The organism is Bacillota bacterium (genome assembly GCA_024653485.1).
Taxonomy (GTDB): domain Bacteria; phylum Bacillota; class SHA-98; order UBA4971; family UBA4971; genus UBA6256.
The window spans coordinates 230686-288356 of the sequence record JANLFY010000001.1 but is presented as its reverse complement, the minus strand read 5'-3'; the positions used below and the strand labels follow the sequence as shown (position 1 = coordinate 288356).

At 62.4% G+C, this 57671-nt stretch carries 45 protein-coding genes, 1 tRNA gene, 2 pseudogenes and 1 riboswitch (2 of these 49 only partly in view); of the genes and pseudogenes, 12 read left to right on the top strand and 36 right to left on the bottom strand.

The genetic code is table 11. From position 1 onward, the window contains the following. The 5 genes and pseudogenes from pcrA to NUW12_01170 form a co-directional block, all read right to left on the bottom strand. Positions 1–1369: the 5' portion of a DNA helicase PcrA gene (gene pcrA, locus NUW12_01190; protein MCR4401386.1), read on the bottom strand. 908 nt of this gene lie to the left of the window's left edge; the window shows 1369 of its 2277 coding nt (coding positions 1–1369); the start codon lies at positions 1367–1369; its stop codon lies off the left edge, out of view. Between the two features lie 117 nt (positions 1370–1486). Continuing rightward, positions 1487–2064 (bottom strand): annotated as a pseudogene (locus NUW12_01185) (DUF4276 family protein). Then, positions 2054–3328 (bottom strand): AAA family ATPase, encoded by a 1275-nt coding sequence (locus NUW12_01180; protein MCR4401385.1) that lies wholly within the window; start codon positions 3326–3328, stop codon positions 2054–2056. Before NUW12_01180 ends, NUW12_01185 begins: the two are co-directional and overlap by 11 nt. Before the next feature lie 229 nt (positions 3329–3557). Then, a complete protein-coding gene (locus NUW12_01175; GenBank protein ID MCR4401384.1) occupies positions 3558–4907 on the bottom strand; it encodes a TldD/PmbA family protein in 1350 nt (449 codons plus the stop codon). A 2-nt stretch (positions 4908–4909) separates the two neighbouring features. Beyond that, positions 4910–6361 carry a TldD/PmbA family protein gene (locus NUW12_01170; protein MCR4401383.1) on the bottom strand — a complete coding sequence of 484 codons (1452 nt, stop codon included), beginning with the start codon at positions 6359–6361 and terminating at the stop codon, positions 4910–4912. Positions 6362–6663: 302 nt separating this feature from the next. On the opposite strand from NUW12_01170, the gene NUW12_01165 reads away from it, so the two are divergent. Both NUW12_01165 and NUW12_01160 read left to right on the top strand, forming a co-directional pair. Continuing rightward, entirely contained in the window at positions 6664–7818 is a 1155-nt protein-coding gene (locus NUW12_01165; GenBank protein ID MCR4401382.1) for a DegT/DnrJ/EryC1/StrS family aminotransferase, read from the top strand. A 387-nt stretch (positions 7819–8205) separates the two neighbouring features. Then, positions 8206–9552, top strand: a complete 1347-nt coding sequence (locus tag NUW12_01160; GenBank protein ID MCR4401381.1) for an NCS2 family permease — start codon at positions 8206–8208, stop codon at positions 9550–9552. Between the two features lie 224 nt (positions 9553–9776). Here NUW12_01160 and guaA read toward each other — a convergent pair whose 3' ends face one another. The 11 genes from guaA to NUW12_01105 all read right to left on the bottom strand — a co-directional run bounded on the left by guaA (position 9777) and on the right by NUW12_01105 (position 21467). Then, positions 9777–11306, bottom strand: coding sequence for a glutamine-hydrolyzing GMP synthase (guaA, locus tag NUW12_01155; protein MCR4401380.1), 1530 nt, complete (start codon positions 11304–11306; stop codon positions 9777–9779). Further along, a complete protein-coding gene (gene hpt / locus NUW12_01150) occupies positions 11303–11842 on the bottom strand; it encodes a hypoxanthine phosphoribosyltransferase (GenBank protein MCR4401379.1) in 540 nt (179 codons plus the stop codon). The genes guaA and hpt overlap by 4 nt, the downstream gene beginning before the upstream one ends. A gap of 246 nt (positions 11843–12088) precedes the next feature. After that, positions 12089–13021 carry a molybdopterin-binding protein gene (locus NUW12_01145; GenBank protein MCR4401378.1) on the bottom strand — a complete coding sequence of 311 codons (933 nt, stop codon included), beginning with the start codon at positions 13019–13021 and terminating at the stop codon, positions 12089–12091. Then, positions 13009–13512, bottom strand: a complete 504-nt coding sequence (gene moaC / locus NUW12_01140; protein ID MCR4401377.1) for a cyclic pyranopterin monophosphate synthase MoaC — start codon at positions 13510–13512, stop codon at positions 13009–13011. The genes NUW12_01145 and moaC overlap by 13 nt, the downstream gene beginning before the upstream one ends. Positions 13513–13571: 59 nt before the next feature. Next, positions 13572–14651 carry a GTP 3',8-cyclase MoaA gene (gene moaA / locus NUW12_01135; protein MCR4401376.1) on the bottom strand — a complete coding sequence of 360 codons (1080 nt, stop codon included), beginning with the start codon at positions 14649–14651 and terminating at the stop codon, positions 13572–13574. Further along, a complete protein-coding gene (locus NUW12_01130) occupies positions 14648–16576 on the bottom strand; it encodes a molybdopterin biosynthesis protein (GenBank protein MCR4401375.1) in 1929 nt (642 codons plus the stop codon). The genes moaA and NUW12_01130 overlap by 4 nt, the downstream gene beginning before the upstream one ends. Positions 16577–16614: 38 nt before the next feature. Continuing rightward, entirely contained in the window at positions 16615–17850 is a 1236-nt protein-coding gene (locus NUW12_01125) for a molybdopterin molybdotransferase MoeA (GenBank protein ID MCR4401374.1), read from the bottom strand. Next, positions 17810–18598: an ATP-binding cassette domain-containing protein gene (locus NUW12_01120; GenBank protein ID MCR4401373.1), complete on the bottom strand. Its 789-nt coding sequence runs from the start codon at positions 18596–18598 to the stop codon at positions 17810–17812. The genes NUW12_01125 and NUW12_01120 overlap by 41 nt, the downstream gene beginning before the upstream one ends. Before the next feature lie 195 nt (positions 18599–18793). Further along, on the bottom strand, positions 18794–19492 hold the full coding sequence (locus NUW12_01115; GenBank protein MCR4401372.1) for an ABC transporter permease: 699 nt from the start codon (positions 19490–19492) through the stop codon (positions 18794–18796). A gap of 7 nt (positions 19493–19499) precedes the next feature. Continuing rightward, positions 19500–20384 (bottom strand): substrate-binding domain-containing protein, encoded by an 885-nt coding sequence (locus tag NUW12_01110; protein MCR4401371.1) that lies wholly within the window; start codon positions 20382–20384, stop codon positions 19500–19502. Then, a riboswitch (molybdenum cofactor riboswitch) is annotated at positions 20380–20542 on the bottom strand. It overlaps the preceding gene by 5 nt. A 112-nt stretch (positions 20543–20654) precedes the next feature. Then, positions 20655–21467 carry a hypothetical protein gene (locus NUW12_01105; protein ID MCR4401370.1) on the bottom strand — a complete coding sequence of 271 codons (813 nt, stop codon included), beginning with the start codon at positions 21465–21467 and terminating at the stop codon, positions 20655–20657. 198 nt (positions 21468–21665) lie between these two features. Between NUW12_01105 and NUW12_01100 the strand changes: the two are divergent. Then, a pseudogene (locus tag NUW12_01100) lies at positions 21666–22910 on the top strand (amino acid permease). Positions 22911–22973: 63 nt separating this feature from the next. Here NUW12_01100 and NUW12_01095 read toward each other — a convergent pair. The 7 genes from NUW12_01095 to tsaE all read right to left on the bottom strand — a co-directional run bounded on the left by NUW12_01095 (position 22974) and on the right by tsaE (position 29891). Beyond that, positions 22974–24914, bottom strand: coding sequence for a SpoIID/LytB domain-containing protein (locus NUW12_01095; protein ID MCR4401369.1), 1941 nt, complete (start codon positions 24912–24914; stop codon positions 22974–22976). Positions 24915–24931: 17 nt separating this feature from the next. Further along, positions 24932–25657, bottom strand: a complete 726-nt coding sequence (locus NUW12_01090; protein ID MCR4401368.1) for a 2-phosphosulfolactate phosphatase — start codon at positions 25655–25657, stop codon at positions 24932–24934. A 57-nt stretch (positions 25658–25714) separates the two neighbouring features. After that, complete coding sequence (locus NUW12_01085) at positions 25715–26683, bottom strand: LCP family protein (protein MCR4401367.1); 969 nt, start codon at positions 26681–26683, stop codon at positions 25715–25717. A gap of 313 nt (positions 26684–26996) precedes the next feature. After that, on the bottom strand, positions 26997–28034 hold the full coding sequence (gene tsaD / locus NUW12_01080; protein MCR4401366.1) for a tRNA (adenosine(37)-N6)-threonylcarbamoyltransferase complex transferase subunit TsaD: 1038 nt from the start codon (positions 28032–28034) through the stop codon (positions 26997–26999). After that, entirely contained in the window at positions 28027–28509 is a 483-nt protein-coding gene (gene rimI, locus NUW12_01075) for a ribosomal protein S18-alanine N-acetyltransferase (protein MCR4401365.1), read from the bottom strand. Before rimI ends, tsaD begins: the two co-directional genes overlap by 8 nt. After that, entirely contained in the window at positions 28499–29305 is an 807-nt protein-coding gene (tsaB, locus tag NUW12_01070) for a tRNA (adenosine(37)-N6)-threonylcarbamoyltransferase complex dimerization subunit type 1 TsaB (protein ID MCR4401364.1), read from the bottom strand. The genes rimI and tsaB overlap by 11 nt, the downstream gene beginning before the upstream one ends. Next, positions 29286–29891 (bottom strand): tRNA (adenosine(37)-N6)-threonylcarbamoyltransferase complex ATPase subunit type 1 TsaE, encoded by a 606-nt coding sequence (gene tsaE / locus NUW12_01065; protein MCR4401363.1) that lies wholly within the window; start codon positions 29889–29891, stop codon positions 29286–29288. The genes tsaB and tsaE overlap by 20 nt, the downstream gene beginning before the upstream one ends. A 365-nt stretch (positions 29892–30256) precedes the next feature. Between tsaE and NUW12_01060 the strand changes: the two genes are divergently transcribed. From NUW12_01060 to NUW12_01025, 8 genes are all read left to right on the top strand, one after another. Then, positions 30257–30526, top strand: a complete 270-nt coding sequence (locus tag NUW12_01060) for a ribbon-helix-helix protein, CopG family (protein MCR4401362.1) — start codon at positions 30257–30259, stop codon at positions 30524–30526. After that, positions 30507–30866, top strand: a complete 360-nt coding sequence (locus NUW12_01055) for a type II toxin-antitoxin system PemK/MazF family toxin (protein ID MCR4401361.1) — start codon at positions 30507–30509, stop codon at positions 30864–30866. Before NUW12_01060 ends, NUW12_01055 begins: the two co-directional genes overlap by 20 nt. 177 nt (positions 30867–31043) lie before the next feature. Further along, a complete protein-coding gene (locus NUW12_01050) occupies positions 31044–31766 on the top strand; it encodes a gamma-glutamyl-gamma-aminobutyrate hydrolase family protein (protein ID MCR4401360.1) in 723 nt (240 codons plus the stop codon). A 58-nt stretch (positions 31767–31824) separates the two neighbouring features. Beyond that, positions 31825–32841, top strand: a complete 1017-nt coding sequence (locus tag NUW12_01045; protein MCR4401359.1) for an asparaginase — start codon at positions 31825–31827, stop codon at positions 32839–32841. Between the two features lie 251 nt (positions 32842–33092). After that, the gene (locus NUW12_01040; GenBank protein MCR4401358.1) at positions 33093–33917 is read left to right on the top strand and encodes a M55 family metallopeptidase; all 825 of its coding nucleotides are present in this window, start codon (positions 33093–33095) and stop codon (positions 33915–33917) included. A gap of 19 nt (positions 33918–33936) precedes the next feature. Next, complete coding sequence (locus NUW12_01035; GenBank protein MCR4401357.1) at positions 33937–35190, top strand: amidohydrolase; 1254 nt, start codon at positions 33937–33939, stop codon at positions 35188–35190. A gap of 128 nt (positions 35191–35318) precedes the next feature. Then, positions 35319–36806: a D-aminoacylase gene (locus NUW12_01030; GenBank protein MCR4401356.1), complete on the top strand. Its 1488-nt coding sequence runs from the start codon at positions 35319–35321 to the stop codon at positions 36804–36806. 313 nt (positions 36807–37119) lie between these two features. Then, the gene (locus NUW12_01025) at positions 37120–38379 is read left to right on the top strand and encodes a M20/M25/M40 family metallo-hydrolase (protein ID MCR4401355.1); all 1260 of its coding nucleotides are present in this window, start codon (positions 37120–37122) and stop codon (positions 38377–38379) included. Between the two features lie 229 nt (positions 38380–38608). On the opposite strand, the gene NUW12_01020 is transcribed toward NUW12_01025, so the two are convergent. The 3 genes from NUW12_01020 to NUW12_01010 all read right to left on the bottom strand — a co-directional run bounded on the left by NUW12_01020 (position 38609) and on the right by NUW12_01010 (position 42508). Further along, entirely contained in the window at positions 38609–39721 is a 1113-nt protein-coding gene (locus NUW12_01020) for a diguanylate cyclase (protein ID MCR4401354.1), read from the bottom strand. Between the two features lie 419 nt (positions 39722–40140). Then, a complete protein-coding gene (locus tag NUW12_01015) occupies positions 40141–41115 on the bottom strand; it encodes a magnesium transporter CorA family protein (GenBank protein MCR4401353.1) in 975 nt (324 codons plus the stop codon). Positions 41116–41632: 517 nt separating this feature from the next. After that, entirely contained in the window at positions 41633–42508 is an 876-nt protein-coding gene (locus NUW12_01010; GenBank protein ID MCR4401352.1) for a DUF1848 domain-containing protein, read from the bottom strand. 188 nt (positions 42509–42696) lie between these two features. On the opposite strand from NUW12_01010, the gene NUW12_01005 reads away from it, so the two are divergent. Next, positions 42697–43350: a hypothetical protein gene (locus NUW12_01005; protein ID MCR4401351.1), complete on the top strand. Its 654-nt coding sequence runs from the start codon at positions 42697–42699 to the stop codon at positions 43348–43350. Between the two features lie 23 nt (positions 43351–43373). On the opposite strand, the gene NUW12_01000 is transcribed toward NUW12_01005, so the two are convergent. The 10 genes from NUW12_01000 to NUW12_00955 form a co-directional block, all read right to left on the bottom strand. Next, complete coding sequence (locus tag NUW12_01000) at positions 43374–44411, bottom strand: alpha-hydroxy-acid oxidizing protein (protein ID MCR4401350.1); 1038 nt, start codon at positions 44409–44411, stop codon at positions 43374–43376. A gap of 146 nt (positions 44412–44557) precedes the next feature. Next, on the bottom strand, positions 44558–45034 hold the full coding sequence (locus NUW12_00995; GenBank protein ID MCR4401349.1) for a DUF134 domain-containing protein: 477 nt from the start codon (positions 45032–45034) through the stop codon (positions 44558–44560). A gap of 85 nt (positions 45035–45119) precedes the next feature. Then, on the bottom strand, positions 45120–46622 hold the full coding sequence (locus NUW12_00990; protein ID MCR4401348.1) for a hypothetical protein: 1503 nt from the start codon (positions 46620–46622) through the stop codon (positions 45120–45122). Between the two features lie 228 nt (positions 46623–46850). Beyond that, positions 46851–46926, bottom strand: a tRNA-Arg gene (locus tag NUW12_00985). A 66-nt stretch (positions 46927–46992) separates the two neighbouring features. Continuing rightward, positions 46993–47724, bottom strand: coding sequence for an amino acid ABC transporter permease (locus tag NUW12_00980; protein ID MCR4401347.1), 732 nt, complete (start codon positions 47722–47724; stop codon positions 46993–46995). 330 nt (positions 47725–48054) lie between these two features. Continuing rightward, entirely contained in the window at positions 48055–48852 is a 798-nt protein-coding gene (locus NUW12_00975) for a basic amino acid ABC transporter substrate-binding protein (protein MCR4401346.1), read from the bottom strand. Between the two features lie 863 nt (positions 48853–49715). Next, positions 49716–51686, bottom strand: a complete 1971-nt coding sequence (locus tag NUW12_00970; GenBank protein MCR4401345.1) for a glycoside hydrolase family 13 protein — start codon at positions 51684–51686, stop codon at positions 49716–49718. A gap of 200 nt (positions 51687–51886) precedes the next feature. Beyond that, entirely contained in the window at positions 51887–54946 is a 3060-nt protein-coding gene (locus tag NUW12_00965; GenBank protein MCR4401344.1) for a glycoside hydrolase family 57, read from the bottom strand. Positions 54947–55214: 268 nt separating this feature from the next. Next, positions 55215–56549 (bottom strand): glycoside hydrolase family 1 protein, encoded by a 1335-nt coding sequence (locus tag NUW12_00960; GenBank protein ID MCR4401343.1) that lies wholly within the window; start codon positions 56547–56549, stop codon positions 55215–55217. A gap of 158 nt (positions 56550–56707) precedes the next feature. Then, a protein-coding gene (locus NUW12_00955; protein ID MCR4401342.1) for a 5'-nucleotidase C-terminal domain-containing protein crosses the window boundary here: on the bottom strand, positions 56708–57671 show its 3' portion. 575 nt of this gene lie beyond the right edge of the window; 964 of the gene's 1539 nt are visible here — the last part of the coding sequence; the start codon falls outside the window, past its right edge; its stop codon occupies positions 56708–56710.

The window sequence follows — 57671 nt, the reverse complement described above, 5'->3', positions numbered from 1 at the left end:
CCTTCGACGTGACACCCGAGACCGCCCCTTGCGCGTCGTCCAGCGCGAAGGCGAGCGGCACTCCCGCCTCTCTGGCATATGTTACGTACTTCGCGAGGGTTGCTTCACCCACTCCCCTTCTGGGCACGTTCACCACCCTTGACAAGCTCACGAGGTCGTCGGGGTTCAGGACTAGCTTGAGGTAGGCGAGGATGTCCTTGATCTCCTTCCTTTCGTAGAACCTGAGCCCTCCTACCACCTTGTAAGGCAGGCCCATCCCCAAAAGTGTCTCCTCAAACACCCTGGACTGCGCGTTGGTGCGATACAGGATCGCGAAATCCTTCGAGCGCCGCCCCCTCCGCAGAGCTTGTTCTATCTCGGAAGCCACGAAAGAGGCTTCGTCTCGCTCGTCCCAGGCCTCGTAGTAGACGGCCTCATGTCCGCGGCCGTTGGCGGTCCAGAGGTTCTTCTCTTTGCGGGACCGGTTCCTCGAGATCACCTTGTTTGCTATGTCCAGTATCACCTGAGTCGACCGGTAGTTCTGCTCGAGCTTGATGACGGTTGCGTCTGGGTAATCCTTCTCGAACTCGAGTATGTTACGGATGTCGGCCCCTCGCCATCCGTAAATCGACTGGTCGGGATCGCCGCACACGCATATGTTGCGGTGTTCGGCAGATAGCAAGTTCACCAGTTCGTACTGGGCATGGTTCGTATCTTGGTACTCGTCAACGAGGATGTACTTGAGCTGCCTCTGGTACCACTGGAGAACGGTTGGATGCTCCTTGAACAATCTAACCGTCTCGACAAGCAGATCGTCGAAGTCGAGACCTGAACTCTCCCGCAAGACACGCTGGTACACACGGTAGGCGCGCGCCACCGTCTCCTCCCAGAACCCGTGCGCCCGTTTCTCGTATTCCTCTGGGTCAATAAGCTCGTTCTTGGCGCTGCTCACCGCAGCGAGCACGCTCTCCGGCTGAAATCTGGTCTCGTCGATGCCGAGCTCCTTCAACGCTCGCTTCATGGCCGACTTCTGATCGGCCTCGTCGAAGATGGTGAACCCCGTCGAAATGCCCAGCTTATCGATGTCGCGTCTGAGCACTCTTGCACAAAATGCATGGAAAGTGCTCACCCAGATGCTGCGGCTCCACGGCCCTACGAGGCGCGCGACCCGGTCGCGCATCTCGTTGGCGGCCTTGTTGGTGAACGTCACTGCGAGGATGTTGTCGGGGAAGACCGCCCGCTCACCGATGAGGTAAGCGATGCGGTGCGTGAGCACGCGGGTCTTGCCTGACCCCGCGCCCGCCAATATGAGCAGCGGCCCTTCGGTGTGGCAGGCCGCTTGCCGCTGAACGGGGTTGAGATCCGCCAGAATATCGCAAGGTGCTTCCATGGATTGCCCTCCTGCAAGCATTGTAGCGCAGGCTGGAAGGCAAGACAAGCCGCAAAGGAGGGCGTCATTCTTCACGAGAGGCTGCCCAGGAGATCGAGATTGTGGGGGCAGCGGTCCTCAGGACCCGACAATCGTCCGCAAGCCCGCATGGAATACCTGAAAACTCTTGGAGCAGTTCCGCGCTGGGTCCATGAATCGTGCTATGTCGTAAGCCACCTGAGCCTTGGGCATCCCGCCAGGGTAGTAGCGCGCCCGTTGGAGCTCGCGTTCAAGCGCTTCCCATGCCCCCCGCGAATCGCATCAGGATTCCTGTATTTCGCTCTTCGATCCAAGGTGCACGACACTCTGGGGTATGCCTGGTGAATCGCTTGTGCGTCGCCAAAGAACCACGATTCGAGCTCCTTGACGGCGATGCGAACCAGCGCCCGGACCCCGGCTCGCGAGGCAATTCTCGTAATCGTGCCCTTCAAATCCAGGCAGTCGTCCTCATCTTGATCGACAAGGATGCAGATACACCAGTCCGGGGGCATCCATCTCGCATAGCCAGCGAGCTTCCCGGGCAGCTTCGAGAGCAAATCAGGCTTGCCTTGATGGGGGTGGATCTCGAAGGTGACCTGCTCCGGGAGCATCCTGGGGAGCAGGCATCGCAGCACTCTCTCGACGGAATACTCCTCCACGAGGAACTCAATATGCATGCTTGCGCTCGCCTGCCCCCGCGTGCGCGCTGTGGTCTCGGTTCTGCCGCTTGAGTGGGTCGCCGACCCTGAAGTGGCCCTCCATCCACAAAGCTCCGAGCATCGCACCGTGCTGGACGAACTCCTTGATGCCCTGCATCTCCGACACGCGGTATGCCCGTGCATAACCGCTGTCGTCTCTCTCAAGAACCCAGAGTTCTTCCGGCTTCAACGCATCCACGAAGAAAGGTGAGTGAGTGGAGATCAAGACCTGAGACCTCCCTGAGACGTTTCTACATTCCTCTGCAAGAGTTCGGAGCAAGCGAGGATGAAGGAAGTTCTCAGGCTCCTCTATACCGAGAAGCGGCACAGGATCCGGGTCATACAGGAGGATCAGATAAGCCAGCATCTTGAGCGTCCCGTCGGACGCGTACCGCGCGAGAAATGGCTCCGCGAACGGAGCGTCCTTGATACGGAGCAGGAGCCGACCGTCTGGCATGGATTCCGCCGTCACTCTTTCCAGGCGGGGAACCCGCTCGGCGAGGATGCTGAGTATCTGCGACAGCCGTTCCGGGTGTTGTTCACTCAGATATTGAATGACGTTAGGCAAATTGTCCCCCGTCCGACTCAGCCGCTCATTGGGACCCGCCTCCGGAATGCCGCGTATCTCATTGGCGTTGAGATAGGATAGGTACCACCCCTGTATGAAACTTCTCAACGCCATGACCCGAGGGTTCTCCGCAAGCTGCCCTATCGCGTTGACCGCTAGCAAGTCCTCCGAGGCAAGCTTGAACGGAACTCGGGTGTCACTCGTTTCCGGCTGTTCCCCTGTAATGACCTGACCCTCGCCTCTGGCACAATCGAGGAAACGGAAGGGCCTGCCCCGGCTCCCTCGCGTCCATTGCAGCCACTCCTGAGCGACGAACGGTCCTCTTCGAGACTCATCGATCGAAAGGTGATACGTGATGAGCTGGCTTCTTGGCGCCTCACGGTACTTCAGCTCCAGCTCTATGGGACCAGATGCGTCTCTGCTTCGAAGCTCCTTAAAGCGACCGCGCCTATCCCACGCCTTACGGAGACCTTCACCAAGACATTCAGAAAGGAACCCGAACACGTCAAACACTGTGGACTTGCCGCTACCATTCGGGCCGAGGAGCACGGTCAAGGGCGTCAAGTCTTTGAACTGCACGTCCTTGAAGACACGATAGTTCTTGATCCGGACGCTGACTATCCGGGGAGGTCCCGGAGCGTCATCAAAGCAGTCTGAGCTACGCCCGACGGTCATGACGATACCTCCACAAGGGCCCCGCATACTCTGACACGATTGTACCAAACGCTGCGCTCGACATCAATGCTCCCGCAGAGAACGTCGCGCCGCGGCCGAGCACCGTGCCATCACCTGCTGACCGACTCTCAGGCTGCCTGAAGCTCTCCTCGAGGCCGAAGGCTGGCATGGTCCCAAGACAGCTCACAACCAGCCCGGCGCTCCGAGACAGCGGACAAGGTGCCATGGTCTAATACCCCGTTACACCGGTGAACGTGAACTTGCCCACCTTCACCGCCGGGGCCCTCACGCCTCCCAGCGAGTAAAGCGGCAGGAGCTTCGTCTCCTTGGAGATGAGCTCGGCCGACGACAGCGCACCGAGTATGCTCTCTGTGAACCGAAGGTTCTTCACGGGTCGCACGATCTCGCCGTTTTCCACGAGGAACGTGCCGTCCCGCGTCATGCCCGTCAAGAGGGACTTCACCGGATGGACCGGGTTCGTGTAATGAAGCCGTTTCACGTAGATGCCGCGTCTCGTCTCGGCTATCATCTCATCAAGGCAGGAGTCGCCTCCCGCCATGAACAGGTTGACGGCAAACGGCCCCACCGATGGCAACGGCGACACCGCATGACCTGTGGAGCGTTTCCCCTCGCGTGCAGCCGTGAACGAATCGTACACGACGCCGCGCGCGACTCCATCCTCTATTAGCATGACCTTCTTCTTGGGCACGCCCTCGGCGTCGAAAGGCAACGGCGCCCCGCCGGGATCGAGCCCGTCGTCCCATATGGTGATGTTCGCGCCCGTTATCTTCCTCCCGATATTGCCCGACATGAAACTGCGGCCCTCCTGGAACGCGCGTGCCCCGAACCCCATGTACGCCAGCATCTGGATCATGTCGGCCACGGCGTAGTCCTCGAAGATGGCCTCGTACTCTCCTGGTTCGACGCTCCCCGGCTCGGAGTCGGCAAGACACCCTTTCACCGCCTCCTCCGCTACCTGGCGCGAGTCAATGTCCGCGACGTCCACGGAGAACCGCTCGGCGTATCCCGAGCCCGTCGAGGACATCACGACTGTGAGGAGGTTGGCTCGCGTGAACCTTACCTCCGCCAGGAGGCCTCGGGAATTCACGACCATTACCTCCCGCGCGGTCGTGGAGAACGAGCCTGAGGCAACGAGGCCCTCTTTCACCGCTAGCCTGCAAATCTCACCGACCCCCGCTGCCCTTTGCTCTGGTGTGCACATCGCCGTCTCTTCGGAATACGCCTCAACAGCCCCGTACTGGGCGGGGTCCGGCAGACCCGGGAATCCAGGGTTCTCGGGCTGGAGCAGCGCTATCTGCTCCGCCCGCCTCACCGTGGCCTCGATCGCTTCACGGTCTAAGCTGGTAGTCGAGGCCACGCCCACCCTCTGACCAAAGACCGACCTCACCACGACCTCGGTGGTGTGTTCGCCCGTGTTTTGGTGGATCTCTGAATTCGCGAATCGAGTGAGGTAGGTGTCAGCCGTCTCGACCGCCGCTTCCACCTGATCCGCCTTGGACGTGTTCATCACGATGTCGGCCACACGGGCGTGCTCCCTGCTCCTCAAGATGCCTTTCATGCCTACCATCTTCCAACACCTACCCGCACGTTACGGAATCTCGCGGGCGCCGAGCCATGGCCGACGTGCGCCAGCTGCTGTGGCTCGCCCTTGCCGCAATTCGGGAGGCCCCAAAGGTGCCACTCCTCCCTGCCGGCCACAGCGTCACAACTCCCCCAGAACTCTGGAGTCAATCCGGTGTACGTCGGGTTCTTCACCATGTCCGCGATGGCGCCGTCCTTGATCAGGTACCCTACCTCCGTTCCGAACTGGAAATTCAGGCGTTTGTCGTCTATGCTCCAGCTCTTGTTTGTATCGAGGAAGATGCCCTCCTTCGTGTCTCGAATCATCTCCTCCAGCGTCCAATCGCCAGGCTCCAGATTGATGTTGGTCATCCTTATGATAGGCATCCTATGAGGTCCGTCGGCGCGCATGGTGCCCCCGCTCGTCTCGCCGAATCTCGCCGCCGTCTCCCTGGACGTAAGATAGTTCGCGAATATCCCGCCATCCACGAGAGACGTTCTCTGGGCGGGCACGCCCTCGTCGTCGTAACCGAAGCTGCCCAAGCCCCCCGGGATCGTCGCATCCGCGGTGATGTTCACGACCTCGGACCCGTACCTGAACTTCCTACGCTTCTCGGGAGTAAGGAAACTCGTCCCTGCGTAGCTCGCCTCAGTCCCGAACACTCTATCCAACTCCGATGGGTGCCCGCACGACTCATGGATCTGCAGTGCCATCTGATTGGTCCCCAGGATGACTGTGGTGGTCATGGAAGGGCACTGCACGGCCCCGAGGAGGTCCCCTGCCTCCCGTCCCACTCGCTCCGCGTGTCCGGGCAGATCGAGTGCTTCCACGAACTCGTACCCGGCGCAGGCGAAATCCCCTCCGAACGCCCCCGGGTATGATCTCGTCTGCACCTCGCCTTGGCCCACCGCAAGAGCGGAGATCCCGGCGCCGCTCTCGATCCTCTTCTGATCTATCATCGCACCCTCCGTCGACAGGAAGGTCTTCTCCTCCTCGAAGAAGGTCATCGAAGCGGTGGACACCCTGACCCTCTGGTCCTCGCGGATGAGCCTGTCAGCGTCCAACAGGGTCTGGATTTTCTCGTCCACAGGTACTTCGAACGGATCGATCCGGCATGGCGTGGCGTGGGAATCGACGACGGGCTTCACGGGCGCAAGCGTCACGTCGTGCCCTTTCACCCTCGCACTCGCCCGGGCTATCCTGACCGCGTCGCCCGCGACTCTCAGCGCTTCGTCCAAGTCCAGCTTGCAGCTGGACGCAAAGCCCCAGGCGCCGTCCACGAGAACCCGCACGCCGAACCCTTGGCTCTCGCTCATGGACACACCCTCGACCGCCCCGTTCTTGACCGAGATGGATTCGTGCCGCCTTCTGACAGCTCGCACATCCGCATAGCTCGCCCCTTTCGCCACGGCGAGGTCGAGCGCGTCTCTGAGCTCAGGTATGTTCCGCAAGACCCATCCCTCCCACGGCCGCCATCCGACCGGCTAACAGTCTCTTCGCTTTCCCGGCAGGCCGACACAAGCTCCGCCCGGCGGCTCCCGCGCCAAAGAGGTATTCTACACGATGTCGCCACATCCCTTCACCGATGAGCGCGGCCTTCCGGGCGGCGCAGGACGGTTGCCGAGCGGCTTCCCAGGCAACGGCTCCCTAGGAAGGAAATCAGCGCACCGCGCAGAATAGAGAGTGACATACGATGGCGGTCCACAAGACCGCCGGTCACGCTGGCATGAGCCATGATACGAGGAGAGATGAGATGGAGCTCGAATCGAGATGTACAGCGGGTCTCGAGTTCCGACGGGTTTCCATGGCGAGGCCTTATCACGGCCCCGAGGTCGAAGAAGCCGTGGTGGCGGTGTTGCGGTCGGGAATGCTGATCCAGGGGAGGTTGGTTGAGGAGTTCGAGACGCGCCTTGCCGAGTATCTCGGCGCGAAACACGTGATCGCCGTATCCAGCGGCACAGCCGCGCTGCACCTGGCGTTTCTCGCCCTGGGCGTGGGGCCGGGCGACGAAGTCATCACGACTCCGTTCAGCTTCGCTTCCTCCGCCTACGCCATAATGCACTGCGGCGCCACACCGGTGTTCGCGGACATAGATCCCAAGACGTTCAACATAGATCCGGCCTCGATCGAGGCGCGAATAACTGCACGAACGGTCGGCATCGAGCCTGTGCACCTGTATGGGCAGCCGGCGGAGATGGACGCCATCCGCGGTATCGCGGCTCGCCACGGCTTGTTTGTCGTGGAAGACGCCGCTCAAGCCATTGGAGCCGACTACCGGGGAAGGAAGATAGGAACTATCGGCGACGTGACGTGCTTCAGCACTTATGCCACGAAAAACCTCCACACCATGGAAGGAGGGTTCGTCACTACGTCAAGCGACGACGTGGCGGCGAGAATTCGACGCCTGCGGAACATCGGCCAGGAAAGGAAGTACCATCACTCCATGGTCGGGTTCAACTACCGCATGACCGAAGTCGCCGCCGCCATCGGAAGCGCGCAGGTGGGCCTCATTGACGAGTTCTCGCGGTTACGTCGCGAAAACGCGGAGTACCTCACCGCCGCACTGTCGTCGGTTCCCGGAATCACCCCTCCCCATGTCATGCCGCACGTCACCTGCGTCTTCCACCAGTACACCACTAGCATAGATGAGGAGACGACGGGACGCACGCGTGACGAGGTCGCAGCGGCGATGAGGTCCGTCGGCGTAGAGACGGGCGTGCACTACCCAGAGCCGATATACGCTCAGCCCGCGTTGCGGGAGCGCTTTGGCGGGCAAGCCGAGGTTTGCCCGGTGACAGAGCGGGCGTGCCGGAGCGTGCTCTCGCTTCCCGTCCACCAGTCGCTTGCGAAGGACGATCTGGATCACGTCGTTTCGGCCCTCGCCATGTCCGTGGGTCTCAGGCGATGAGCATGTGAGGCGTGATCCGTGCCGGGGAGGAAGGCGCGGACGCGTGAATGCAGGCCACTCCAGGAGGAGGGCTTTCTGTAGATATGGCGAACTACTCGGGGACAGGGATCAGGTGGACGAGGCTTCGGTCAAAGTTTCATGAGGAGGGAGGGATAGCCTCGGAGCGAGCGGTCGAACGGAAGGCTCCAACGGTTACCTGATGCGGTGAGGCATGGTCGGGTGGGCGAATGGCGGGCAGTGCAGCCCCGCGTCGTCAAGCCGCGCGATGGAGTTCCCCTCTGGTGAGATGATCGCCGAGTGCCTCGCAAAGAATCGAGAGAAGATCCCGTGTCTTGGTACACGGGGAAGAAGATGAATACCATGTGATGCACCTAAGGAGGTTCGGGTATGGCGCAGGCGAAGCTGAAGAGTGATGGTAACGGGTTCCTAGAAAGCGTTTTCCATCTGCGAGAGAACGGGACCAACGTGAGGACCGAGATACTGGCGGGAATCACGACATTCATGACCATGGCGTACATCATCATCGTCAACCCCTCAATCTTGGGCAACACCGGCATGGACGTCGGGGCCGTGATGGTTGCGACCATCCTGGGCGCGGCTCTCGGCACGCTCATCATGGCGTTCCATGCGAACTACCCGTTCGCCATGGCACCAGGCATGGGACTGAACGCTTTCTTCGCGTTCACTGTGGTCCTCGGAATGGGCGTTAGTTGGCAGACGGCGCTGGCCGCCGTGTTCGTCGACGGTGTGATCTTCCTCATACTCACCATCCTCCCGGTCCGGAGAGCGATCATCAACGGCGTCCCCATGACACTGAAGCTGGCGGTTAGCGTCGGAATAGGCCTGTTCATAGCGTTCATAGGACTGCAGGAAGCCGGCATCATCGTGAGGAACGACGCCACGCTCGTGGGCCTGGGGAACGTGGCGTCTCCCAACGTCCTGTTGTCCCTGTTCGGGCTGGTCGTGATGGGGCTGCTGGTCTCGCGGCGTGTCAAAGGATCGCTTCTCCTAGGCATCCTCATTACCACCGTCGTAGGGATGATATTCAAGCTGAATCCGGCGCCAAGTGGTTTGGCGGGAATCGTGAGCGCCCCGCCCAGCCTGGCTCCGACCTTCCTCAAGATGGATTTCAGAGGGCTACTCGACGTCGGGCTCATCACCGTTATCTTCACCTTTACGTTCGTGGACATGTTCGATACTGCCGGAACCCTGATCGGCGTTTCGACGAAAGCTGGCTTCTTGAACAAGAAAGGAGAGCTGCCAAAGGCCGACCAGGCACTCCTTGCTGACGCTGTCGGCACCGTCGCCGGAGCGGTCTTCGGAACCAGCACCGTGACCACCTACATAGAAAGCGCCTCCGGCGTCGCCGAGGGCGGCCGCACCGGCCTGACTGCGGTCACAGTAGCCGTGCTCTTCTTGTTGTCCCTGTTCTTCGCGCCGCTCGTGAAGCTGATCCCCGCAGCGGCGACGGCCCCAGCCCTCATCATCGTGGGCATATTCATGATGGAGCCGGTCATGAAGATCGATTTCACCGACTTCACCGAGGCCATTCCCGCGTTCCTCGCCATCGCCATGATGCCCTTCGCGTACAGCATCGCTGAAGGCCTCGTGTTCGGGGTCCTTGGGTACGTCGTCATCAAGCTGCTGGCGGCGAGGGCGAAGGAGATCAGCGTAACCATGTGGGTGCTTGCCTTGCTCTTCGTCATCAGGTTCGTCCTCCCGTTCATAACCTGATGGTCCGTCGGCGGCTCCCGACCGGAGTCTGAAGCCGGAAGGCGGGAGTCAATGGCACCCTGCAGCGAACGCAGAGAACCGGCAGAGCCGCCATGGAGACCACGAGGCCCTTGCTGAAGCTCTAGAAGCTCAGCAAGGGCCTCGTCACTCCACTGACAACCTTGGATCCACGCTCGGCGCGTCACCCGTCACCAGTCAGATGAGCGCTCCGCCCAAGAGGTACACTACTCCCACTCAATCGTCGCAGGCGGTTTCGTGCTTATGTCGTACGCGACTCGGTTCACTCCCTTGACCTCGTTGACGATGCGCGCCGAGATCCTCTCCAGCACGCCACTGGGCAGTCTTGCCCAATCGCACGTCATGCCGTCCTCGCTCGTCACGGCGCGCACCACTATGGGCCGTTCGTACGTGCGCATGTCCCCCATCACGCCGACGCTCCGGACGTCAAGGAGCACCGCGAACGCCTGCCAAACCTTCTCATACAACCCCGCGGCCTTCATCTCTTCCTCGACGATGGCGTCGGCTTCACGCACCGTCTGGAGATTCTCGCAAGTCACCTCTCCCACTATCCTCACAGCCAGCCCCGGCCCTGGGAAGGGATGACGGTCGATTATCGAGGCGGGAAGCCCCAGGTCTCTTCCGATTGCACGGACCTCGTCTTTGAACAGGTAGCGCAGGGGTTCGATGAGCCGGAGTCGCATGTTCTCAGGAAGCCCCCCCACGTTGTGGTGGGACTTGATCTTGGCAGCAGGACCTAGACGAGAGCCCGCGCTCTCGATGACGTCCGGATACAACGTGCCCTGGACAAGGAAATCTACGTCGCCGCACCTCCGGGACTCCTCCTCGAAGACCCTTATGAACTCCCGGCCTATCCTCTTCCTCTTCTCCTCGGGATCGACGACCCCCCTGAGCACGGCCAGGAACCTCTCTCTCGCGTCCACGGCACGCAGGTTCATGCTGAAGGTCTCACCGAAGGTCGCCTTCACCTGCTCCGCCTCATCCTTCCGGAGCAAGCCGGTGTCGACGAAAACGCACGTGAGCCTGTCCCCTATCGCCCGGTGAACTAGCAGGGCGGCCACGGATGAGTCAACTCCGCCTGACAGCGCGGCGATGGCGCGCCCATCGCCCACCTCCTCCCTGATGCGGCCCACTTGATCATCGACGAACCTCCCGGGAGTCCACGATCTCTCGCACCCGCACACCCCGAACAGGAAATTCGCGAGGATCTCCTTACCGCGCTCCGTGTGGACTACCTCGGGGTGGAACTGGAGGGCGTACAGTTTCCGCGCGCGGTCGCGCATGGCTGCGACGGGGGTACTGCCTGTGTGAGCTATCACCTCGAACCCGCGCGGCAGAGCGTTCACTCTGTCTTGATGACTCATCCACGATGCAAAGCTTGACCCGACGCCGGCGAAGAGGTCGGCTCCATCGTCTACGAAGACAGTCGCCTTACCGTACTCCCTTACTCCGGAGTGGGCCACTTCCCCTCCGAGGACGTGCGCCATGAGCTGCATCCCGTAGCAGATCCCGAGCACCGGGACGCCCATTTCGAAGACGCGAACGTCGCAACGAGGCGCGTCCTCTTCGTACACGCTGGACGGGCCGCCCGACAGGATCACGCCTTCGGGCCTCAACGCCGCCAATCTGGACACAGGTGTGTCGTGGGGCAGGATCTCGCAGTACACGGAGAGCTCGCGCACTTTGCGCGCGATGAGCATGTTGTATTGCGAACCAAAATCAAGGATAGCTATCATTTCTTGTATACTTCCGGTTTCAACACGCCAACCTGGGGCAGGTTGCGGTAGTATTCTGCATAGTCCAGCCCGTACCCCACCACGAAGTGGTCGGGAATGGCAAAGCCGCAATAGTCAGGCGCTATGTCCACTTCCCTGCGGCTGGGCTTGTCGAGGAGAGTGCACACCTTCACGGAGAGAGGCTTCCTCGCCTTGAGATTGTTCACGAGATAGTGCATGGTGAGACCGGTGTCTATGATGTCCTCCACAATGAGCACGTGCTTTCCCTCGATGGGCTGATCCAGGTCTTTGAGGATCCGAACGACCCCTGAGGTTGTCGTGGCCGCGCCGTAGCTCGACACAACCGCGAAATCCATTATCACCGGGATGGACAGGTGCCTGATGAGGTCCGCCATGAACACCAGGGCGCCCTTCAGTATCCCCACTACCACGAGATCGCAACCGCGATAATCTCGGGAGATCTGCTCGCCCAGCTCCTTTACCCTTCTCGCAATGACTTCCTCAGTCAAGAGGACTTGCTCAAGGTCATTTACCACTGCCTCCGCCTCCCGCAGTACGCTTGTGCGCTAGCGACCGAGCGAGTGTCCGGCAGGCTTCCAAAGGTTCCTCGCGCTATTCCCGCCCGCCGGCCGAAACAACGAATACATTATACAACCTCCGCCCCCGGGGAACAAGCGTCGTGCGCCGCACCCGACGGAGGCGCCACCGCGCGAGACGAACGCGGCGTCATTCCAGGCGAAGGGCGGGTCCATCAACAGGCAGGGCGGATCCATGTTCAGCGTTCAGCCGGCACTCGGGCGCGCGCAATCGCCAGCGATCCCTCGCAGCGTTTCCACCGCATGGGGAATGGCAGGAAGGACGACCGCGAGGCTCTCCTCCACGCCTTTCGGGCTCCCAGGCAGGTTCACGATGAGCGTCTTCCGGCGGATCCCTGCTGCGGCCCTGCTCAACATGGCATGGGGCGTCTTTGCGAGACCAGCGGCACGCATGGCTTCCGGAATGCCGGGAACGAGCCTGTCGATGACTGAGCGCGTAGCCTCTGGCGTCACGTCTCGCGGGCTGAATCCGGTGCCTCCAGTTGTCAGCACCACATCCACCCTGAGCTTGTCGGACATGCGGCGCAGTTCCTCCACGATCATGTCGTACTCGTCGGGAACGATTCGCCTCTCTACGACTCTGCCGAGGGAGGATACCATTCGCTCTATTACGTCGCCGCTCTCATCGTATCTTTCGCCTCGCGAGCCCTTGTCGCTCACCGTCAGCACAGCGAAGTCGATGGCCGTCTTCACGCGTATCTCATCCCCCCGCGCGACCCATCCCCCGCGCACGACTCTCGCAAAGACCCCTTCCCTCGGCATCACGCATTCCCCCACCTGCCGGAAGACGGCGCACCCCGTGTGACATTCCTTGCCTATCTGCGTGATCTCGAGCACGACCTCTGAACCCACGTCGAGACGCGTGCCCAAGGGAAGGTGGCAAAGGTCGACACCCCGCGTGGTTATGTTCTCCGCGAACGACCCGGGCGCTACTTCCACCCCTTTCGCCCTCATCCTTTCTATGCTTTCCTCTCCAAGGAGGCTAACCTGGCGATGCCACGGCCCCGCATGGGCGTCCCCCTCCAGGCCGTGTCCCTCAACCAGTCTTGCCCGACCCACGTCACGCTTGCTCACGCCCTTCGTCTCGCTCACACACACGGCAACGACTACTCCTCCCAAGGTTCCTCTCCCTCCCGTACGAACTCTCCGCTCTTGCCCCCGGACTTCCGTACAAGCCTCAAGTCTCCGATCACCATGGACCGGTCCACCGCCTTGCACATGTCGTAGATGGTAAGCGCAGCCACGCACGCCCCTGTGAGCGCCTCCATCTCTGCCCCGGTCTTCCCAAGAGTGCGCACAGTCACCTGTATGTCAACCGCCCCTGACCGGCCATCGGTCCGGAAGGCAACGTCCACCCCGGTTACGGAGATGGGATGGCACATCGGGATGAGACCGGAAGCGTTCTTCGCGGCCATGATCGCGGCCACTCTTGCCACGCCGAAAACGTCGCCCTTCGGTCCCTCGCCCCTCTCTGCCATGGCGAGCGTCCGTGGGGCCATCAGGATCCTGCACCTGGCTCGAGCCTCGCGGGGCGTATCGGGCTTCGAGGTGACGTCAACCATGCGGGCCTTACCAGAGCCGTCCAGGTGAGTCAAGGTCTCATCAGACATGTCCTGTCTCATCTCCAATTCACCAACTTCCGTTCCGTTTCAGCTCCGTTTCAGCGGCCTCAGCCCCCGATGTCTGACAGGGGGGGCCTGCAAGCCCCGATCTCGCCTCCTGCGCGTCCCGCGCCAGCTGCCGGTTTCAGGCTCACGGCCTTGCGGATGAGCGAGGCGATGGCGTCGTCGTCCGCCCCGGCGCGAAGCGGAGCCCGTAGGTCAACGGCGAGGTCCGAGAGAAGGCACGGCATGAGTTTGCCTTCGGCGGTGAGGCGCAACCTGTTGCACCTCACGCAGAATCCATCGCCTTCCCTGGATATGAACCCCACTCGCCCTGCCGCGCCGGGCAGCCGCATGTATGAGGCTGGGCCCGCGCAGTCGTCCGCGGCAGGAGCCGCTTCACTGCTAAGCGCGCCCGCAGCCCTCGACCACTCCGGCGCGGGGAGCGCGGAAGAAGCCTCCGGCAGAGCTCCCAGGGCTCTCACCCTCTCCCTGATCTCCTCGACCGGGACCACATGCGCGCGCTCGAACCGACCACCGTTTCCCCAGAAAGGCATGAGCTCTATGAATCTCACGTCCCAAGCGTGTTCCAACGTGAGCCTGGCGAGGTCCTCGATCTCCCCGTCATTCATCCCGCGAACAACCACCGCGTTCAGCCTTATCGGGAGGAGGCCCGCCGTCTCTGCCGCCGCGATCCCCGCGAATACTCCCTGGATATCACCGCATCGCGTCATCTTCGAGTACACATCGGGCTTCAGCGTGTCAAGGCTGATGTTCACCCGCTTCAGGCCTGAGGCGACGAGGTCGCGAGCGAACCCGGCGAGGAGCGTGCCGTTGGTGGTCATGGACAGATCGCGGATCTCTGTGATCGAGGCTATCATCCTCACCAGATCAGGCAACCCCTTCCGCACGAGCGGCTCCCCGCCGGTGATACGGACCTTCTCGATGCCGAGGCGGGCCGCCACCCGGATCACGCGGGAGATCTCCTCGAGCCGCAGCAAGTCGTGGTGGCGGCGGGGTTCCACGCCCTCCTCGGGCATGCAGTACACGCACCGGAGGTTGCACTTGTCCGTCACGGACACGCGCAGGTACGTGATTCTTCTCCCGTAGCCGTCGTACAGCGCTCGGCCTTCGCTAAGCCCGGTCATCCCTGCCACACGACCTTTCCCGTTTGCGAGACATCGTAGCCGCCAAGGGCCACAACGTCTCTCCGGAAGTCATCGGACCTCATAACCGCGATGAGCCTCTCAATCTTCGGAGACTTGAGAAACTCGATTCGAGTAAGAAGGTCGTACCTCTCATTCGCCATGGGAACGAAGTCGAGCCCTAGCGCCACGGCGGCGCTCCGAATCCCGAGCCCCACGTCGGCCGCCCCGCTCGCCACGCAGGACGCCACGCCCATGTGGGTGTACTCTTCATGTTCATACCCGGCCACGCTCGCCGGGTCCACACCGATTCTGGAAAGCTCCAGGTCCAACAGGATCCTCGTCCCGGCGCCCCTCTGCCTGTTGACGAACACTACCCCTGGCCTTGCGATGTCCGCGAACCCCGAAATGCCTTTGGGGTTCCCCTTGGCGACAATGAACCCCTGCTCGCGGTGGACCAGGTTCACCAGGGCAAAACCCTCCGATCCAAGGAGTCGTTTGACATAGGGGACGTTGTACTCTCCGGTCTCTTCGTCTATGAGATGAACGCCCGCGAGATGCGCATCTCCTCGCCGAATGGCCATGATCCCTCCCATGCTTCCGACGTGGGCAGAGGACAGCCGCATCCCAGGGTACGCGCGCGCCAGGTGGCTCGCGAGAACATCTAGAGCGAGATCGTGGCTCCCTATCACGACTATCGTGTCGGTTATCTCCTCGGGATCTCGCAGGAGCTCCACCTCGACCACGGACGACTCCTCCACGCCTTGGGCTGAGGCGGGGATGCGGATTTGGCCATCAGCTCTCACGAGCGACATTATCGCCCCCGCCCCCCGTGCAAGGGGGGTCGCTATGCGCTTGTCTCCCACTTCACCCAGCTTTACCCTCACAAACTCGTCCACTCCCGGGGTCGAGAGTATGCGCCGCGTTACCAAGGCGCCCACCCTCGCCGGTCTCCGGACGGGTCGCCCGAGCATCTTCGCCACCACGGGCTTCAGGAAGAGCTCGCAAGCGAGAGACGCGGATACGGGATACCCCGGGATACCGAGAAAGGGCCGGCCATAGACTATGCCGAGGATCGTAGGTTTGCCGGGCTTGATGGCGACCCCGTGCACGAGGAGCTCGCCGAGAGCCCTCACAACGTGACATGTGTAGTCCTCGCTCCCTGCCGACGACCCGGCGTTCACCACCACGACGTCGGCCTCGGAGCTAGCGGCGCGGACTGCCCGAACGAGGTCGTCGTAATCGTCCCTCACGACATCGTGGAAAACAGGCTCCCCTCCCCATTCGTGCACGAGGCCGCCTATGATCCTCGAGTTGAATTCCCCGATGTCGCCAGGCGAAAGCCGAGCCCCCGGCGGAACCAGCTCGCTCCCGGTCGGAATCACCGCTACCTTGGGTTTCTTGCGGACGGCCACCTCGGTCACACCAGCCGCCAGCATGGGACCGAGGTCGACCGGTCGAATGACGTGGTTCTCAGGCACGACGAGCTCGGAGAGCACGATGTCCTCGCCCACGGTGCGCACATGCTGCCAGGGCTTCGCCGGGGCTATGATTGTAACGGAATCGTCCCTCACGTCCACGAGGTCTTCCACCATGATCACTGCGTCGCACCCGGCAGGCAGGGGATCGCCAGTGTCCACCCATCGGGCCTCCGTCCCCAGGCGCAGCGCAGTCGGGTTTCTCTCGCTCGCTCCGAACGTGAGCCGGGCTTGCGTGGCAATGCCGTCCATGGCGCACGCGTGGTAGTGAGGAGACGAGGCGCGCGCGAACACGGGCGAGGCTGTGACGCGACCGAGCGCTGGGATGTCCACTGGGACCGCCTCACCCTCTCGCGGGACGGAGAGCCCCTCTCTATCAAGGGCAGCGAGAAACTTCGACGTCGCCTCGTCGAGAGGCGTCTCTTGCAGGTAAACGTTGCGTCTCGTGATAGCCGCCTCCTCCCGTCAACTTGACAGCAGACAGCCGGTTAGAACAGAATGATCGTCACGAGGGCTCCCCTCTCGAGGCCAGTGACCTCCGGGGGGATCCTCACGAAGCCGTCTGACTCTACCAGGCCGGATATGAGAGCTGACTTGGTGAAGACCGGGTCTGCCCACGTCACCCCGCCACGCACGGATATCCTCACCCCCACGTAATCCTCCCGGCCGGCCACCGACGCCACGTTCGCCCCAAGGCGCCCCGTTACCTCCCGCCTCTCGGGTATCGCTCCCATCCACCGCGCTATGGCCGGCTCCACGAACACCCTGAACATCGTGAGACACGACACAGGGTGGCCCGGCAGTCCGAACACCGGTTTTCCGTCGGCCACGGCTATAATCGTGGGCTTGCCCGGTCGAACGGCCACCCCATGCACCAGCACGCCAGGCGCTCCGAGAGAGTCCACCGCGTCATGCGCCAGGTCCTGCGTTCCAATGGAACTGCCACCCGAGACAACGAGCATGTCGGCCTGGGCGAGCTTCTCGCGCATGGTCGAGATGACCTCATGGTAGTCATCCCTTACCACACCTGCGGACACGGGCCTTGCGCCGGCAGCGAGCGCCGCCGCATACAGGGAGTACGAGTTGGCGTCGCGTACCTTGCCCGGTGCAGGTACCTCGTCGACTTCCACGAGCTCGTCTCCTGTTGACACTATCGCCACCCGTGGGCCTGTCGCCACCTTCACTCTGGACACTCCCGCGGCGGCGAGCATCCCGATGTCTTGGGGACGTAGTCTGCAGCCCCGCCTCATGAGCACGCCGCCCCGCGCCACGTCCTCCGTCGCGCCGACGACGTTCTCGCCGGGGACCACGGGTCTCGACACCGCGATGAGCGTGCTCCCTACGTCTTCGGTGGTCTCCACCATCACCACGGCATCAGAGCCACTGGGCAGCATAGCGCCGGTCGCGAGGCGAGCGCATTCCCCCGGGCCCAGCGCGAAGCAGGCAGCCTCCCCCATTCGCACCTCCCCCGAGACTGTGAGCAACGCGGGCATGGAATCGCTTGCGCCGAACGTGTCGGCGGCGCGGACCGCGAAGCCGTCAACGGTTGACCTGGCAAAACCCGGCAGATCGCAAGGGGACGCAACGTCCTCCGCAAGCACGCGGCCGCAGGCTTCGAGAAGCTCGCACGTTTCGACCTCGCGCGGCCCCGGCTGAATGTGTTCTTCGAGCCTTCGCCGAGCCTCATCGGGGGTCACGAGCGACAGGAAAACCGGCACCGCCATCACCATCCCCACACAGAATCCAGCTGGCCGATGCGGCGACACCCGCGACGGCTTGCCTAACGTCCGCACCCAGCACGCTTCTAAGCGGCCCGTCAGCGATTATCCGACCGCCTTTCATGACCAAGGTCCTGTCCGCTACGAAGGGGATCTCGACGACATCGTGGGTTACGAATACCGTCGTCACCCTCGTCATCCTCACGACCTCGCCGAGTTCTCGGAGGAGCTCCATCCTGGTCGGCATGTCCAACGAGCTCGTGGGCTCGTCCAGGAACAACAGCTCGGGATCGAGCGCGAAAGCCCTCGCCAGGCTCACCCTCTGGCTTTCGCCTCCGGAGAGCGTCCTCGCGCGCCGCCCGGCGAGGTGCTCGATCCCGAAAGTGTCGAGCGCCCGCTCCACTCTCGCGCGGACCTCGTCTTTCGGGACACCTCGCAGCCGAAGGCCGACCGCCAAGTTGTCGAACACCGTGCCGTCCAGAAGGTACGGACGCTGAAGCACCAATGCCATTCTGCGTCGCAGCCTCACGAGGTCAGTGCGCCGTTCCAGCCTCTCGCCGAACACGGACACCTTGCCCTCCCGCGGCCTGAGAAGACACGCCATGACCTGCAGGAGAGTGGTCTTCCCCGCCCCGTTCGGGCCAACCACGGCGACCGTCTCGCCGCGCGCGACCGCAAGACGCCCAACATCCACAACTAGGTGCGCGCCGCGGCACACCTTCACATCCTCTAGTTCGAGAATCGCTTCCCTCAACCCGGCATTCCTCTCTTCGGCGCCTCTTCGCCGGAGCCTTCGCATCGTTCGTTCGCCCCGGCCCCGCCCGTGCCGTCCCGTCCACCGTCTCGCGAGAGCCCCGCCGCATCCCGCAAGTATCAGGACACTCTTCCTTCGATCCTTCGATCCGAGCCTTCCAATCAGGACCCCTCGCCAGCGCCGAACGGCTGCCACTCAGGTGTGCCTGCCCTTCTGTTGAATGTGGGTAAGGCCGAACGTGACCCCAAAGGCGAGTGCCAGCAGGATCACGCTGAGCGCTATGGCGGTATCGAAGTGGCCGCGCGCCGCTTCCATAGCTGTCGCGGTAGTAAGGACGCGCGTCTGGCCCATCACGTTCCCGCCGACCATCATGGACGCGCCCACCTCTGATATCGCCCCGCCGAATCCAGCCATCACCGCAGCTAGGACCGAAAGCCTCGCCTCGCGGAGAAGCGCCCACACGAGCTGCAACCGCGACGCTCCGAGCGAGAGTATCTGGAGCCGCACCCCCGGATCGAGCTGTCCGATTCCGGCCATGGTGAAGCCGGTCACTATCGGAAGGGCTATCATCCACTGGGCTATCACCATTGCGGTGGGAGTGTACATGAGATGCAGGAAGCCCAGCGGACCGTACCGCCACAGCAGGATGCTGACCCACAGCCCCACGACTACGGGAGGAAGGCCCATGCCGGTGTTCACGATAGTCGCGGAGATCTTGCGCCCTCGGAAGGTGGAAAGCGCGAGCGCCGTCCCGAGGGGCACTCCCGTCACCACCGCCAGGAGGGTCGCGAGCCCCGACACCCGCAGGGTGAGGAGGGAAATCCTTACGACCTCACGGTCAGCCGTGACGAGAAGCCGCAATGCTTTCGCGATGCCTTCGACCACAAGGTCCATCCTCGCCTCACCGCCCGAGATCCTCTTCTCTCTTGCCGGCATCCGCGAAGAACAGCGGCTCGCCGTAATCCTCGATACCGAAAGAGGCTATGACTTCCTGAGTCTTCGGGGCCACCATGAAGTCCACGAACGCAAGGGCGCCCGGTTCGTTCACCTTCTTGAACTTCTCGGGGTTCACCGCCATTACGTGGTACACGTTCAGCAGTTCCGGGTCTCCCTCCACGAGGATCTCAAGGCCGAGATACTTCCTCAGCGCGAGGTACGTGGCGCGGTCCGTAAGCGTGTAGCCTCTCTTCTCCGATGTTATATTGAGAGTCTGCCCCATGCCCGCGCCTGCTTCCTGGTACCACCGTCCGCCCGGCGTTATCCCGGCTTTCGACCAGATCTGCATCTCTTTCTTGTGTGTGCCCGAGTCGTCCCCCCTCGACACGAAAACCGCCTGCGCCGTTCCGATCCTCGCGAAAGCCTCCGCGGCCGACTTGCTGCCGCGCACGCGTGCGGGGTCGTCCGCCCAACCGACGACGACAAAGTCGTTGTGCATCACGAGCCTGCGGTGTGTGACGGCGCCGCTTGCGACGAGCTCCATCTCGGCTTCAGGTGCATGGCACAGCAGCACGTCTGCCTCGCCTCGCGCCCCCAGCGCAAGGGCTTGTCCGGTGCCGACCGCAATGGTCTTCACTACGTACCCGGTCTGGCTTTCGAACATCGGAACGAGCACGTCGAGGAGGCCGCTGTCCTGGGTGCTCGTAGTGGTGGCCAGGATGACCACTCGGTTTGCTGGCGCGGCCATGGCCGCAACCCCGTAAACCGTGACAAGGAGGCTCGTGAGGAGGGCGAGTGAGAGGCGTCGAAATCTTGTGCGGCACGAAACAGAGGCCTTTGTACGAAGCATGGTCTTTACATCTCCTTTCCAATGATGGGAGGCCTGCCGGTTTCCCAGCATGCCCTCGAGCCGCGAGCACGCGCTGTCATGAACTGGCCGCTCCCGGCTGCCGGTCAGCTGCCATCCGTGGGAGGTACAGGCACGCTGACTCGGAGCGTAAACTACCAACTTGACCTCAGTATACCACAACGCATGGGGCGCACGCGTACCGGAGACATCACTCCTTTCATGCTTCGCCCGTTCTGCTTCTCCTCTTCCCCTGGCTTGATCCGGCTGCCTTCAGGGCAATTCTATTCGCAAGTCAGGCAGGGGTTCGAGCAGCCTCGTGCTTATCGTGTACTCATATGCCCCGGACCCTGGTTCCTGATGAATCCACATGTCCTCGATCTTGGAGATGAGCGCCTCTCCTCTCAAGGTCACCCACGCCCTGATTTCGTACTTCACCGGCTTGCCTCCTACGCCCGCCTCCGCCAAGCTCGTTTCAAATCGCCGCAGCAATGCGGGACTCTCAAAGCGGAGCACCGCGCAGCGCACCCGATCTACGTCCTCTTCACCGATTTTCGTGACATTCTCGACGTCGCGTAGCCCTCCGTCGAGGATGCTCTCCATCCCCGTCACGCAAGAAAGCCACTCAAGCTCTGCGCGCACGGCCTCGTCGCTCACGTCAGCAACGCTTCCCACCCTAATCCATCTTCCGTCCCCTTCCTGGTTCCGGTCGCCATCAGGAGCCTCGAGCTCCATGAGGCGATATGCGATGGACGAGCCCACACGGTACGCCTCCAATCCGCCATCCTCCGAAGACGATGAGTAATGCACACGGTCGGGCGCAACGAACTCCACGATGCGAGTCCATATCCCCGTGCCGAGACGCTTCGCCTCCTCGGCAGAAAGCAACTCTTCTGAGGAAGGAAAAGCGGTCTCTTCCGTCACCCGCACGCTCTTCAGCGCGAGAGTGTTGTCCACGGCGGCCCTGAGGAGTTCCGCCGGGTCCCGTGCGGCCTCACGCGCGTTCGGAAAACAGCCGGCGTTCAACGCTGAACACCATAGCACAACGACAGCGCAGACAGCGAACCGACCTACCGCCCTGTCCAAGGAGCACCCACCCCCCAACACCCCGCGTTCCTTCCCCCATAGTACGTCCTCGGTTCGATAGTGAGCCCGCTCTGTGCGGTCCAGCCCGTGATCGAATATTCGACAGACCATACCGAAATCCTAGTATGAGGGGTGAATTCATTGGCCTCTCACGGCACAGACAGACTTCGCCGTGGCCTTGCCTCGCGTCACCTATCCATGATATCCATCGGCGGCGTGATCGGCGTAGGCATGTTCTTGGGCAGCGCGGCCACGGTGAGGCTGGCCGGCCCAGCTGTGATCCTGTCCTTCGCACTCGGGGGCGTCATCATGATGATGGTGATGCTGGCCCTCGCGGAGATGTCCGTGGTTGAGCCTGTGGAGGGCTCGTTTCGAACCCACGCGGCGGAGTCGCTCCATCCGTATGCCGGCTACGTGGTCGGGTGGACTTACTGGATCGCATGGGTAGTCATCATGGCGGCAGAGATCGTCGCGGCCTCCACGTACATGCGGTTTTGGGTCTCTCCACGGCTAGCGCTCGCCTTCGGCCTCTTGTTTGCCGTCGCCATGACCCTCGTGAACCTGACCAGCGTACGGTCTTTTGGAGAGTTCGAATTCTGGTTCGCCATGATCAAGGTCGTCGCCATAGTGGCCTTCATCCTCATAGGCGGGAGCGCAATACTCGGAATCGGTCCCTTCACCCCAATAGGTCTCAGGAACTACGTAGGACATGGGGGATTCGCGCCAAAGGGCATAACGGGCGTGCTCCTCGCCATGGTAATGGTGATGGTGGCGTACGGCGGGACGGAAGCCATTGGAATAGCTGCGGCGGAGACGCGAGACCCGGCCGTCGACGTGCCGCGGGCTGTAGCCGGCGTGGCGTTCAGGACCGTGTTCCTGTACATCGGGTCGATGATAGTGCTTGTGGGAACCATACCTTGGTTTGAGGTGGGGCTCGGCCAGAGCCCCTTCGTGCGGGTATACCAGCTCCTCAAGATCCCTGCGGCTGCCGACGTCATGAACTTCGTAGTCATAACGGCCGCTCTGTCCAGTATGAACTCTGGTCTGTACACAAGCTCACGCATGCTGTACTCGCTGGCGGAAGCGGGTGCCGCCCCAAAGTTCCTCACGCGGCTCGGCAAGAAGTCTGGAGTCCCCTACCTGGCTGTGCTCGGCAGCACGTTTTTCCTCTACGTGGGCGTGATCCTGTACTATCTAGTGCCCAAGACGGCCTTCCTCTTCATCACCGGGATCGGAGGCTTCGGGTTCCTGTTCTCATGGCTTATCATAAGCCTGTCCCAAATATACATGCGTCGGCGGGTTCTGGCCCGTGATCCGTCCGCGCTCAAGTTCAAGATGCCAGGCTATCCCTACACATCGTGGATGACGGTGGCTCTCATCAGCGTAGTCATCTTCACGCTCCCGTTCGTGCCAGAACAGCGGATCGGCTTCGTTTCAGGACTCGTCTGGCTGGGCGTCGTGTCCCTTTACTGGTTCATTTCATGCGAGAAACGCTTCTCCCCAAGGCTAGTCGCAGGTAAGCGGTTGCGAGGGCTCGAGTTCGCCAGCTTGCTCGGGCCCGCTGGCCCGGGGCGCGATCTCCAGCCCGGAAGCAGCGTCGAACCCGACGACGGCGCCGGCCGAGCGTAGACCGTAGCCGTCCGCGACGTCCACGCCGGTGTAGTAGTGCTTCAGAATCGCCACGTAATCATACGCGGGTTCTCCCGCCTCGTTCCGCATCGTGGCCATTCCCTGAGCGCCCCATTGGCTGAGGCCGACTCCGTGGCCATATCCCCTGCCGTCCACTATCACCAGTGTCTCGGGAGATAGCTGTCTCGCGCTCGCGGCCTCTACCGCGTTCCCCTTCACCGTCACGCCCTTCTCGAGCGTGACCCTGTAACCTGTGGTGAGCCCCCCCGACCTCAACGGCACACATTGCCGAACGTCGGGCAAGGCTGGTCGTGCTCCTGCGTCACGCACGCCCGTCACCTCGTCACGAGGCGAGCCGGACATTGCGGCGAGCGATACGCCCGTCTCCTCCGAGCCCACGAGCCTCAGGGTGAAACGCGGGCTCTTCAGACCGAGCTTGTGCCTCACTTGTTCCCGCGTCAGGGTAAGACTGTCCGAGGGCGTCCTGAAACGATAGCTGAGGATCTTGCCGTCCAGCGCCAATGCAGGCTCTATCCAGGCAGGAAAACCTGGTTGGAGTCCGAGCTTCGCGAGGAAATCCGCGGCCCACAGCGCCGGGAGGTTCTGCCAGACGTAGTGAGGGCACGACTGATCGAAGTCGGCCACTGGCTCGAGATATGGTTCGTCTCCCCCGCCCAGCCAGATCTCTTCGTCACCTTCAGTCATGCCACCGCTGGAAGCGAAGTAGTGTGCCTTGGCGAGACGCCCCCCGTACGTGATGACCTCTCCGCGCGTTTGAGCCACCGCCTTGCTGAACGACTCCACGTAGTGTCCTCCGGAGTATCGCTGGTACGCCACGGTGTCGTCCACGTCATACTCACGACCGCAGCTGCCGGCCTTTCGATACAGCGCGTACGTCCTTGCAGCCACCGCTTGCGCCTTGAGCGCCTCTAGCTCCCAATTCGGGTATACTTCGCCCGCCAGGACTCCCTCAACGTAGCACTCGATGTCTATCCTGTTCGTCGCCACGAGTTCGACGCGGCCGTCCCATGAGTCCTTCCGCGTTATCTGAAGCTCGCCTTTGTACCAGACTCCTCCCAGATTGAACGCCATGTCGAGCGGGTCTCGCGGCACGACTCGCACACCCTCGCCCAAGAACGATACGAGCTCGCCGGATGGAGCTGCGAGCACGAGCTCGCCGGGGCGATCCCCCGCTCGCACCTCGTAGGGCTCATGTGAGGCCTTGAGGTGAACTCTCTCGATGACCTTCGGCCTGAGGATGACCGTCGTGGGGATGACGCTATGCTCCATGCCCGCACCAGCCCGCGCGAGTTCCTCCCTCAGCTTGTGCACGGCTTCCGGGTCGCCTGTCGCGCCGACTCGAAGGATCCACCGGCCATCATCGCGGCATATGCTCGGCGAATAGCGCAGTCTGTCGCTCTGCGAAAGCCGCGCCGCCAGAGCGGATCTCAAGAGAAGGACGTCATCGGCGCTGTCGAGCCCCGCAACCTCAACCGCGTAGGCCTCCTCATCCGAGCACGACCCCTCAAGAACCTTGGTGAACGGCCGCGCGGAAGCCGTCTCCCGCTCCACCACCTCGTGAGAGACCGCCATCGCCTCGGAATCCTGCCTCAATTCGAACCTGAGCGGGAGCTTGACCGACAGACGCACTCGCATCACTATCCTCTGCCCTTCGACCGCGTCACCCGCGCCGCCCACGGCCGCGTCGTCGCCGCCGACCCAGCCGCCCGCCATGCCGGTCCCCGAAGCGAAGGCGCCGCACGCCCACATGGCTGCGGCCCCCAGAATCATCGCGCACACCGCAGTTGCCCTGCGCAACTCGCCCACCCCGCCACTCACTCTGCCCTACGCACGATATGCCCGCCGTGCAGCACCGGCACCACGCTGATCTTGTCCACCTGCGCGGCTATCGCCACGTCGTCGCCGAAGCCTATGCGCGCAAGATGACGGGCGTGTTCCGAGCCGGCGATCGCCGCCGCGACGTTGTCACGAAAAGCAGCGTAGAGGCGCCGTGCTGCGACGCACCCGTCGGACTCGTCCACTTCGATCATGGAAGCGATGCGCTCGCACATCATGCCGGCGCATACCGCGTCTTCCAGGGTGAATCTCTTGCCCTCGCCTGCACACACGATTAGGATGTCCCTGCCGGTGGACACGGCACGCTCACAAGCTGCCGACAGGTTCCAACACGATCCGACGATGACTTCGTCCGCAGCCTTCGCCGCCCTGATTGCGCACGTGCCGTTGGTGGTGGTTATGATTATCTTCTTTCCCGCCACGCGATCCTCCGTGTATTCCAGCGGTGAGTTGCCCAGGTCGAAGCCCTCTATCTTCTCCCCTTTCCTCTCCCCGCAAAGAAGATAGTCACCCCTCGCGTAGGCGCGCGAGATCTCCACCGCCTCCTCCACTGAGACGGTGGGAATGACCTCGTCGCAGCCATTCGAGATTGCGCATGAGATAGTAGTGCTGGCTCTCAACACATCGATGACTACCGCCGTGATCCCGCTCAAGCTCCTGGCCTCGATCTCCTGTGGAACAAGCGCCACGTCGATGTGCACCATCCCCCGATACCTCCCTCACTCTGCCCACGCCTATCGACCGCCTCAGTCAACCGCGCCTCATCGGTTGAAGCCCTCGTTCATCGCCTCCACTAGGTCGCCTATGCGTTCATGATCGGGGACCCAATACAACGGGGAAAACTCCCCGGGCAACGTCTCCGACACGACCTCTGCCCTGGTCCTCACCAAGAACCACCCGATGGACGCTATATCCCGCCGGGACATGTCGGTCCGGACGTGCTCCATCAAGATGGCCAGGATCTTGGTGGCCTTGCCCAGGTCCCGGATTCGTGTGGCCTTGCGGGCGACGGCCTTCAGGAGGTTCTGCTGGCGCTTCACCCGGTTGATGTCACCGAGCGCGTCGGCTCGATACCTCACGTACCCGAGCGCTTCCGCGCCGTTGAGCACCTGCCTGCCCTTCTTCAAGTCGACCTTTAAGCCCCCCGCCCTGTCCACGTAGTACAGGTCCTTGTCCACCTCGACCTCCACGCCTCCCAAAGCGTCGATGACGCGCACGAATCCTTGGAAGTCGATCTCCACATACCGGTCTATCGGGACGCCAACGAGATCCTCGACAGTCCTCCTCGTGAGGTCCTGGCCGCCGTAGGTATGCGACGCGTTCACCTTGCCCGTTCCGTGGCCTTCGATCCGCGCCTTGGTGTCCCTCGGAATCGAAACCAGGTACATTCTGTTCGCCTTCGGGTTCACCGACACGAGCATGATGGCGTCTGCCCTTGCTGGGCCTTCCATGGGTTTCCCGCGGTCGTCGTACGTTCTGTCCGTTCCGAGGACAAGGACGTTCACAGGCCGGTCCTCCACGCCGAAGGTTGCTCCGGGCGCGAGCCAGGAGGACACCAGCACGTACACAGAGATCGCAAGCGCGGCGAGGGCAACGAGTAACACGAAGAGAACCCGCCGCACCGTCACGTGGCGCGGCCCCTCCGCTGGCTCAAACGGGCTAGGGCCTATGGGGCCTGGCTGCAGCCCCGCAAGCCCGGCGCCGATGCCGTCGCCCCCCATACGTTCCATGTTCCAACTCCCCCTTTATCCCGCGCCTCAGCAGTGCCACGCCAGACATCCCGCCCTGGCCGCTTACCCCGACCTGGAGCCCGCAAAGCCGATTGCGCGGGGGAAAGCCCCCTCAGGACGCCGTCATGATCCCGAGGGGTGTCGCATATACATTAATGGGTGGTGTATCCGTATCTCCCAGATATTCCCTCTAATCCACATTATCCACAGCCTTATCCACAGCCGCGAAGTCCCGTGGCGGGATGGTCCGCAGCGCGCGGCGGCACGGCGCGCCAAGCCGGTCCCGCAACTTTACCTCGTCCCCAACCCCTCACTACTCGAGCCCCAGGTCAGGGACGGCCGGAAGCTCCAAGGGGCTTCTTTCACCTCTACAGAGCCGGAAGTAACCCGCGCATGCCACCATCGCAGCGTTGTCGGTGCACAGACCGGGCGAGGGAATCACCAGCCTCAATCCAACTTCTGATGACCGGGCCCCCATTCTCTCTCTCAGCCTCGAGTTGGCCGCCACGCCTCCCGCGAGCGCTACAATCTCCACGCCCTTGTCCCGAGCCGCCCTCACGGTCTTCTCGACGAGCACGTCCACCACCGCCTCCTGAAAGCCGGCGGCGATATCAGGCACGTTTGCCGAGCGGGCTTTCTTCACGTAGTTAACTACAGCCGTCTTTAGCCCGCTGAAGCTGAAATCGTACGAGCCTTCCTCAAGGAATGCCCTGGGAAACCGGATCGCACTGGGGTCTCCGACGCGCGCCGCATCGTCGATGGCGGGCCCACCTGGATAGCCCAGCCCAAGAACCCGCGCGACCTTGTCGAACGCTTCGCCAGCTGCGTCGTCGCGAGTCCGACCCATTACCTCGCGGCTGCCGTGGCTCTCAAGGTACACGAGGTCCGTATGCCCACCTGACACCACGAGGCACACAAATGGAGGGCGGAGGTCCGGATGCTCGATGAAATTCGCGTACAAGTGCGCCTCGACGTGATTCACCCCGATGAACGGCACCCGCCGGGCCATCGCGATCGCCTTGGCTGCGGATAGACCCACTAGTATGGCGCCCACGAGGCCCGGACCATGCGTGGCCGCCACCGCCGCGACGTCCGACGCGCGGAGCCCGGCGTTCCTCAGTGCCTGGTCTATCACGGGAATGATGACCTCGACGTGCCTCCGCGAGGCCACCTCGGGAACGACGCCGCCGAATCTCCGGTGAAGATTCACCTGGGAGGCGACTACGTTTGACCGCAAGCGCAATCCCGGTGCTTCACACGAACCGTTCCCTTCCAACACTGCACATGAAGTCTCATCGCAGCTTGTCTCCAGCCCAAGCACGTGGAACGCGCCGTAACTAGTCTCACCCATTGTCGTCCCTCGCAGGCCGACCGCGCGGACGTTGTTCGTTCCTCCACATGATCATGGCGTCCTCACCGTTGTCGTGGTAGTAACCAGGACGTATGCCGGCGCTCACGAACCCAAGTTTCTCGTAGAGCTTCTGCGCCCCCACGTTCGAGACTCTCACCTCGAGGGTGAACCTCTTTGCCCCTTTCGACCGCGCGTAATCCATGATGGCCTTCATGAGCCTCTCCCCTATGCCGCGGCGTCGAAAGTCAGGGTGCACGGCGATGTTGGTGATGTGGCCTTCCTCGAGGATTATCCATATGCCCACATAGCCTATCACCTTGCCGCTCTGGCGCGCAACAAGGTAACACGCCCTGCTGTTTTCGTAGATCTCCGAGAGGAACGCGTTACGTGACCACGGAGTCGGGAATGAAGCCTTCTCTATCCTCATGACGTCATCGAGATCCGACTGCCGCATGGGGCTGATCTCAACATCCACCTCGCGCACGCCCCCCGCATGACGCCGTCCCACCGTGCGCCGTTTCGGCGCTGGACTTCCCCAGATAGAACGGCTCAACTTCAAACGCGTTCCTGGATTGACCGGAGCCGACAGCGATCCTTCCGAGAGCAGCCACAACAGCCGGACGAGGGGCGACGCACCATTCCGGTCCGGTCGCAAGCCCTTCGCCCGCGCTCTCCAGGATGAGCCGTCTGTGCGCCCTCGCGCCATCGCCCACGAAGACAACCCTTTCTTTCCTCACGCCCCGCCCGTCTCCCAAAGCGACACCTGCGGCGCCAAGGGCATGCACGCCGTCGCAAACACCCGCACCCGCGCGGTCGAGCACGCGTCTTACGACCTCACGTACGCTCCCCACCTCGTAGTCGCTCACCCTCTCGGGATAGAGCCCTCGCACGCGGTACACAGCCGAGTAGACGATGTCGCGCCTGGCCGAAATGAGCGGGCAGATGAGTGCGTCCGAAAACGGAAGGTTCGCCGCTATGGCGTCCAGGGTCACTACCGCGCCGATAGGCACGTCGAGCACGTAGGCGAGGGCTTTGGCGGTAGCCACCCCTATGCGGACGCCGGTGAACGACCCGGGGCCTACTGCCACCGCCACGGCGTCGAGGTCACAGACACTCCATCCAGCCTCCGCCAGGAGCCTCTCACATGCGGCTGCGACACTTTCAGAGTTCCTCCTCGTTACAATGGCGCTGTATTCGGCGACCACTTCGTCGTCGGATACTAGCGCCACGCCTCCGGTGAACGTCGAAGTGTCAATACCCAGGACCCGCAAGCGCCCTCAACTCCTCGATCATGCAACGAAACCTCTCCCCGCGAGGGAGGAACACTATCTCCCTGGCGCTGCTGCCCTCGTCGCAGTCACATCCGTCGAGCCCGGTCCCTCCCGCATTCGGTCCCTCTCCATCGCCGCATCTTCCGCCGCGCGTGTTGCCCTCTATCCGGTCACCATCCCGGTCACCATCGTCGGCACCCGAGTCGCCATCCGGAGGAATCCTGATCTCCACGTCCAGTCTTTCTTCGGGCAGGAGATGACGGATCCTCTCCGGCCATTCGACGGCCGCGGCCCCTCCCCCGTACAGGCATTCGTCTATTCCTGCAGTCTCGGCGTCCGAGACCCCCTCCAACCTGTAGGCGTCGATGTGGTACAGGGGGACCTTCCCCGGATGCTCGTGAACTATGGTGAAAGTCGGGCTCGTCACCCGCCCCTTGACTTCCATGCCCGCCGCCAGGCCCTGCACGAACACGGTCTTACCCGCGCCTAGATGGCCTTCGAGACAGACCACGTCTCCCGGTCCAAGGAGCCTCCCGAGGGCTTCACCCAGCTTTCTCGTGTCACGCGGGCTGCAAGCCCGGTACACAAGCAACGGCCGAACCTCCTGCCCGTAGCAGAAATCCAAGCAGATTATACCACATGCATGAGCCTGGAATCCACAATGAGGATGCCGACTGCCGACCCCAGCTGACCCCGTGTACAAATAGTCCCGACCTCGCCTGGCCGAAAGTCGAGCGATCCCATCCCCCGTCGCACATCCCACGGGCGCAAAGCCCCTCTGAACAATGCTGCGGCCAGGCGGACCCAGCCTCGTTCAAATGCGCTCGGTGTCTGCATATGTCGTTGACAGCCTTTCCCGCGCGTGTATATAATGCCGGTGTAGACTGCAGTATATACTGTGGCGCCTGGGGGAGCGGAGGGGTTGCGGTGGCCCAGCATGTCAGGAGGATCATGATCACCCTGCCGGATAGTCTCTTGCAGGAAGTCGACGGGGCCGCGAGGCAGGAGCATCGGAACCGTAGCGAGTTCATTAGAGAGGCCATGCGGCTCTACATCGAGGAGAAGCGCAGGCTGGAGCTGCGTGAGAAGCTGAAAGAGGGCTACCGCGAGATGGCTGGCCTGAACCTCCAACTCGCCGGCGAGGCTTTGGCTGCGGAGAACGAAGCCCTTGCCCTATATGAGGAGGTCCTGGCGCGGGGTAATGGAACCGAGGGAGCTTAGGCGCGGCGACGTCTTTTACGCTGACCTTAATCCTGTAATAGGCTCGGAGCAAGGGGGCACCCGGCCGGTGCTCGTCCTCCAGAACGACATCGGGAACCGCTACAGCCCAACCACGATCGTGGCCGCCATCACGTCGCGCATCGACAAGGCGCGACTTCCCACCCACGTGGAACTGCCCGCGACCAAGAGCCGACTGCCGGCGGATTCGGTGATCCTCCTCGAGCAGGTGCGAACCATAGACCGCCGCCGGCTCATCGAGAAAGTCTCCCATCTGGACCCCGTCACCATGGATCGGGTCGACAAGGCGCTCGAGATCAGCCTAGGCCTGGTGGAAATCTGAACGGGAGCCTAGCATCGCTCGGCACGGCTCACAAGGAGCGAGCCGCGGAGTCACTAGCCCCTCGGCTCGCGGCTTTTCATGGGCCGGCCCGAAGGATTTCGCGCCGTGCAGGCGAATACTAGCTGGGGCGACGCGCTATCTCGCGCCCGAGCGCGCGCCGCGGGAGAGGGATTGAGCTTGCGGCCACTCGTTGGAGTGACGTGTACGAGTTCCGCTGCTGGTGAGACGGGAGAGTCAAGGAAGTACTCGCTGCCCCAGGACTACGTATGTGCCGTCACCAAAGCCGGGGGTCAGGTCGTGATTCTGCCTGCGAGCGACGGTGAATCCGCGGCGCGCCTGGCGGGCGTCCTTGACGGCATCCTCCTTTCGGGCGGAGCGGACCTCGATCCCAGCTACTTCGGAGAGGAGCCCCACCCGCATCTCGGACACATCGATCCCGAGCGCGACGAATTCGAGCTAGCCCTGGTTCGGGCGGCCATCGAGGCGGGCACCCCTCTCCTCGCGATCTGCCGCGGGATTCAGGTCTTGAACGTTGCCATGGGCGGAACCCTGTACCAAGACATCCAGTCCCAGGTCAAAGGGGCCATCAAACATAGGCAAGACGCGCCTCGGTACCACGCCAGCCACAAAGTCGTCGTGGAGCGCCACTCCAAACTGGCCGGGATGGTGGGCGCGGGCGACGTGGCCGTGAACTCCTTCCACCACCAAGCCATCCGGAATGTCGCCCCAGGCTTCTTCGTGTCAGCGCGCTCCACTGATGGAGTGATTGAGGCAATCGAGTCAGCCCATGATCTCTTCGTAGTAGGTGTGCAATGGCATCCAGAGTGCATGACAGACTCATACCCCGCGATGCTCGAGATATTCGCGGCGTTCGTGGCCGAAGCCGCAGCCAGACGCTGAATCGAGAGTACGGCGTAGTTCCTGGCAGTGTGTCTCCGTCTTGAGGAAGGTGGTTTGATTGTCAGAGCCGGCCGTCAAGGTGACGCGTGGTTCGATCGTCGAAAGCGTCCACAGGGTCGACGTTGCGGTCGCCGATGGCTCGGGCGACGTTTTGTACTGGGTCGGGGATCCAAACAAGGTAACGTACTGGCGTTCTTGCGCGAAGCCAATCCAGGCGATCCCTGTCATCGAGACGGGAGCCGCGGAGCGATTCGGGTTCGACGATCGGGAGATCGCAGTGATGTGCGCGTCCCATAGCGGAGAGTGCGCGCACGTTACGACGGTGGCAGGTATCCTGCGCAAGATCGGTCTCCCCGACGCCGCGCTCGCCTGCGGGGTCCACCCACCGCTCGACAGGGACTCATCCAGGCGGCTCACGGCGTGCGGAGTGGCGCCGTGGCAGCTCCACTCCAACTGCTCGGGAAAGCACTCGGCGATGCTCGCCGTGGCGGTTCACTTGGGCTATTCGGTCCAAGGGTATTATCGCGTGGACCATCCCGTCCAGCGCATCATGTTGCGGGAAGTGTCGCTCTTCACAGGCGTGCCTCAAAGAGACATTGCCATCGGAGTGGACGGATGCGGCGTGCCGGTCTTCGGGCTGTCCCTCGCGTCCATGGCAAGGGCGTTCGCCACGCTCGCAAGTCCGGACCACCTGATGACCGACGTCGCTTGCGCGAAGGCGGCACGGCGAGTGTGCCGCGCCATGCGAACCCACCCCCATATGGTGGCGGGACGAGGCAGACTTACGACTGATCTCATGCGGGTGGCCGGGGACCGAGTCGTGGCCAAGAGCGGCGCGGAAGGCGTGTACTGCGTGGGCCTCCTCGAGAGGGGACTCGGTGTGGCAATCAAGATCGAGGACGGAAGCACGAGGGCCGTAGGCCCGCTGGTGCTGGAGGTTCTGGCGCGAATGGGCGCCCTCGAAGCGGGCCACCTAAGAGCGCTCGCACCTCATCACCGTCCTCAAGTTCTGAACCATCGTGGCGAGGCGGTGGGAGAGATCGTCGTGGACTTCGAACTCAAGTCGAGGCGTTAGCCGAGGCGTTGACCGAGGCGCGGCTCACGAGAGACAGAGCTGCGGTTCTCAGGCATCGAGCAGGACATGGAGCCGGATCGAACGCCCAATGAGCGGCCGAGCGAGGGGACGGGATCGAGACAAGAGGCAGAAGCAGAAGCAGAGGCAGAGGCAGAAATGGCCCGGCGCGGGATGGGTCGTCCAAGGGCAAGGAAGGGCGTCTTGGCGACCTCGTTGACACTTGAGAATGGCCGGGCAGGAGGTGCATGTCGATGAAAGTGTACATTTCCGCCGACCTAGAGGGCGTGGCGGGGGTAACGCACTCAGAGCATACGGCGAGAGACGGCAAGGAACACGAGCGAGCGCGGGCGCTCATGACGGATGAGATCAACGCGGCCGTCACCGGGGCCATTGAGGCGGGGGCGACCGAGGTCGTGGTCAACGACTCTCACGGCACGATGCGCAACATCATCCCCGAGAAGCTTCACAAGGACGCTTATCTCATATCAGGAGCGCCCAAGCCCTTGAGCATGATGGAGGGCATCGACTCAACGTTCGACGCCGCCATGTTCCTCGGGTACCACGCGGCATGTGGCACTCCGGACGCCGTGTTGGACCACACTTACGCGGGACGCACCGTGGCACGAGTGGTGATAAACGGGATGGAGCTCGGAGAAACAGGCATAAATGCGGCTGTAGCTGGCCACTTTGGCGTTCCCCTAGTGTTGGTCACCGGCGACACCGCCGTTGCACGCCAGGCCAGGGAGCTCGTCCCCAGGGTCGTGACGGTTGCGGTGAAGGAAGCCATAGGGCGTTACGCGGCGAGATCGCTCCATCCCGAGAGAGCGCAGGCGCTCATCAGAGAGGCGGCAAGGAAAGCCCTCGCGGACTTGAGGTCCATAGGTTGTTTCGAGATACGCCCTCCCATCCGCCTCGAGCTGCACTTGAACCAAACAGGCATGGCTGACATGGCGGAGCTCGTCCCTGGAATGGAAAGGACGGGTCCAAGGTCGGTCGGCTTCACAGCAGATAATTACCTCTCCGTGTTCAAGGCGATGAGGGTGGCCATCGCTCTTGCGGGCGAGACCGCGCAGTGAATAGAGGTGGTGGCCGAGCATGACGGACGGCGGAAGGAAGTCCAGGAGACGCGCGCTCCTCACCAAGGCGCGCGAACTGCTCCCACAGATGATCGCAGTGCGCCGCGACCTTCACATGAACCCGGAGCTGGGCGGGGAAGAAAGACGGACTGCGGGAATGGTCGCCTCGAAGCTGTGCGAACTTGGGGTGAGCGTGCGGGAAGGCATCGGCGGGACGGGCGTCGTCGGCGTAATCAGGGGGCTCGCATCCGAACCGCGCCGATCCGGATCCCAAGCCAGCCCCGACTCGCCGTCCGGTCCCTGCGTAGCCCTCCGGGCGGACATGGACGCCCTGCCCATACAGGATTGCAAAGACGTGGACTACAGGTCGCGCATCCCGGGAGTCATGCACGCCTGCGGCCATGACGGCCACGTGGCCATGCTGCTTGGAGCCGCCAAGCTCCTCTCATCGCTTGCGAAGGAGTTTTGCGGAAGCGTAAAGCTGATATTCCAGCCGGCTGAAGAAGGGCCGGGCGGGGCGCTGCCGATGATAAGGGAGGGCGTGCTGTCAGAGCCCGATGTGAATGTAATAGTGGCAGGACACATCTGGCCGGATCTTCCGACGGGCGTCGTGGCGATCAGGGGCGGCCCGGTCATGGCGGCGGCGGACAGCGTGACCATCACGATCAGAGGCGAGGGAGGCCACGGCGCCGCGCCTCACAGATCGGTGGACGCCGTGGTCGTGGCGGCGCAGGCCGTAATGGCGCTCCAGACGATCGCAAGCCGCCGAGTGAACCCGGTGGATCCCCTTGTCCTGACGATCGGGACGATCTCCGGCGGATACCGTCAGAACGTCATCGCGGACCAGGTCACCATGAGCGGCACGGTCCGCACCCTGAATCCGGCGTTGCGTGGAGCCGTTCCTGACATGATCAGGCAAACGCTCGAGGGAATAACGCGTAGTGCCGGAGCCAAATTCGAGTTCACGTTTTCGCCGGGCTACCCGCCCCTTGCCAACGACGAAAGGGTGGCAGCGCTCGTAGCCGCGAGCGCGAGGAGGATTTTCGGCAGGCGCCAGGTCATTGAGGATATAGAGCCCTCCATGGGAGGAGAGGATTTCGCCTACTTCCTCCAGGAGGTTCCGGGCGCCATGTTCATGCTAGGCGCGGGAAACCCCGACAGAGGCGCCAAGTACCCGGCGCACCATCCGAGATTCGATTTCGACGAGGAAGCCATGGCCCTGGGCGCCGCGCTGATGGTCGATGTCGTGCTCGAGCTGCTTGAGAGGAGGTAGTGCTCGTGCGGGAGCAGAGGTTCGTGATCCGCGCGGCGAGGGTAGTTGACGGAACCGGCGCTCCTTGGTTCGTAGGAGACGTGGAAGTCGCAGGCGACAGGATAGCCCGTGTGGGGAGATGCCTCGATGTGCCGCGAGGCACCAGAGAGATACGCGCCGATGGGCGGGTCGTCGCGCCGGGGTTCATCGACATCCACTCCCACTCCGACGACACGATCCTCTTGAACCCCCGCGCCGAGAGCAAGGTCCGGCAGGGCGTGACTTGTGAGGTGGTCGGCAACTGCGGCTACTCGCTCGCGCCGCTGGAAGGAGAGGCGCTCGCCGACGTAAGGCGGGACCTTGGGGAAGCGGGGCTTGACTTGAGCTGGAGGTCCTTCGGCGAGTACCTTCGTGCCATCGAGAAGTGTGGCACAGCTGTGAACGTCGCATCGCTCGTCGGCCACGGAACGATCAGGCGTGCGGTCATGGGATGTGTGGACCGCGCGCCGTCGCGGGAAGAAATGGAGCGCATGAAGTCGCTCTTGTCCGGCGCTTTGGCGGAGGGCGCGTGGGGCCTGTCCACCGGCCTCATCTATCCCCCGTCGTGCTACGCGTCCATGGATGAGTTGGTCGAGCTCGCGCAGGTCTCCGCCAGCGCGGGGGGCATGTACGCAAGTCACATACGCTACGAGGAAGACAGGGTCGTGGAAGCCGTGGAGGAAGCCATCGCCATAGGCGAGAGAGCGCGGGTACCGGTGCAGGTATCCCATCACAAGGCAGGCGGAGTCCAGAACTGGGGCAAGGTCCGGATGACCATAGAACTCATGAGCAAGGCGAGAGCGCGCGGAGTGGATGTCGCTTGTGATGTCTACCCGTATACAGCGTCGTCCACGGGCCTTGCCGTCATCCTGCCCCAGTGGATATTCGATGGGGGGCTGGAGGCGGCCATGGCGCGGCTCAAGGACACAGCCGTGCGTGAGGGCATCCGCCGACAGGTGGAGGAAGAGGAGGGCGCGAAGCGCGGTTGGGACAAGACAGTCATCGCGTCTTGCACGAGGGACCGCAACAAGCGGTTCGAGGGGAAGAACCTCGTGGAGATCGCGGAGATGACAGGGAAGGACCCATTCACCGCAGCTCTTGACCTAATCGTGGACGAGTCGGCCGCAGTGCAGACCGTGAGGTTTGGCATGTGCGAGGAAGACGTGGAATACGTGCTGGCCTGGCCTGCCTCCTCGATCGGCAGCGACGCGTCGGTGCGGGCACCGTATGGTCCTTTGGGCAAGGGAAAGCCCCATCCGAGGAGCTACGGAACGTTCCCCAGGGTACTGGCTCGATACGTGAGGGAACGAGGCGTCCTCACGCTGGAAGAAGCCGTCCGAAAGATGACCTCCCTCCCTGCACAGCGCCTCGGAATCCTCGACCGAGGGATCATCCGTCCGGGCATGGTCGCGGATCTCGTGGTATTCGATCCTGACAAGGTGGCCGACACGGCCACGTACGACGATCCTCACCGCTATCCCACGGGAATTGACTGGGTCTTCGTGGCGGGAACACCCGTAATAGAGCGCGGCGAACACACCGGCGCGACTCCGGGAAGAGTCCTCCGGCACCGGCACGAGCACGGGCACGCCGCGTGAGGGCGTTGCTCGACACACACCCTCTTCTGAAGACCGGCTCCTCCTCGGGGCAGCGCAACACCAGAAGCGTCGTGACGCTGAACGTTTGCGCGAGACCCAACGGCCCTCCCCGCTCTGGGGCCGGAGACGCTCTGGGGCCGGAGGCATCCTGAAGATCCAGCTCACGTCAGCTCAAGATACAATTGACACAGTATCCACGCCTCAGTATAGTAGTAGGAAAACAGAGCGTGGATGGGTGTGTGCCGCTCCGGACGGCTTGGTGAGTAGGGGAGATGAGCAAGACGAGCCTGACTCGGAGCAGGAGGTACACCGGGTGCCGGGCAGAGGAGCGCTCAGGAAAGGAGAAGACAAGGAGATGAGTAGGTTGAGTAGCAGATCTCGCGCACTATGGGCACTTGTCGGGGTCCTGGTTCTCGTAACGACGGCGGTGGGCGCCGCGCTCGCCGCAAGTCCGCTTGACGATGCGTTCGCGTACGTTGACTCCCAAAAGGAAGCGATCCTCCAGGACTGGCTTGCTCTGATAAGGATCCCCGCTCCGTCAAGGCAGGAGGACGAACGGGCGGCCTGGGTAAAGGCCAGAATGCAGGAGATCGGCCTTGTCGACATAGGCTCGGACGATGCCGGGAACGTGTGGGGCGCGTATCCCGTTCCCTCGAGTGGACCGATCCTCGTCTTCGCTGCCCACATGGACACGGTGTTCTCCAAGGACACCCCGATAAACCCCGAGGTGAAAGAGGGTAAGATCTTCGCCCCGGGCTCGGGTGACAATACTTCGTCCGTCGTGGGGCTCCTATACACCGCGAAGGCGATCAAGGCCGCGGGAATCGTCCCGAAGTGCCGGGTGATCTTCCTCGCCACGGTTGAGGAAGAGATAGGGCTGAACGGCATGAGATACTTCCTCGAGAACAGCGGGATGACACCGGACTACGTGGTCGCCGTGGACGGTGGATTCGGAGGAGTCACGTATGGGGCGCTCGGCATCGAGTGGTACAAGGCCACGCTGAAGGTGCCCGGCGGTCACACGCTTTCGAGCACGGGCAAGCCGAGCGGTGCGAGATCGCTCGCCGCGGCCATCTCGAAGCTGTATGAGATCCCCCTCAACGCCGATCCCAGATGCTACATGAACGTCGGCACCCTCGGGGGCGGAACCGTGCCCAACGCCATAGCCGCCGAGACCTGGTTCACCGTGGACATGAGGTCTCAATCAGCGACGGAGCTCGCGAAACTCAGGGACCAAGTTCACGCCGCGATAAAGGACCAGGCGAAGGCGACAGGCGCTGAGGTATCCCTCGAACCGCTCACCATAATCCCGGCGGGTTTGCTCCCTGGCGCAAAGGACCACAAGCTCACTAGAGTCGCCGCCGAAGCACTCAAAGCGGTGGGCGTGGCGGAGCCCGGGTTCAGCGACGCGGGGGCTTGCGACTCTAACGCGTCGATAGCCAAAGGCATCTACTCGGTGGCGGTCGGCGTCACGAAAAGCCAGAACGGGCACTCGGTGAATGAATGCTCCGAGATAGAACCCATCTACGCGGGCATAAAGCAGCTAGTGTACATCGCGTCCACGATGGACTGAGAGACGGACCGAGACTCGAGCCGCAAGCTACCAATAACAAAGCCGCATCCGCGAACGCCATGGGACGGGTTGGCCTGCGACGGCCGTGCGACAGACACCGGGCGCGCGACCCGTTGCGAAGAAGGCTGGTCACAAGGTTGACGCGCAGCGCCGCGAGCGCCACACCACCGCGAAGGCCCACACCCGGCGCCCGGCACCCGGCGCCCGGCACCCGGCGCTGCTTTGCACCTCACGTCGCCCAGGCGTGCGTGGAACGCGGCTTTGCGCTGTACATGGCGTCGTCTGCGCTCTTGAACAGCTGGGCCATGCTCACGTCCATGGTTTCCCTCGTGGCCACGCCGAGAGAGAAGCTGCTCAAGAGGTCAGCTGCCATCGCCGCGTGTTGCCTTATTCGCTCGCGGATAGCCTTGGCAGCGTTCGCGCTGGTATTGGGAAGGAGCACGGCAAACTCATCCCCGCCGATCCTCGCGACGATGTCTGAAGAGCGCACGGCCCCTCTCACGATCTCCGCCGCGCGTTTGAGGAGGGCGTCGCCGGCCGAGTGACCATGTGCGTCGTTCACTCCCTTGAGATCATCCACGTCGCAGACTATCATCGAAACAGGCAGGTAACGCTCGGCGTCGAGCCGTCTCATCTCGCGCTCGAAGTGCGAGCGGTTGTACACGCCCGTGAGCCCGTCGTGCATGCTCAAGTACTTGAGTTGTTCTTCTTCCCTCTTGCGGTCGGTGATGTCCCAGAAGACCCCGATAGTGCCCTTCACCGTACCGTCCGACGCCACAAAGGGTGTCGCCGAGACCAGCACGTCCACTATTTCGCCGTTCTTTCTGAACATCTTGGACTCATACCTGTCCGAGCGACCCTTCTTGCGCCACTTCGTCTTCTCACGGTACACCCTGAACTGCTCGGGAGAGGTCAGCTCCGACAGACTCCTCCCAACCAGATCGCCGCTGTCGTACCCCAACATCTGAGCGAAGGCGTTGTTTGCGAATAGGATGTTCTCCTTGAGGTCTACCAGGACCATCCCTTCCTGCATGAGGTTGACGAGGGCTTCATACGCGTGGCGTTCGTCAGCATCACCGACGCGCTGCGTAGTCCGTCCGCCTGCAACGTCAACCAGGCTCCCGAACGCCGTGGCGACCAGCCCCAACAAAGCCGCTTCCACCAGAAACGTCGCAGGAAGCTCATGAAGCCGGATTATTCCGAATGCACCCGCTCGTGCGGCCGCTACCCCCGCAAACGCGAGACCGCCTCTCACGCCCCCGTGGACGCACCCCACCAGCACCGCAAGCACGCTGAGTCCGAACGCAAGCTCATGCGGGAGCAAGCATGCGGTCGCGAGCATCAGCGCCAACGCTAGGGCCGCCTCACGGCGCCCGCGAAGCAGCCCCTCCACCTTCATCCAGACAATTGCGCGTACATCTCCAGAAGGTTCAACCGTTGACTCACGTGCCGAACCTCGGGCCTGACTCACTTCTATTCCCCACCCCCTGCTGTCCCGAGGATGCGCCTATCCCTGCGTCGGCCTTGCGGAACGCATTCGCCTGAACCCCCGCCCTCGACGCAACGCCCTTGCGTCTCGCACCGTTTTTCCAAACTATGAGCGCGGTTCCATCAGAATTCTATTGCTAACATGATATCACAAATCTGAGACTTTTCACAGATCCATAACAAAAAACCACGAAACGCCGTTGACACGGTCCCTGTTCGGCTTAGGAACGATCCCGGGACCATTCCACGACTCGCATGACTTGAGGAAAGGTTTCAGAACATCCTCCTCCTTGCGAGCATGATCACTGCTGACAGGCTCGCAAGCGCCGAAACGGCCATTGTGCCGAGAAACGCGTATGGAGACCTCTGGAACGGAAGAGATACGTTCATCCCGTAGAAACTCGCCACTATGGTCGGAATGGAGAGGACTATCGTCACGGACGTCAGGAACTTCATCACTATGTTGAGGTTGTTGGATATCATCGACGCGAACGCGTCCATCATGCCCGTCAAAATGCTCGTGTATATGTCCCCCATCTCGATGGCCTGCTTGTTCTCGGTTATGACGTCCTCCAGCAGGTCCTCGTCTTCAGGATACGCCCTGAGCACCCGGGTCGGCGCATGGGAAGCGGGGTCTGTCTTCACGAGATATAGCCTGAGGAGCTTCTCCATTACGATCTCGTTGGACTTGAGGGAGGTCGTGAAGTACACGAGGCTCTTCTCCAAGTTGAGCAGCTTTATCAGCTCTTCGTTCTTCATCGAGCGGTGAAGCCGCTCTTCGATCTCGGCGGTTTGCTTGTCGATCTGACGCAGGTACTTCAAGTAGAGCCCTGCTGTCTTGAAGAGAACCTGCAGCAGGAACCGGGTCTTCTTGAAAGTGTATAGCGTCTTCGGCCTCCCGCCAGCCAGTTCGGCAAGGATGGGGTTATCCTGAAGGCATACGGTGACCACGTTGTCCTCGGCGATGATCACTCCCACTGGGATGGTGTCATACAAGACCGGGTCGCCGTTTCCATGGACTATGGGGACGTTGATGAGAACCATCACTTGCCCTTCGTCTGACTCTATACGCGGCCTCTCTTCCTCATCGAGTGGCGCCCTCAGGAAATCCAGGACGATGCTCAGCTCGCGGTGGACTCTGAGGATCTCCTCTTCTGTAGGGTTCAGTAGGTTTACCCAGGTCCCTTTTTCGCCTATGGCATCTGTCTTGACGAGGTCGTCTCCGACCGTTTTGTATGCCGTTATCACGGAAACCCCTCCCCGCTAGCACGGTGCGGCCTGCAGTTTGGTGCCGGGAAGGGTGCGGCCTAGTTGAAGCGCAGTGCTTGCCGCAAGTCCCGTCCGCAGCCTGCCGCGTGTCCCACGCGTGCTCTCAGTGGTGCGCAAGTCGCGTCGTCAATCGAACCCGTAGGGCTCTTGAGGGCGTACACACGAAAGGAACGACCGGTTTCGTCCCGTCGGGCCATGGCCTCTCCGATACCCCGTCGCGGACAAGGCCTCAAAGACCCCGCACAGGCCCCGGCGTTCCCACGCAACAGCCCTCGCACGCGAGTGAGAACACACCTTGAGCACGCAAGGCCGCACACCGGCAGCTCAAAGCGCCATTACGTCTCCCTAGCGAGGCATGGGTAAAGGCTGCACGCCGAGAACCGCCGTGGTCCGCCGACTCGAGCACCGGAGGCAGCGTAGCCCGGTACTACCTGGGTCGCCGTCCACGCTCGTCTCCCCCCTTTCACCAATACTATACGCTGCCCGAAGTGGGCAGTCAATGAAAATGGCGAAGGGCGGCGGCAGGTGCAGCCTTGTGACCGGAAGCGTAGCAATACAGACAACCATGTCGGCACGTGCCGTACACGCCGATATCCCTGCTCACGACGCACCTGCATTCAGCACGCTGTCCAGGATCCTTCCTCGACGGCACGCGCACGCCAAAGACGCGAGCGATGTACTCGTCGTCGATGCATTTCCCGCGCCTGATCCCGAGGGCTTCGAGATCCCACGCCTCGGCGCACGCCGAGATCTCCATGCCCGAGCCTGCAGCAAGCTGCGCGATGGTCGCGAGGAGGTCCGCCGTGACCGGGTCGCCCGCGCTGCGCGGCCGCTCGACACGTATTCCGTGGTCGACCAGATGCTCGAGGCGGGCTCTCGATGACGGATAGTCGTCGAGTAGGCTTATGACCACGCGCTTCGTCCAGCCATCCAGAGCCCTCGCGAGCTCTGCGAACCGGCGCTTGTGATATGAGACATCTGTCACGCTGGTGAGGACTATCGGGTCGTAACGCCATATCACTCTATCCGGGGAGACCGCGTCTGAGAGTCGTCGGAACGTCGCAACAACCTGCTCGATAGGCGGGACACCGGGTTCGAGGAACGCCGGGTACCCGTTCAAAGTGAAGTGGAAGTAGTATCGAAATCCCATACGTTCGAGTTCGCGCAAGTGCCCGATCATAGGCTCTGGGTCCTTGCTCCAAAACACGATCACGTCGACATCCTCGGGGCGCAGGGACACCTCGAGAACTTGGCTAGGGTTGAACGGATTGGAATACCTGCACGATCCCGACCGGATACGGTCCATGAACCACTCAGCAAAGAACTTCGGCATGTCCGTCCTGCGGCTCGCGCTGATTATCACTCTACCCACCCCATCGCGCAAGCTTCTCGTTCCCGCTCCGCACCGATCTGTCTAATGCACACTCTAGCACAGCTCCCGTCCCACTATGATTTTACCGCCAAAGCGGTGGCAGGCAAAGCCTCACGCTACTGGGAGACGAGACAAGCCCCCTCGCGCCGGCGGTCGACTCTGATCATTCGTCAGGCCGCACGCTGAACGTGACTGACTTTCAGGCTCTCAGGGCGTTTGTGGAGGCCGGCGGGACGTTGTACTGTTCGTACGATGGCCTCGCCGTGGATGGGTTTGAGGAGTTGTTCGGGGTCGACATCGTCTGCTCGAGCGTTCCTCAGGGCGACGCCTGGTCCCTGCACGTCCCGGGCCGGGAGAGCCCGCTGTCGGGACCACTCCCGAGTCCGATCTCTCCCCTCCACGTCAAGAGACACCTGAGCGTATCAGCACGCTCCGCGAAAGGTATGAGCTCCAGCTTGCTCGTGAACGAGTACGGACAAGGCCACGCCGTCCTCGTGACCATCCCGTTCGAGTTTTGTCTGGCGATGACTCCCTACGCGTTCGAACATGGCTGCCAGCCGTACCACGAAGTTTACTCGTTCGTTGGGAAGCTCGCGGGCATTAAGGGCATGCAAGCGGAGGCGAATCCGGCCGTCGAGACGAGGGAGTTCTCGTCGGGCGCACGGCGGGTGATAGTGTTAGCCAATCACGAGCCACACGTGCACACGGTCTCCGTCATCGTCCCTGGAGGCGCCGCACAACGGGCCTGGTCCTGGCGCCGAAACGCCCCCGTTCGACTTGAGGAGGGTGTCCTCAGGCTCAAGCTGGGCCCATCCGAGGGGGATATAGTGGAGATCACTTGATGGTCATCACGCATCGTCCCCTGTCAACGCCAGAGAACCCGTGGGCCGATGTCCCGCACCGTGCGGCTCCCGGTAAGGATCATGGCCACGCGAAGCTCGTCTCTGATGGTCGCGAGCACGCGGGCTACTCCGTCGCGGCCGCCGCCGAACGCGCCGATGGCGAGCGGCCGCCCCACCAGGACCGCGTCCGCTCCCAGGGCAAGATACTTGAGGACGTCTGTGCCTGTTCGCACGGCGCCGTCAGCCAAGACGACGACCCTACCTTTGACTCGCTGCGCGATCTCGGGAAGGACCTCCGCCACTCCAGGAGTGTGGTCAAGCGCACGCCCACCGTGGTTTGACACGACGATCGCCGCGGCTTGACACTCAGCGGCGATCTCAGCTTCGTCCGGCGTCATGATCCCCTTCAAGATCACCGGCAGCGAAGTGGATCGCACCAGCTCGCGAACGTCCTCCGGGGACTTGGGTCCCACGGGAGCGCCCAGAAGCCTCATGTTCACAAGGCCGGCCGCATCCACGTCCACTCCAACCGCGGGCGCCCCTGCTTCCTCGGCCGCTCTGAACTTGCGAATGATGTCGGCGTTCGGTCCCGGCTTGATTATGGGAATCCCGCGTCCGCCCGCCTCGCGAACCGCCTCGACCCCCGACGCGAACACCTCGGGGTGGCCGCCATCTCCGGTCATGGAAATGACGCCCGCGTCGAGACAGCCAAACACCATCGCATGGGCAAGATCGGCCTCGCTTAGAAGCTCCCGGAAGTTTACCTTGACGCCCGCCACGGCCGCCCCGAGAACCGGCATCTCGAGATCCAGCCCGAACAAGGTAGTCCTCAGATCCGGCTCACCGGCTTCATGCAAGACCCGCATGTTCAGCTTGACTTCGGCAAGGGCGTCGGCGTTGCGAATGAAGCCCGCGCCCGTTCCTATCCCACCCATGCCCGGGACCTCACCCGCGCAGACCCTCCCATCGCACACCCGGCACACCCGGCAGATCCCGCCCATTCTCTCCTTCGCGCGCCTTCGTACATCTGAAAGATCAAGGACCTGGTGGGTCTGGTTCATACCGCATCCCCCTTGCTGTGCCGTCTGCCTTCCAAGCGAGCGCAAGCCGTCCGCTCCGCAAGGTCGCGTCACCATGACGTTGGGCGACTTTTGGAGTCACCGATGCGCAGGCGCGTCGGTGGATCGGTGGATCGTCCGTCTCTCTATCACTCCCGGTTCCATCCCCGCCCGTGACGCCCCCAGGGCATGTTGCCGAATCCGTGGCCGTTCTGGTCGGTTCGATGCACCTCGGCGGCGCCGCACTTGGGGCAAGTCATGTCCACGCCCCTCTCGCCCGTCCCGAACGGCGCTTCGAACTCGTGTCCGCACGCTCGGCACTGGAACTTGCGCACCGCGAGGCGGTAGTTGCCGCCTTCGACACGAATGGCCTCTCCCACAACGAGTGCCCTCGCGATCTTCTGTCTGGCTGAAACGAGCACCCTCTGGAACGTGGGACGCGAGACTTGCATCCTCTCCGCGCATTCCTCCTGCTCAAGGCCTTCCAGATCCTTCAGGCGAACGGCCTCCAGCTCTTCCACGGAGAGGACTTCCTCCGGGATCCCACGCATGGGCACGCCCGCTGGCTTGAACACGGTCACCTGCGGCAAGAACTCCACTCTCCTGCACTTGGGAGGCCGCGGCATCCTATCAACCCCAATCCGTCATCGATGTAGCGGGAACCGGACCCGTCGACCGGATCCTATGGAAAAGCGCGACAGTCCATGCCTATTATACACTGTTTCCTTCTCTGGCTGCATCCCCGTGAAAACCTTGGCCAGACTCCCCACACTTCGCGCAACTCGCAGGCCTCGATAGCGCCCACACGGCGAACGCCACGGGAAGTAGCCAACAGAAGAAGGCGTACGGGATATAGGCTCCGGGCGTCACTCCAAGGATGGCGGCTGGTCCCAGGGCGGCGACGCTCCACGGCACCAGGGGCGCGGCTATTACACCGGAGTCTGACACCGCGTGCGCAAGCGCGAGCCCTGACATCCTCCTCTCCTGGTACACACGTTTGAGAAGCGTGCACGGAAGGACCACAGAGAGCGCTTGGTTGGCGGCAACCATTCCCGTGGCGACGCTGAAACCCATCGTGGCAAGGAGTACCTTGCGCGGACAGGCGAGCCGCGACAGCCATCGTCCAAGGGCGGCGTCGAAGATCCTGGTGCCTAAGAGTACTCCCGACAAAGCGGTCGAGGAAATGAGCACGAGCAACACACCGATCATTGACACGAACCCTCCTCCGGCGGCCACGGGGGCGGCTGACGGACCGCCCATTGCTCGACAGCCGAACAGGGCTGCGCGAACGATCTCGTCCGGCGGAGCGTGCCGCGCGACCTGGGCGACCACTACGGCCAGAACGACATTCAGCGCAAGATTTGCGAGGATGTGCACCCCGAACACAGCCATGACAAGCATGAAGCCGGGCACCAGCAGGAGAGCCGGGGACAAGGAACCGTCCCCGCGATGGAGGTCCGGGACGAGAGGTGGGTCCGGGGCCGGTGCGGACTCGGGGGCGGTCATCTCAGCGATACCTCCGGCGACGCCGGCGAGATCAAGTTCTCCCTCAATGCTCCCCTTTTCCGCACGGGAGGCGACTCGAGACGCGACGTGGAACGCGGCGTCAGGCGTGACGGGGGGAGTCGTGACCGAGTACAAGAAGGCCGACGCAACCAGTGCGGGAGCAAGGGTCACGAGAAGTCGCCGAAAGAGAGTCGATGCGCTCGTCCCGGTGAGGCGAGACGCCATGTGCAAGACGCTTGAGACCAGCGATGACCGATCACCAAGGTAGACCCCTGAAATGATGGCACCCGCCAGGAGCCCTTGCGGGAAGTGACGAGCATGCCCCGCCATCATGAGGGGAAGCCCGATGATGCTCGCGGCGCCGTTTGCCGTCCCGACGGCCATGGACACCACTGCGCACAGAACGAAAGCACTCAGAGCGAGATGACGAGGACTGATGAGGGCGCTGCCGTACGCCGCGACCGTCGCGGCCGTCCCATTGAGGCGCCACAGGCCCATGAGAACACCGATGAGCGACAGCATCTCGATGGGCACGACCGCCTTCCCGATCCCGTCCCAAGCCATGTGAGCCACGGCCCTGAGTGAGAACCCGCGCTGCAGCGCAAGACACACGCACGCAAGCAACGCGGCGAAGAGAGGGAGGTACGCGGCCGCATGAAGCGCGACGATGCACGTAAAGAGCACGAACACGATCCCGACGAGGATCATGGAAGACTCCTCCTCGGAAAAGCCCCTTTGCAAGGCCGGCACCTCCCTGGAAGCCACCATTATCCTTGAGTCCGCTGAGTCCCGCACCGGGCACCGTGCGTCCGAAACGCCCGCCGCTCCGCTCACGGCTCATCCGCTCTCGCGCTCTCGCCCATGTGAAAACCGCGACCCCGGGCAAGCCCGGGGTCGCAGATCGCCCGTCTCTAAGCGAACGACATCAAAAAACGATGGCGCGCCTGGCAGGAATCGAACCTGCGGCCCACTGCTTAGAAGGCAGTTGCTCTATCCCCTGAGCTACAGGCGCATTAAGACCTCACACGAACCTAACATCAAGCGGGCACTCGGAGCGCTTCGCGTGTCGATTCTTATGTTACCATAACCCACGCACGCTTGCAAGTCCGGCGAGCCCCCGGCGAAGCCTAGCCATCACCGGCTCCCTGCTCTTGCCCCTTTCACCCCTTTCGGCGATCCGCTTTTCCCAAGACCCGAACACAATGGTAAATGCGGTCGTCATGACGAGATAGAACACCCCTGCTGCGAAGAAGATCTCCAGCGGCCGGAAAGTCGTGGCTATCATCTGCTGTGCCGCGCGCATGAGATCCACCATGGCTATCGTCGACACGAGCGATGAGTCTTTGAGGCGAGCGATGACCTCATTGCCCATGGGCGGGATGAGCCTTGGAACGGCCTGGGGCAGGATCACCCATCTCATCGCTTGGAGGTAGCTCATCCCCAGAGATCTCGCCGCTTCCATCTGGCCTCTATCGATTGACAGTATGCCCCCGCGCAGGATCTCGGCGATGTATGCCGCGGCGTTCAGCGTCATTCCGGCCGCCGCTGCGGGAAACGGGTCCAGTGTGATCCCCACCTGCGGCAGACCGTAGTAGATGAGGAAAAGCTGCATGAGCAACGGCGTTCCTCTCATCCACCATGTATACATCGACGCCGGTGCGCGCAGGAGTGGATGCCTTGATAGCCGCGCCAAGGCTATCGGAAGGCCGAGCGCCGTCCCTAACACCACCGCTAGACAGGTGAGCTCCATCGTCATCGCGGCGCCTCTCACCAGGATCGGCACAAGCTGCACCATGAGCACAACATCCATGTCAGGCTCGCTCCTTGCCGGCTTTCGCTCTACCGGCGTTGCCTATTCGCGTTTCCTCACCTGAGGCCGCTGCTCGGCTCTTTGGCCGGTCGTTGTCTCAATCCAGCCTCAGTCGCATTGAACGGTCGGTCACGCGCCAGGGCGATTTGAGGTCCTCGTTCGCCGCCGAGACGCTCGCTGCGCTCGCGCGCGTCTATCAGCCTCGAGCTCCAGGGGAGAACAGCGAGTACGGCGCACGCGGCACGCCGGGCCGCCGGCGGGAAGCTGCCTCAACGAGCACGCCGCCGGCGACCGTCGCGCTGGTCAAAGATCAGGGACCCGCTGATACGCTCAACGCTTGGAGACGTCGACGCCGAACCATTTCTTCGAGATGGCGGCGTACGTTCCGTCCGCCTTGATGGCTTCGAGCGCCGCGCATACAGCGTCACGAAGGGACTGATCTCCCTTGCGGAAGGCGATGCCCAGCTCTTCCTCCGACAGTCGCTCGCCAAGCACCCGGTAGACTCCAGGCCTCCTGGTCACGTAGTAGCGCCCGACGAACTCGTCCAGCACCACCGCCTGAACCCTGCCTATGGCGAGGTCGGTAAGCGCCTCGGTGAACTGACCGTATAGTTTGAGCTCCTTTATGCCTGAGATCTTCCTCGCGGCAACCTCTCCCGTGCTTCCGAGCTGGCTGCCCACGACCTTGCCGGCGAGGTCAGGCAGGCTCTTTATCGAGTCATCTTTCTCCCTGACGACGACGATCTGCGCTCCCTGAATGTACGGCGGGCTGAAGTCGATCATCTTCGCCCGTTCCTCGGTGATGGTCATTGAGGAGAGGATGATGTCAAACTTGCCGGACTGGAGGGCGAGAATCACTCCGTCCCATGCCGTAGGCACCCATTCGATGGCAACTCCGATCCGGCGCCCGATCTCGTCTGCCAGATCAACGTCGAACCCGATCAGTTTGCCTTTCTCGTCGCGGTATTCCATTGGCGGAAACGCGTCGTCCACACCGATCCTGAGCACGCCCGCGGCCTTGACCTTGGCAAGAGAGTCATCTGTCGCGGCAGCCGCGACTCCTCCGACGATCATCATGGCAGTGATCAGCGCGAGCAACACTATTTCGCCGAGTCTCTTTGCGTTCATCCTGGTTACCTCCTCGATTTTCTTTCGTCTGTCTTCTCAGCACAGCTTCTTCTCGATTCCTGTTAGGGGTTCTCTCCTCATCTCCTCCGGCTTTCGCGCAAAAAAACACCTCCCGTCCCGCAAGGGACGAGAGGTGATCTCCCGTGGTCCCACCCTCATTGGTCGCGGCGTAGCGCCGCGACCCGCTCATTCTCCGGTACGGCCCGGCTCTGCACGGCCCCAGCGTCGCGCGTCGCGCTCCCACCACGCCCCGAGTCTGTCGCCTTCTGTCCGTCTGTCGCCGAACGTCTTACGCGCTCACGACTCGAATCTTGAGTCTTGAGGCGACTCACGGCTCGACCGCGGTTGGTGAAGGCACAGCAAGCGTGCCGCAAGCCATGGGCTTATACCTCCTCGCACTAACGGGCGAGACCCGTCGGAGCCTACTCCCGAACTGCCGTGGTGAGAGGGGTAACTGGACCCCGGCCCACCTTCGTTGCCGCAGCGGTTTCGGTCCGCGCTCAAGGGTGTGGTTCAGCCGGCTTGCCCCACCGGGATTCCACCGCCCCCAGCTCTCTAGGGAGGCGCGTCCGGCCTACTCTTCCCCGTCATCGCTTTTAGAGAGCTCTTCCGCTGTCGCCTGCAGCATCCTGTGCTTTCTTCGCCTGCGCAGGCCATTCTCGCCAGGATGTGTATGTTAATTCATAATCTAGCATGTGGAGTACGCCTTGTCAAGAGGCAACGCCTCTTGCCATTAAAAGGCAACAGAGAACTGTGTGGGCATCGCGCCTTCCGAAGCAACTACGTCCTCGCAGTCCTGCCGCCCTGGGGTCGATATGACCCGCCCCCGCCCCCCCAACACAGCGCTACCTCCCTCCCGACGCTCAACCCGCCTCTACCCCGCATGGTCCCGAAGTCAGGACGACAGCCTGGTGCCGGCCGACGCATTCCAGCCTCACCCTGCCGTCTACCACCGGGTACACGCGCCCCGTCAGCGCGTCAGAGAGCGCGCGGACGCCGTACTCCCTCGCCATGCCGGCGCATTCCGGATGCCTCCACTCGCGCCAGCCGTGCACCGCCCCGAGATTCAGATCGAGCGTGACTTGTCTTTCGTCCGCGCACACGACTATCACCGCGACCTCGTCCTCGGATCTCCGCATGAAAGCTAGAGTCCTCGAAGGATCGTCCACGAGAAGCCATCGCATGTCCCCTCGTCTCAAGGCTGCGCTCCGGCGCCGAAGGTGGATGAGTCTGCGATAGATCCCGAACAACTCGCGATCTTGGAGGTGCTCGTCCCAGATCATGGTCCCTCGGCATCCGGGGTCTTTCTCGCCGGCCATCCCTACCTCGTCTCCGTAATATACCATAGGCGCCCCTGGGAAGGTCATCTGGAACACGACCGCAGGGATCATCCGCTGTCTGTCGCCCTCGAACGCCGTGAGGACGCGCTCCGTGTCGTGGCTCCCGAGGAGGTTGAGCAAGGCCGCGCTGGCCTGCTCGGGGTACTCCGCTTTCAGCTTCTCCAGGCTATCCGCGAGTTCAGACGCGGATGTCCTGCCCCTTGCGAAGAAGTCGAGCACAGCATCACGGAACACGTAGTTCATCACCGCGTCGAACTCGTCTCCCTTGAGCCATGGCGAGCCATCACGCCAGATCTCACCCACTATGTACGCATCGGGATTCACTCTCTTCACATGATCGCGGAAGACCTTCCAAAACGAGTGATCCACCTCGTTTGGAACGTCCAGGCGCCACCCGTCGATGCCGACCTCCTCCATCCAAAAGGTGGCCACGTTGAGTATGTACCTGCGAACCTCCGGATTATCCATATTGAGCTTGGGAAGGTCCGCGAATCCCCACCACGCCTCGTAATTAGGTCTTGGATGGCGTCTTACCGGCAGATCGTGAACGTAGTACCAGTTGAGGTAGGGCGATGCAGAACCTCTCGCCACTATGTCCTGGAAAGCCCAGAACTCGTCGCCGGTATGGTTGAACACGCCATCCAGTATCACCCTGATCCCGGACGCGTGAAGCTTCGCAACAAGCTCTCGAAACTTGGCGAGGTCTCCGAAGGCTCTATCCACCCGCAGGTAGTCCGCGGTGTCGTACTTGTGGTTCGACACGGACTCGAACACCGGGTTCAGCCACACGGCCGTGATCCCTAGAGCCCTAAGGTAAGGGATCTTGTCGATGATCCCCTGGAAGTCGCCGCCGAAGAAGTTGTCGCGAGTGGGAGCCTCCCCCCAAGGCCGAGTGCCGACGGGATCGTTGGCCGGGTCCCCGTTCGCGAATCTATCCGGGAAAATCTGATAGAACACGGCGTCGCGCACCCACCCAGGCGTCTTGAACACACGAAGACGCGAGACATCCAGCGTGTGCCATCCTGTTGAGTCTGTCGACCCGCTCTCGCGCTCCCCTGTCAGCACGTGCCACGCCGTTCGGGCCGCGCCGAAAGTGGAGGCCGCTGCGCCGTCCAGCTGCAGGAGGAACCTGTAGGAAAGCAGGCCTCCCGAGGCGGCGACCTCGGCGCGATACTGAGTGAATCCGCCCTGGACAGCATACGGATCCATAGCCACGACTTGGCGGCGTCCCGAGCAAGACCCCCCTCGCACTTCCAAGAAGACGCCGCTTACATCGTCCGACTTCACCCTGAACCTGATGGCGACCGTGTTCTCGTCGGGACGTTCCACATACGGGGTCTCCTGCCCGTGCCATGCTCCCACCAGCGCAAGTCCCTCTCCGTCTCCCTCTCCCGCTCCCGCTATGGTCAAGACTCGGGCGTCCTCCCCAACGCCATTCCTAGACCCTCGCAACCCCACGCGCGCACAAGCCTCGTTCTCGCGAAACGCTTCCATGGTCGCCTCCTCAGAACCCGTGACGTTGACCTGTGATGTATCCCGCGCCGGACATCACCGCTCGACACCACCGATGATATCCCAACGGACACGCTCCGCGCAAGGCTGGGGCCGCCACCGACCGCCTGCTGGGTCGGGGATGGCCGGCCCCGCCTTCGCGCAGCTACCAGAGAACACGCCTCTTCACTCGCCTGCGATGGTCACCTGCCTCCATACACCATCGGGACTTCCGCGAGCCTGCCCGCGCCCACGTCGTAAGCTCCGAGGATCTCCTCCTGGGTCTTTCCGGGAGGAGCCAGTAGATCGATGACGTTCGGGTCTATCTCGGAATCGTCTCCTCCGCCCAAGCGCCACTCTTGAGCCGTGGACAGGACTTCCCTCACCCGCAGGTTCCCGGGCGCCGGATAACCCTCCTGGCTCAGGATGAAGACCTGGTAGCCCCAGGTTGGCTGCGGTTCGCCCAGAGCAGCACCAGGGATCCGGATGGAGATGATCTTATTGACCGGGTCCTGGCTCACTCTCACGCCCGCCTGGACCTCTTTGCCGTCTGCCGCAAATATCCTCTGGTTCCAGCCTTCGACCCAGATGGCGTACTCCCACGCCGACTCTGGCGCGAAGGTCACGTGCCTTCCACCAAGCCCCTCGATCTTTCCCGACCCAGCTTTGCGGTCGGTGTCGATATACACGTCGATGGTCTGGAGGGACACGCCCACAGGCGAGTTCCAAGGGTTCGTGATGTCTCCGGCGAGCCTCACCTGGAACACGACCTCGTCTCCCGTCTTGAGGACCTCAAAGGACAGCATGTCGAAGACTCCGGGCTTGAAGGCAGCGTTCAGAGGGTACGTGTAGCTGCCCGGGCCGTGGTCGTCGCCGGCGGGGTCGTCCCATTTGAAAAGAGTCTCGCCGGCGATGATTTCGGGCATCCTCGCCTCGGCGGGTCCCCCGAGCGGTAGCATGTCCACGTTCCTGCCGTTCTTGGAAGCCACCACCGCGAGGCTCACAGCATCCCCAGGCCGGAGCCCCACATCAGCGAACGGGACCTTTAGCTCAATGGTGCGGTCGGCGGCTGCGCCGGGGAGCTCTTTCACGTCAACCCACGTCTCGTCGCCGCCAGCGAACGCGAGGCGTGCCTTCGCGGGGCCCGGGCTTGCGAGGTCCTTGAAACTCACGAGCACCTCGGCACCGGGCGCGAACCCGAGAGCGGTCGCGGCGCTTCCCTGGCCGCTTAACCTCGGAACGCTGTTCGCCTCCGCACGCCTGGGGTTCGAAAGGTAAGCGGCCAGCGTGGCGTCGGTGCCCAGGAAATCCTTGAAGCTGCTCCTCATATCGAAGCGCAGGTAGAGGCTTTCCGCATCCACCCCTACCCAGAGGGCTCTGAGGATCATCTCCCCTCCGCCGCCTGGCATGGGAGCCGCCTCAGTCTTGAAGTACATGGCCGCAGGCGCCCACTCGCCCGGATCTATCTTGCCGTCAGGAGTTACCTTCGCAAAGCCGGTCATCTGGACGTCGGGCTTGGCCGCCTCTTTCGGGATTATGGGCATGTACAGGTAAGCCGGAATCGCCTGCCCGATAGCTGAGTACACGTTCTGGAGGTGGGTCCTGAAGAGCTCGTCGAACGCGGCGTCGTTGCCGGAGTCCTGGTCGTCACCGTACCACCAGAACCAGTCGCTCCCCTCCGCGGCGTAGAGCTCGTCCCACGCGAGGGCGACGGCCCCCTGCGCCGCCTCGTTCCCGGCGTTCTCCGACGTGTACGCCGCGAGGACATCGCGCGCTCTCGCCAGGTAATCCCATGCCTTGTTCTCTTCGGCCTCACCCACCCAGGTCTCCAGATTGTCGGAAATCCAGGAGCCCGTGTGCAGGACCGGGATTCTGTCCTTGGCGGGGTGAACTTTCAGGTACTCTTCAACCGTCACGGCCTTGAAACCGGGATCCGCGCTCAGCATCTTGTACAGGGAATGTAGGAATTCCTTCCCATCATTATCGTAGTACTCCCAGCAGTTCTCGCCATCGAGCGCCACCGTCACCACGTGCGGCCCTGGCGTCCCTGCAAGGTCTCGCTTCACTTTACGCAGGTAATTCATGAAGTCGAGGGCTGCGGCGGCACCGTTCATGCCGGAGTAGCTGAACCCTATCTTGTCCGAGAGCACGATGTCGCGGAAGAGCACGACAACGGACCTGCCCTCATCTTTGACTATGTACGGCTTGTACAAGAGGTCAGGCCTGACGACGTTTCCCGAGCCGTCACGGAGGCTCACCCCGAGAGACCTCGCGAGCACTCCCTCGCTAGACACCATCCACTGAAAGCCCGCGTCGCTGACGAGCCCCACGATGTCTTGTCCCACGGCCTGCTCGGAAGGCCACAGTCCGCGCGGTTTGCGTCCGAAATGGTCCTCGTAGAACCGCACAGCCATATCTAGCTGAGACTCGACATCCTCTACATGCGCGAACGCCCGGCTGGGCAGGTTCAGCTTCGGACTGGCCACGCGGGCAAGCTCCACGTTGTACAAGAGCGGCATGATGGGATGGTAGAACGGGGTGGTAGTGACCTCGATGTGGCCGGAGTCCTGCATGGACCGGTACAGCGGGATTACCTGTCTCATGATCTGAACGTGCTTCTCGAGCACCCGGCGCTTATCTTCCTCCGTGAAACCCTGGCCCTTGTCAATCAACGCCTTCATCAGAGGATCGCCCTCTTTGAAGTCGGGATCGAGCCAAGCGAGGTTGAACCAGACCTGAAGATCCCTGTAGTCTTGATCCGTGAACGTCTGGAGGGCCCGGGAGATGCTCGCGTCGGTCACCGCCTCTCCGCGCTCTTGTAAGAGCTGCCAGTATCGCGGATGCCTCTTGATGATCCTCTCCCAGTTTGCGTCGAAGAATCTCCGTAGGATGAACTCTCTCTCCTCACGGGTAAGTTCTGAAGCCGGCTTCTCGGAGATGGCCTGCCACACGTCTTTCGCGCCTTGAGAGCACTCATCGAGCTGGAGAATGAGGGACGGCACCAGATTGAACGTGCAATGGACACCTGGGTACTCTTTGAGGATTGAGACCATGTCGTAGTAGTCTTTGACAGCGTGCATCCTCACCCACGGCAGCATGTACTCGCCGGTCGCGGGGTTCTTGTAGAAAGGTTGGTGGTTGTGCCAGATGAGGGCCACGTAGAGCGGCTCCTCAGCGCTCAGCACGCGTCCGGGACAGCCCCAGATGACTCCCAAGAGAAGCGTAGCGACAATCGCCGCTGACAGGTTTCGGTATTGTCTCACGCAGGTTCGCCCTCCCTTGCTCCTTGATCTCCTTTCCGGACCATGCGCGCCGCCGTTGGAGCATTCGGGCGCGCACGCAGCGCACTCGACGCGCCTCAATTCGGACCGAAACCGAAAGGCCGTGGGGCACCTAACGCGCCCGCCGAAGGACTCCTCGACCTCCTCGGGACCGAGAGGCACTGCGAAACAGAGCTACTACAACGTTGTAGCACGCGACAATGAGTAATAGACCCGCGCCGCGGACTCCGCGGATCACGAGCGGGAGATGTCACGGCAGCTTCCCTTCGCGAATTACCTCGGAGTAGAGTCTCGCACTCGGGCGAATCGTTCTCTTCTGAGTCTTGTAATCCACCCCCACAAGGCCAAACCTGGGCGTAAACCCCTCTTTCCATTCGAAGTTGTCCATTAGCGACCAGTGGAAATAGCCGCACACGTCAACTCCGTCGGCTATCGCGCGAGCCGCCTCGCGGAGGTGCAGAAGGATGAAACGCTCCCTCTGTCGGTCATCATCGGTGCATATGCCGTTCTCCGTTATGTACACGGGCAGGCCGTATCCCTTCACACGCATGAGGATCCGATAGAGCCCCTCAGGGTAGATCTCCCATCCGAGGCTATTCTTCTCGGCATCCTCCTTCACCGACATGTCCATGAACAGGGTCCTGGGCTTGCAGAAGCTGAACGAAGCGAGAGTGCGCGAATAGTAGTTCACGCCGATGAAGTCCTGAGTGCCCGCGATCCCCCGGTCGGACTCCCGCGTCACCAGAGGGAAATCCATGACCCCAGTTGTCAGTGCGTCGAGAAATGACGTATTGAAAATGCGGTCCAGCTTCCTTGCCACCACTCCATCTAGTTTGTTTCCTGGGTTCTTTGGATCGAAGATCATCATGTTCTTGGCGATTCCCACGGCGGGAGTGCGGCCCCGCGCCCCAAGCACGTCATGGATGGCGTGGTACGCCCGGCCGTGCGCTCTCGCGAGATTCTTGGCTACGCGAAACGCGAGCACGATGGATCTCTTCTCCGGCGGCCACCAGCCGAGCAAATACCCATGTGTTGCATACACCATCGGCTCGTTTACGGTGATCCAGAAGTCAACGAGCTCTCCCAGCTGCTCCGCCACGTGACGTGAATACCTCTCAAAGAGGTCCACGACCTCGGCAAGCGCCCAGCCGCCTTTGGCCGCAAGCCATCGCGGATTCGTGAAGTGGTGCAGCGTCACCATGGTCGCCATGCCGAATGACCTCAACGTGCCTAGAACCTCGCGGTAATGCTCGATGGCCCCTCGGTCGAAACGGCCCTCGTCAGGCTCTATCCTGCTCCACTCCAGAGACAACCTGTGGGCGTTGTGCCCGAGGTCGCGCGCTATCTCGAAGTCACGCTTGTACCGGTTGTAGTGGTCGCAAGCGTCGCCCGATTTGTCGCCGCGGGCTACCTTGCCCGGCAGCTGCTCCCAGTCCCACCAGTCATTGTTTACGTTGTTTCCCTCGACTTGATGCGACGAAGTCGCAGCACCCCACAAGAAACCCTTGGGGAAGAGCTTCCCTGTCCCGTCGGCTTCACCATCCATGACGTCTCCCCTCCCGGCCCGCTCTTCCGCTCTCCTCATCCTCAACTCGTCCTCAACCCGCGGCTCGGCCCAGGCGGAACCCGGGCCGAGCCAGAGCCACTACCGGAGCAGGGGTCGATGCCCCGTTCCTGCGCGTTTCCTGTCACGCCCGTGTCCTGTCACGCCACTGCCACCCGCACGGCGCGCAGGAAGGGCGACTATTTGACCACTATCCTTGCCTCAACTTGGGGCGAGACCGCGCCCGCCTCCGCTATGTACCGCGCCATGACGTCGCGGAGCATCTCTCCCGAAGAGAACAGAACCTTCGCGCCTTTGAACATGTCGTAACCGTCGCCGCCGGCAGCCATGAAGTCGTTGGTAGCTACCTTATAGAGCTTCTTCGGATCGAGAGGAGCGCCTGCGATCTCCACTGACATCACACGCCCTCCAGCCGGTTTGGCGGGATCGAACTCGAACCGCACCCCCGAGACCTGCAGGAACGCGCCGAGCTCCTTCGGGTAATCGCTCACCGCTCGCTCCAACGCCTTCTTGACGTTCTCACCGCTCACCTCGAGCACGACAAGGGTGTTGTCGAAGGGAAGGACTGTGAAGATCTCTCCAACCGTGATGGGCCCCTTGTCCATGGATGCCCTGATACCGCCTCCGTTCGTGAGGGCGATGTCAGCTTGGCCTGCAGCGCGCATCACGTCTGCGACGAGATTCCCCAGGTTGGTCTCACGTGTGCGCACGTGCGCGCGCTCGCCGTCGAGCGTCACCATGGACTCACCCACAACAGCGGACAGCCTCTCCTCGAGCTGCTTTTGGTAGCCGGCGACGATCGCCTTGACCTCATTGTCCTCGGCCACGCCCGCGGCCACGGGAACAAGCCCACCTGAGAACGCCGTGACAATGCCATTCTCAACGGTGATCTCGAGCTTTCCCAGGTCCCTAGCATGCTCGCCAGCGGAGACTATGATCGTGCCCCCGACTTTCTCCGGTTTCTCGAGTCGAGTGTGGCTGTGCCCACCCACTATCACGTCTATGCCCGGAACAGCCGAGGCGAGCTTCTTGTCTTCTTCGTAGCCGATATGACTGAGGGCGATTACGATATCCACACCCTCCTGTTCGCGCAGGAACGGCACCATCCACCCCGCCACCCTGATGGGGTCGACGAACTCAAGT

Excerpts from the sequence above, each read along its gene's own strand:
- NUW12_01090 (MCR4401368.1), bottom strand. The coding sequence starts at position 25,657 with ATGGTGCACATCGACGTGGCGCTTGTTCCACAGGAGATCGAGGCCAGG.
- NUW12_00960 (MCR4401343.1), bottom strand. The coding sequence starts at position 56,549 with ATGAGGAGAGCGGAAGAGCGGGCCGGGAGGGGAGACGTCATGGATGGT.
- NUW12_01055 (MCR4401361.1), top strand. The coding sequence starts at position 30,507 with ATGGAACCGAGGGAGCTTAGGCGCGGCGACGTCTTTTACGCTGACCTT.
- NUW12_01165 (MCR4401382.1), top strand. The coding sequence starts at position 6,664 with ATGGAGCTCGAATCGAGATGTACAGCGGGTCTCGAGTTCCGACGGGTT.
- NUW12_01040 (MCR4401358.1), top strand. The coding sequence starts at position 33,093 with ATGAAAGTGTACATTTCCGCCGACCTAGAGGGCGTGGCGGGGGTAACG.
- NUW12_01115 (MCR4401372.1), bottom strand. The coding sequence starts at position 19,492 with ATGGACCTTGTGGTCGAAGGCATCGCGAAAGCATTGCGGCTTCTCGTC.
- NUW12_00980 (MCR4401347.1), bottom strand. The coding sequence starts at position 47,724 with ATGGATGTTGTGCTCATGGTGCAGCTTGTGCCGATCCTGGTGAGAGGC.
- NUW12_01110 (MCR4401371.1), bottom strand. The coding sequence starts at position 20,384 with ATGCTTCGTACAAAGGCCTCTGTTTCGTGCCGCACAAGATTTCGACGC.
- NUW12_01085 (MCR4401367.1), bottom strand. The coding sequence starts at position 26,683 with ATGGAACGTATGGGGGGCGACGGCATCGGCGCCGGGCTTGCGGGGCTG.
- NUW12_01035 (MCR4401357.1), top strand. The coding sequence starts at position 33,937 with ATGACGGACGGCGGAAGGAAGTCCAGGAGACGCGCGCTCCTCACCAAG.
- NUW12_00990 (MCR4401348.1), bottom strand. The coding sequence starts at position 46,622 with ATGATCCTCGTCGGGATCGTGTTCGTGCTCTTTACGTGCATCGTCGCG.
- NUW12_01000 (MCR4401350.1), bottom strand. The coding sequence starts at position 44,411 with ATGAACCAGACCCACCAGGTCCTTGATCTTTCAGATGTACGAAGGCGC.
- NUW12_01125 (MCR4401374.1), bottom strand. The coding sequence starts at position 17,850 with ATGGCGGTGCCGGTTTTCCTGTCGCTCGTGACCCCCGATGAGGCTCGG.
- moaA (MCR4401376.1), bottom strand. The coding sequence starts at position 14,651 with ATGACCGGGCTTAGCGAAGGCCGAGCGCTGTACGACGGCTACGGGAGA.
- moaC (MCR4401377.1), bottom strand. The coding sequence starts at position 13,512 with ATGTCTGATGAGACCTTGACTCACCTGGACGGCTCTGGTAAGGCCCGC.
- NUW12_00975 (MCR4401346.1), bottom strand. The coding sequence starts at position 48,852 with ATGAACGCAAAGAGACTCGGCGAAATAGTGTTGCTCGCGCTGATCACT.
- NUW12_01060 (MCR4401362.1), top strand. The coding sequence starts at position 30,257 with ATGATCACCCTGCCGGATAGTCTCTTGCAGGAAGTCGACGGGGCCGCG.
- NUW12_00970 (MCR4401345.1), bottom strand. The coding sequence starts at position 51,686 with ATGGAAGCGTTTCGCGAGAACGAGGCTTGTGCGCGCGTGGGGTTGCGA.
- guaA (MCR4401380.1), bottom strand. The coding sequence starts at position 11,306 with ATGATAGCTATCCTTGATTTTGGTTCGCAATACAACATGCTCATCGCG.
- NUW12_01180 (MCR4401385.1), bottom strand. The coding sequence starts at position 3,328 with ATGACCGTCGGGCGTAGCTCAGACTGCTTTGATGACGCTCCGGGACCT.
- NUW12_01020 (MCR4401354.1), bottom strand. The coding sequence starts at position 39,721 with ATGCTCGCGACCGCATGCTTGCTCCCGCATGAGCTTGCGTTCGGACTC.
- NUW12_00995 (MCR4401349.1), bottom strand. The coding sequence starts at position 45,034 with ATGCCGCGGCCTCCCAAGTGCAGGAGAGTGGAGTTCTTGCCGCAGGTG.
- tsaD (MCR4401366.1), bottom strand. The coding sequence starts at position 28,034 with ATGGGTGAGACTAGTTACGGCGCGTTCCACGTGCTTGGGCTGGAGACA.
- NUW12_01175 (MCR4401384.1), bottom strand. The coding sequence starts at position 4,907 with ATGAAAGGCATCTTGAGGAGCAGGGAGCACGCCCGTGTGGCCGACATC.
- NUW12_01160 (MCR4401381.1), top strand. The coding sequence starts at position 8,206 with ATGGCGCAGGCGAAGCTGAAGAGTGATGGTAACGGGTTCCTAGAAAGC.